Below are 57,671 nucleotides of genomic sequence, written 5' to 3' on the forward strand. Positions count from 1 at the left end.
CCGTGACTTTCCACAGGAGGACCTTCGCCGCCTCATGACACTGGTGCCGCAGGACACCTTTCTGTTCAACACCAGCATGCGCGAGAACATCCGCCTAGGCCGCGCCGACGCCTCCGACGACGAGGTCGAGGCCGCCGCACGCGCGGCCCAGGCCCACGAGTTCATCACGACGTTGCCGAACGGTTACGACACCGGCGCGGGTGAACTCGGCGCGCTCATGTCCGGCGGGCAGCGGCAGCGGATCGCGATCGCACGTGCCCTGCTGAAAGACGCCCCCATCCTCGTCATGGACGAGGCGGTGTCCAACCTCGACGCGGCGAGCGAGCAAGCGGTCAACCGGGCGATGGACGAAGCCCGACACGGTCGTACCACCTTGATCATCGCCCATCGGCTCTCCACCATCAGGACCGCCGACCGGATCGTCGTGCTGTCCGGCGGACGAGTGGTCGAGACCGGAACCCACGAGGAGCTCGTCGCGGCTGCCGGTGCGTACGTCGACCTGCTCGCCTCGCAACTCGAAGGATGAGCCTCGGCTCGTCAGGCCGCGACCAAGGAGTCGCCAAGCGATCAACCGTTACCGTCGGCCGACAGGGTTCGAACCTCTAGGGGAGTGGGTCGGTGTCGGCGTGTCGGCGACAGAACCGCAAGGCCAGGAGCCTGATCTGAGCGACGCCGACGATCTCGGCGGGCGGCGGTCGGATCCCGACGATCGCGGCGGGCAGCGGTCGCGCGGCTGGTTCCACCGGTCGGTGACCGCCGTTTTCCTGGTCGTGACCCTCGGTGCCATCGCAATCATGCTGCGGGGCCAGGACTGGTCGGTGCTGGGCACGACGCTGCGGAGTCAGCGGCCGGGCCTGCTCGCCCTGATGGTGGGGCTCGCGCTGCTCGCCAACGCCGCCGCGCTGCTCGCGGCGATGCTGGCCTGGCGGTCGATGCTGTCGGGTGTCAGTGACGGCGTCACGGCCGTCGGCGCCGCGCGGATCTTCTTCGTCGGCCAGTTCGCCAAGTACGTGCCGGGCAAGGTCTTCGGCTTCATCGTCAGTATCCGCATCGGCAAGACGATGGGCGTACCGGCCACCCGGATGGCCTCCGCGTGGCTGCTGACGCTGGTGATCGGCTTGCTGACCGGCGCCACCGTCGGGCTGGCCGTCGGGCCCGAGGTGCTCGGCGGCTCGGTGATCTGGTTCGCGTTGGCAGCCGTGCCGATCGTTGTGACCCTGGTCCGCCCGCAGCTGATCAGTCAGGCGGCGGTCGTGGTGGCCCGGCTGCGGCGGCGTCCGCCGCCGGAGGCCACCGTGCCCGGCCGGGTCATTCGCCGGGTCGTGGTGACCCAACTGGTGTCGTGGCTGGCGGGTGGGGTCCAGCTGTGGTTCCTCGCGATTGCGATGGGCGCCCCACCGGCCGGTTCGTTCCTGCTGTGTGTCGGGGTGTTCAGCCTCGGTGCCGTAGCCGGTGTCTTCGCGGTCTTCACCCCCGACGGCCTTGGCGTCCGAGAGGTCATCCTGCTAGGCGCGCTCAGCCTGGTCATGCCGATACCCGCGGCCGGCGTGGTGGCTTTGCTGAGTCGGCTGGTGGTGGTGGTGAGCGAACTCGTCACCGCTGGCATCGGCCTGTTGGTGGTCGAGTTCCTACGGCGCCGGCACGCCCGGCCCGGCGATTCGTCCGCCACCCACGTCGGTAGGCAATCGCCGGTGCCCGTGGTCAGCGCGCCACGGTGATGGACGCACATCCACCGGGCCGGGGCTCGTGCCAAGACCTGGACAAGGCTCCGGCCTCATCGGACAGCTAGGTTCGTCACCAGCGCGGCGTCGACCAAGTGTTGCCGATGACCTGCGCCCTGTGACCTGACGTCAGCGATGGTAGAGCCGATCGGAGCAGCGATGGGTGGGCAACCGCACGTTTCGGTGATCATCCCGAACTACAACTACGCGAGGACGTTGTCCGCGTGCATCGAGGCGGTGCAACGGCAGACCTATCCCGGGATCGAGATCATCGTCGCGGACGACTGCAGCACCGACGACTCGGTCGCCGTCGCCCGGAGCATGGGCGTGACGGTGCTGGAAAGTCCAGTCAACAGCGGAGTGTCCACCGCGCGCAATCTCGGTGCCGAGCATGCTCGTGGCGACATCCTGTTCTTCGTCGACTCCGACGTCGCGCTGGAACCCGACGCGGTCACGAGGGCGGTCGAGATCCTGCAGACCGAGGCCGGCCTCGGCGCGGTCTGCGGCATGTACCAGCCCGAACCCATGTTCCCCGACAGCCTGGTCAAGCGCTACCGGGCAATCCAGCAGTACGTCTGGTTCAACGAGATCGACGGCCCCATCCCGGGACTGCACTCCGCGCTGTTCGCGATCCGTACGGAGGTGTTCCGCGAGATTGGTCCGTTCAACACCCGGCTGCGGTGGACCGAGGAACAGGATTACGGCTTCCGGCTCAACGCCCGATACATCGTCCGGGCGGCCGCGTCGATCCGGGGCCGGCACGACCACGACGGAACGCTCGGCGTCATGATCACGAAAGTATTCCATCGCACCCGTCTCGGCGCGCCGAACTGGGTGCGGTTGAAGGCCCTGCCGGGTGGGGCCGGAACGAGTTACCGGGCCCTGGGCAGCGGATTCATTCTCGCCGCCGTGCTCGGCGTGGTATCGGCGGTCCTGCTTGGACCATGGGCCTTGTTGGCCGCCGCCGTCTGCCTCGGCATCGGTATGGCACTCGACTGGCGGACTTACGCGTACGCGTACCGCCACCATGGCATCCTGTTCGGACTACAATTCACCGCGCTGCATCTCCTGGTGACGCTGACCTCCGCGGTCGCCGCCGGCATCGGGATCCTGCAGGGCCTGCTGTTCCCGGGCCGGATGCGGCGGCTCTACGTGTAGACCCGCGTGCCCGGCCCCGTCCACCCGATACGACGCGCCACGACGGTCGATCCGGCCCGCACGACCCCGGACATCGGCCGACGTCGCCCGAACCGGAAAGCTGAAGATGACGACATCACAGAACGACACAGACACCGCTTTCACCATCGACAGCACCGCCGCCGACGTGCTCGCCGACGTCGATCTGCACGGCAAGCTGGCCGTCGTCACCGGTGGGTACTCGGGCCTGGGTCTGGCGACGACCCGGGCGCTGGCCGGAGCGGGCGCGTCCGTTGTCGTCCCGGCCCGGCGTCCGTCCGTCGCACAGGACGCGCTCGCCGGTCTCGACGGTGTCGAGGTCGGCGAGCTCGACCTTGGTGACCTTGACAGCGTGGGTACGTTCGCGGACCGGTTCCTGGCGTCGGGCCGCGCGATCGACATCATGATCAACAACGCTGGCGTCATGGCCTGCCCGGAGACGCGGGTCGGACCGGGTTGGGAGGCGCAGTTCGCGACCAACCACCTGGGACACTACGCACTGGTCAACCAGCTCTGGCCGGCGATCGTCGCCGGCGGTGCCGCGCGGGTCGTCGCGGTGTCGTCGGGTGTCAGCCCGACGGGAGTCATCCGCTGGGAAGACGTGCACTTCGAGCAGGGCTACGACAAGTGGGCGGCGTACGCCCAGTCGAAGCTGGCCAACGCTCTGTTCGCGGCGCAACTCGACGCGCTGGGACGATCGGCCGGAGTACGCGCGTTCTCGGTGCATCCCGGATACATCCTCACCCCGCTGCAGCGTCACCTCGCCAAGGCGGAGATGATCGCCGCCGGCTGGATCGACGAGGCGGGCACGCCACTGCTCGCCGAGTTCCGGGCTCCCGAGCAAGGTGCCGCGACCCAGGTGTGGGCCGCGACCGCACCGCAGCTCACCGAGGTGGGCGGTGCCTATCTCATGACCTGCGCCGTGGCCCGGCGCTTCGACACCACCGAGGACCTGGAGCAGGCGGCCCGGTTGTGGGCGTACTCTGCCGAACTGACCGGGGTCGACGCGTTCGCCGCGTCAGCGTAGGGCCTGACCGCGAGGCAGGGTGGTACGCCGGGAACGCCCGCCGCCGCGCACGATGACGTCCACTTGCGACGCGGCGTGGCGCTCTCGGGCGTACAACCGCAACAGCTCGCTCATGCGGTATGTACCCGGTGCCGAGGTTTCCAACAGCTGGGCGTCGACGAGCCGCTCCAGGGCGCGTTCGGCGTACACCTCGGACCGAGCCAGGAGACGGGCGGCGGTGTACCGGCTGAGCTCGGGTTCCCCGCAGGCCCCGAGCACCGTGAACGCCTCGGCGGCGGCCCGCGCCGTCGGGTCGTTGCTGTCGGACAATCGCTGGTACGAGCCGTCCATGCTGGCGCGTAGCCCGATGCCGTCGACTTCCAGGGTGTCCAGTCGCCGATGCTCGTCGGCCAGCCTGTCGCGCAGTTCGGCGAGTGGCCACCCGGGGCGGGCGACCAGCCGTGCCGCAGCGATGCGTAGAGCGAGTGGAAGGCATTCGCACCATCTGGCGACGGCGGCAGCCGCCTCCGGTTCGGCGGCCACCCGGTCGGCGACGTCCAACTGTCCGAGGAGCGTGACCGCCTCGGCCACCGCCAACGGGCCGACCGGCACCTGGCAGACGTCGCTCAAGCCGGCCAGCGGTTGCCGGCTCGTCACCAGCAGCCCGCAGCCGGTCCCGCTGGGCAGCAGTGGTCGTACCTGGCTCGCGTCAGCGGCGTTGTCGAGCACCAGCAGCATCCGTCGTCCCGCCATCAGGGACCGGAACAGCGCGGCGGCCTCATCGACCTGCATGGCGGCGGGCGGCATCTCGACGCCCAGCGTGCGCAGCAGACGAGCCAGCGCCTCCGTCGGACTCAGCGGCCGGCTCCCGACGCTGCAGCCGCGAAGTTCCAGATACATCTGCCCGTCGGGGTACCGGTCGGCCACCTGGTGGGCGGCGTGGATGGCCAGGGCGGACTTGCCGACACCAGCGGGGCCGTAGATGCCGGCAACCGGTGTCGATCCCGCCCGCGTGGACGGCAGCAACCCGTCGTGGATGCGGGCCAACTGGCTCGCCCGTCCGACGAAGCGCACGACATCGGTGGGGAGTTGTCGCGGTACGGCGGTGAACGGGCCGGCCGTGGTGACGATCCCGGGGGTGCAGGTGCCGTCGAGCTCGCCGCGCAGCACCGCCACATGCAGGTCGCGCAGCCTTGGACCGGGCTCGATGCCAAGCTGTTCGGAGATCTGGGTACGCACCACGGCGTAGCACTGCAGGGCCTCCGACATCCGCCCCAGCGCGCACAGTGCCCGCATCTGCAGCGCGACCAGCGGTTCGGCCAGTGGGTTCGACGCGATGATCGGTGCCAGTCGGCCCGCCACGGTCTCGGCGTTTCCCAGTCGCAGTTCCTCGTCGGCCCACGCGGTCGCCACGCTGACCAGCTGCGATTCCGCGCTCCGTCGGACCTTGACCGCCCAGTATCCGGCCAGGTTGGACAGCGGCTGGCCGCGCCAGAGATCCATCGCCTCGCGTAGCGCGACGATGCGTCGGTCTCCATGGGAGGCGGTCGCGGATCGGGTCGCCTCCGCGAGCAGGCCGACCCGGTGCAGATCCACCTGCTGGCGGTCGATGTCGAGCACGTAGCCATCCGCGTGCCGGTTCAGCTGTACGGGTGTGGTGTCGCCGTCGGCGGTGGCGAGGAACCGCCTGAGTCGGGCGACATGCGCGTACAGGGCGCTCCGTGGCGCTTCCGGCGCTTGCGAGCCCCAGACTCGCTCGGTGAGGGCATCTATCGAGACCGGGTTGCCGGCGTCGACCGCCAGGGCTGCCAGGACCGCGCGGCGTTGCAACGGTCCGACATCGAGCGAACGGCCAGCTTTTTCCACGTCCACCGGACCAAGGAGTCGAACTCTCATGCCTTTTGCCCCCGCATGTTCGTTCTCTACCGATCAGGGTGGGAGCGCTCCCACTCCGAGTTCGGAATGATCTGTCATAGGAATTGGATGGAAGGTCTGTCGCGCCGTTGATGCTAGCGCTTGGGTGCCAGCGTGGACGCACGGGCACGGCACACGGTGGAGGGTGCTTGGCCGGATGCTGCAGCTTGTTGTCCGGTATGGATATGGTAAGCCGGTACGGCTTTGGCGGTTTTGAGATCCTCGATACACTTGAATCTCCTTTGGAGTGCCGTGTCCGTGCGTGCGGACAGTGCTGCTAAGTTCGGTGGAGAGTCGGTCGGGCAGCGCGGAAAGGCCCGGTGCTACTAGGCGGTAATGGGTAAGAAGGCCTGCTCGGGAACTTGTCGCGGATATTCGGCGGGCGAGCAAGCAGGTGGCTGTCGGCACTCTGGTGCAGCCTCGGCCGGCCGCGCTTACTCCGGCAAGGCGGTGCTCGCGCGGGTCGGATCGCTTCGCGGGGCGCCGGGATTGCCGGGATCGCTCCGATCCTGGATCGTCGACGCCAGAGGGGCCTATCTTGGGCGATATGAAACTTGATGCGACCCGGGCGTAGAAGTAACCGGCCTGCTGTTTGTCCGACTTGTGGACTATAGCGGGGCAATCGCGGCTAAAGATCCCCCGCGCCGTGTCGGACGCCGTCAATCGGCTTGGACGTCGACCTGGCCGGCCTGGCCGGCACCGTGCGTGGCGGACACCTGCGGCACGTGGGCCGTACCGGGATGTTGGCGGTGCGGATCCGATCCCGGCTCGTCGGTCTGGTAGCGCCGGCGGAATCGTGGATCCACGAGGTAGCGCAGCGCGCCGGTCGCGCCACCTGCACCGACCGCCAGGCCGTAGGCGTAATTGAGCAGCACGGTCGTCAGTACCACGCGCCACCCCGCGTTGCGTCGCACGAAGCCCAGCATCGGCAGGTTCGCGTAGACGAACCAGAGTGCGAAGACAGCCGGAACGGCAATGAGATAGGGCGACAGCAGAGGTAGCGGAGCGGTCACCGCAGACAGGAACACTGCGGCGATCTCCGGCGGCCGGTGGAGCGCCTCCCGCTCCGGCTTCAGATCGCGCTGCTTGAGGATCAACGGCATCAGCGACACCGCCCGACCGAATCTCTTGTGCAGCACCGACCACATATTGTCGTCGTCGTCGTGATATCCGACCACGTCGAGCGCGCGAGTCACCGGAAAGTGTGCGGCGATGCGCAAGCCGAACTCGTGGTCCTCGTTCGTCCACTGCCCGAAGAGTCGCTCGTCGAACATGCCGATCTCGTCGACGACCCTTCGGCGAACCGCGCCGACGGCGAAGTGTCCAGTGAACACCGGACTCGGTTGGATCTGCCGATAGTGGCCGTAGAGGACTTGGACCCGCTCCACGATACCGTCGTCGACTAGAGGTCGGTCGCCGTAGACGCCCCACGCCGCGCCGAGTGCCGGATCGGCATCGAGAATGTGGACGGCGTTTTCGACGGCATCCGGTGCCAGCGCGACATCGGAGTCGAGAAAGAACAGGATTTCGCCATGACTAGCGCTGATTCCGCGATTTCTGGCGATGCCCGCGCCGACATTTTGGGACAGCGGGACCAGCGTGCAGTCGTACCGCTCGACGATCGTCGTCGTCTGGTCGTTGCTCGCGTCGTCGACGACGATAAGTTCGATGGCAGAATAGCTCTGTGCCAGCACCGATTCGATACACAGTGCAATGGTCTTCGTGCTGTTGTGGCAGGGCACGATCACGGACACGAGTGGCGATCCCGCTTCGGACATTGATACTCCATGATCTGGTAATGCGAGGTGTGATGTCTGTCGGTCCACCGGCGCGCGGGTCGGCCGGGTGTCGGTTGGCCGGGTGTCGGTTGGCCGGGTGTCGGTTGGCCGGGTGTCGGTTGGCCGGGTGTCGGTCGGCTCAGCGCGCCGAGAGCACGACCCGCTGGACCTTGTGGTCGGAGAGTCCTCCCGCATCCCGCAGTTCGTATCGAGACACCCTGACGTCCGCTGTCGTGAACAGCCAGTCGAGCCGCCATGCCGGACGTGCGATCGGCCAGGTCGCCGGGTAGATCTCCGGCAGAGCGCGTGTCTGGTCGACCAGCCGGTCGGGGATCATCCGGAAGATGCCCATCGCGGGTGAGGTGTTCAGGTCGCCGGCCAGGACGATGAGATTCTCGTTCTGCGCCACGTCTGCCGCGATCGCCTCGTAGCTCGCCTTGCGAATCTCGAAATTGAAGCGGTCGATCTCGAACATGCTGCGGTCCGGGTCGTTGCGCAACCTGAAGATGCGTTGCGGCGGCTGATAGATGTGGGAGTTGTAGAACGAAACGACTTCGTCGTTCACCGTGATGTCGGTCCGTAGCGTCTGTGACTGGTAGAACAGCGGGCGGTCGCGTAGCCCTGGCGGCACGTCCTTCAGATCCTCCGGCAGCCAGGGCGTCGAGTCGAGCCAGTGGTGTCCCACGACCGGTAGCCGGGAGAGGGTGATGTTACGCCCGGCGATCACGATCTCGTACTCGGGAAAGGTCTCGCGCAACCGCGCCTCGTGATCGATGGCCAAGGCCTGCGCGAAGGTGTCCGCCAGCGTCACGTCCACATGCGCGTATTCCTGCAGCATGTACACGTCGGCATCCTGCCGGCGCAGGAACTCGTAGAGGTCGGCGGTGCTGCGGGGCTCGCCACCGGCGAGGTCCTGATCCCAGTACTCGGTGTTCCAGGTAACCATCGTGACGGCGTCGGCAGGTGCCGGCGGCGGCGTGTACCAGACGGTAGCCACGTTGATACCGCTGGATCCCGCGCCCAGCAGGAGCGCGATCAGCGGCACCGGGGCGAGCCGCCGGCGCATCGACCGAGTCAGCAGCGCGGCCACCAGCAACACCGACGGCACCACCGCGAACATGATCGGTGGCAGTAGATCGAACGGGCCCCACCAGTACACTCGGCCGCTCAGGATCAGGTGTAGCACCACGAAGATCAGCCACGCCGTGCAGACCGACACCGACAGGCCCACGAGCCAGCGTCGCCACCACCGGGGTCTGGGCGTCGGCGTCGAGGTGCTCGGCGGTTCCGGCTCGGCCACGACCGACTGGACGTCTGTGGTTTCCCCCACGACCGCACACCTCGTTTCCGTGTCGTGTCGGCGGCTGGTGACACGTGACGAGTTGGAAGTGTCCCAGCGCGGTCTTGTTCGATTCTTGGCGCGATCACCAAGAGGCGGGCAATCGTCAGTGGGTAAGGTCCGATGTGTCGAGTGCCGGATCGATCGTGGGGGAGGCATTCGATGCGACGTGTCCTTTAAAGACGTATCGGATGATGTGTTCATTGGACGGGAACTCGTGGCCGAAGACAACGGCGGGATCCGTTGGCGACAGGTCGATGCTCGTCGAGTGCCGGTCCGGCCGGCAGCGGCCACCGGGCCGGGCGAACCATCCGGCGGTCGCCGGATGGTGGCCCGCGTAGTGCCCCACGGTCGATCGGCCAGCGAAGAGCCCCACGGTCATCGACGTGCACCGGACCCGGCGGAGCCGGCGGCCGTACCACCTTGGACCGTCGATTGATTTGCGGAGTGGAGGGAACGTGCGCATCGTCGTCACCGGGGCAGCCGGGATGCTCGGCACCGCCTTGCTGGCACGACCATGGCCAGGCGTGACATGGGCCGGCGTCGACATCCGGCCACCCGCCCCCACGGTCAGCGACCGGGCCGAGTTCGTCGACGCCGACGTCCGCGACACCTCTGCGATGATCGCAGCGTTCCAGGACGCCGACGTGGTCATCCACTCGGCCGCCGCGCTACCCAGCCACCGGCCGGCGCAGATCCGATCGGTCGACGTCGATGGGACGGCGTCGGTCGTCGCGGCCGCCCGGCGGGCCGGCGTCGGCCGGCTGGTGCACATCTCATCCACTGCGGTGTACGGGCTTCCGCGCCGGTGTCCCACTCCGGAGGACTATCCACGCGAACCGGTGGACGCCTACTCGGCGGCGAAACTCGCCGCCGAGTCCATCGTCCTGCGCAGCCGCGAGCAGGGTCAGTGCGCGCCGATACTGCGACCCAAGACCTTTCTCGGCCGCGAGCGTCTCGGTCTGTTCGCCATGCTGTTCGAATGGGCCGACGAGGGCCGGCACTTTCCACTGCTCGGCGGCGGACACGTCGCCACTCAGATGCTCGACGTCGATGATCTGTGCGACGCGATCCAGCAGACATGTGAGCGTCGGGACGACGTCGTGAACGACACCTTCAACATCGGTGCGCGGGAGTTCGGCACGCTGCATGACGACTTCCAGGCCGTACTCGATGCCGCCGGGCACGGCAAACGGGTGGTCACGGTGCCGATGGCGCCAGCCGTGGCCACTCTCCGCGCGCTCGCCGCGCTCCGACTGTCTCCGGTCTACTCCCGACTGGTACACAAGCTGACCAGCGATTCGTACGTCTCGGTCGACAAGGCCGTCGACCAGCTGGGATTCGATCCTCGATACAGCAACAAGCAAGCCCTGCTGAAGACGTACGACTGGTGGCGCGACAACGCCAGAACGGTGCGCCGCCGCACCGGCCGCACACACCGCGACCCGTGGCGGCAAGGCGTTCTCGCACTAGCGAAGGCGCTGTTCTGATCGCCCGGTGCCGTTAGGAGAAGGCTCCCATGGACCACGTCTTGGACAGACAGGCCGACGTCATCCACACAGCTCCGGACGGCGTCGCCGTCGAGGCCCCGACCACGGCTCGCGCCATCGGGCGGCCCGCCAGACCGTTCGCCCAGATCGGCGCTTACCTGGCACTGCTGCGACCGCGGCATTGGATCAAGGGGATCGCGGTGCTGGTCGCGCCGTTGATCATCGCACCGGTGGCATCGCTGTCACACGTCGTCACCATCGGTCTGACGCTGCTGAGCTTCCTCCTGGCGTCCTCGACGGTGTACGTGTTCAACGATCTCCGTGACCGGGAGTCCGACCGGCTGCATCCGGTCAAACGGCTTCGCGCGCTGGCCAGCGGCCGGGTCACCGTGCCCGGCGTGGTCACCCTGCTGATCATCCTGCTGGTCGTCACGCTCGGGCTGCTCGTGGTGGTCCCGCCGCTGGTGGCGGCGATCATCGCCGGCTATCTGGTGATGAACCTCTGGTACAGCATGGCGCTCAAGCATCAGCCGCTCGTCGACGTGTCCGTCGTCGCCAGCGGCTTCGTGCTCCGGGTGTTGGCCGGAACGATCGCCGCCGGTCTCGACGTGCAGCCGATTCTGTTGATCTGCGTCTACTGCGCGTGTGTGGCGCTGTCGCTCGGCAAGCGCCGGCACGAGCTCGCCGGTCTGCCGTCCGAGGGCGAGACGGGTGCCCGCCACCGGCCCGTGCTGTCGTCGTACTCCGTACCGTTTCTCGACCTCGTCGTGGCCGTGAGCCTGGTCGCCGCGCTGGCCTGCTACGTCGTGTCGATGTTGCAGCTGACGTACCCGTTCGGGGCCGTCGCCGCCGTGCTGACGTTTCCGTTCGCCGCCTTCATGGTCTACCGCTACCTGCAGATGCTCATGGTCGAGCGGTCCGGCGGCGACCCGGTCGAGGATCTGGTTCGCGACCGCGCGACGCGGGTCAATTTCGCACTGTGGGCGGCGATCCTGTTGCCGATCCTGATCGCCGACTCGTGGTAGGTGTCCGTGCCCGGCTCGGGCCGCGTCCTGTCCTCGTCACACTCCGTCCGACCTCTCCTGAGGGGCACTCGTGAGCAAGCCTGACGCTCCCGGTTACGACGTCTGTATCGCGGTCAACTACTACACCCCGTACGTCAGCGGACTCACCGAGGTCGCCAGGATCGTCGCCGAAGGGCTCGCAGGTCGGGGCTGGCGGGTGGCGGTGGTGGCCGCTCGGCACGATCCCGCGCTACCCCTGCGCGAGACGATCGGTGGGGTGGACGTCTTCCGGTGCCCCGTCGTGGCCTCCATCAGCCGTGGCCTGGTCAGCCCGTCCTTCGCCGGGACCGTCCGTCGACTGGCGCGACGTTCGCGGGTGCTCAACCTGCACCTGCCGATGCTCGAGGCGGGGCTGATCACCGCGCTGCCGTCGCGGACTCCGGTCGTCTCGACGTACCACATCGATCTGTGGCTGCCACCGAGCCTGGTGACCCGGGCTGCGATGGCGGCGGTCGCGGTCTCGTCGAAGGTCACTCTTCGCCGGTCGGCCGCCGCGGTGGTCAACAGCGACGACCAGGCCGAGCACTCGATGATGTGGCCGCTGCTGCGGGACATGCCACGGCACTCGATCGCGGCGCCCTGCATGGATCGCCGCGGCGGCCAGCCCGCGTACCGGCAGACCAGCGGACCGCACATCGGATTTCTCGGGCGCATCGTGCCGGACAAGGGCCTGGAGTACCTCGTCACGGCCTTCAGCGAGATCGCCGATCCGGACGCTCGTCTGCTGGTGGGCGGTGACTACCTCACCGTGGCGGGCGGCAGCGTGATCGCGCAGATCCGGCAGGCCGCCGCGCGTGATCCCCGCATCCAGATCCTCGGTCTGCTGCGCGATCGCCAGATCAACGACTTCTACGCCTCGATCGACGTGTTCGCCCTGCCGTCGATCGCCGAGTCGTTCGGCATAGCGCAGGTCGAGGCGATGATGTGCGGTGTCCCGTCGGTCACGACGGACCTGCCGGGCGGCCGGTATCCGGTGCTGGCCACCGGCATGGGCGCGATCGTCACGCCCCGTGATCCGGTGGAGTTGCACAAAGCCCTGCTCGACCTGCTCGACTGGGACGACGAAGCGCGTAAGCGCGGGGCGAACAGTGCCAGGGAACAGTTCGGGGTCGAGGGCTGCCTCGACCGGTATGCGGCCGTGTTCCGGCAGCACCTGAGTTGACCGGCCCCGCTCGGCCCGGGTCGGTATCGAGCCGGGGTCGCCCGGCCTCAGCACAGCGCGTTTAGGAATGCGAGCTCCGCCTCAGCCTGCGGGGGGACCAGGTGTCCGATGTCGGGCAGCATCGTGACGGACGCGTGGGGCACGGTGGCATCGAGGCGTCTGTGGGTCTCCACCGAGTCGATCATGACGTCCAACCGTCCGAGGTGTACCTGCATCGGGATGGTCAGCCGCCGCAGCGTCTCGTCGTCGAACACGGGTAGCCCACCCATCCGATACCGGAAGTTGGTGGAAACCAGCAACATCCGGTCGATGACCTGCTTTGCCTCGGAGGGCGCCATGGCAGCCAGCGCGGGGCCGAGGATCATCGACAGCGATCGCCGCCGACCCGCGTCGCCGAACACGGTCAACAGCAGAGCACCGAGTACGGACCACCGTCGCTGTCGGCCGATGCCGCCCGGGCAGTAGAGCACCAGTCCGTCCACCCGGTCCGGTCGACGGGTGGCGTAGTCCAGTGCCAACCAGCCGCCCAGCGACATGCCGACGATCGCCACCCGACGCTGCCCGAGGACGTCCAGAACGGCGTCGAGCCACGCCGCGTACCGGTCCGATCCGAGCGGCGGTCGGGACGGCGCGCTGAACCCGGGTTCGCCGATGATGTCGATCGCGATCACCCGGAAGCGCTGGGTGAGATCGCCGGCTCGGCCGGTCCACAGCGCCGAGTTGCTTCCCGCGCCGTGGAGCAGCACCACTGCGGGCGCGTCGGGCGGGCCGCAGGTGATGACGAAGGTGTCGCCCTCCGGGGTCGGTACATGGCGTCGCTCGTGTTCCACCGGCCACGACGCCAGGACGCCACGGTAGTCCTCGGCCAGTAGGCGCGCACCGGCCTCGGACCGGTAGATGCTGCTCATGGTTCACCCTTCCACCGCGATGGAAGGCCTACTCTATACGGATTAAAACATCGCTGTCATGCCAAAGAATAGGGAAGTTTAGGGAGTGTTGAGGATGCTGATGTCCGAATGTCGGTGGCGGCGACGGACCACGGCCGTCGGATCCCCGCTGGTGACGCGCCGCGCGGCCCGGCTGGACCGCGCGGCGTCTTCGCTCACCAGATCAGATGTACGCCGTGTTCGGCTCCAAGCCGCACAGCACCCGGCCGTAAAGCTCCAGGTTGGTGTTCGGATGCATCAACGCGTGCATGTTCAGCGTCTGCAGGTCGCGGTCGATCCGTTGAATCGGCACGTCCCGGTAGATCGACGTGCCGCCGCTGGCGGTCCGCAGGCGGCCGACGGCCGCCGCCGTCAACTGGAAGACCCGGCCCAGGCTCACCCGGGCGGAGGCCCGCTCCTGGACCGACCACGGTGCGCCGGTGTCGCTCTTGTCGTCGACGGTGCTGGCCAGCCGGCGGGCGTGGAACTCCGCTTCGTCGACCTCCAGTGCCGACTCGGCGACCTGGAAGTGGGTCAACGGCGCTTCCCGCTGGCTGTCGTAGCTGGTGTAGCTGATCTTGCGTTCGGGCAGCCGGGTGAGGAATTCCTCCAGCCCGGCTCGGGCCAGGCCGATCGCCGCGCCGGTGAAGGTGGTGCAGCCGGTCGCCATCATCGGCTGGCGGTAGAGGCCGTGTGCGGCGTTGATACGCGAGGCGTACTGTTCGCTGAGGACGGCGACCATCGGGATCAGCCGCTGCTGGGGGATGAAGACCTGCCGGGCCACCACGGTCACGCTGCCGGTGCCGCGCAGGCCGACGGTGTGCCAGTCGTCGACGATCTCCAGATCGGCCATCGGCACCATAGCCATCACCGGCCACTGAGTGCCGTCCGGTGCCGGACCCATCGCGATGATCGCCTGCCACTGGCTGTGCAGCGCGCCGCTGACGAAGCGCCACTGCCCGTTGAGCGTGAAACCACCGGCGGTCGGCTCGACGGCGGCCGAGGGGGTGAGCACCCCACACACCCGGATGTCCGGCGAGCTGAACACCTCGTCCTGGACCTCGTCGGGAAACAGGCAGGCCAGCCAGTTGCTGATCGACCAGACCGATGCCGTCCACGCCGCGGACCCGTCGCCCCGGCCGAGTTCGGTGATCACGTCGAGGACGGTGCGGGCGTCGCTCTCGTAACCGCCGTACCGGTGCGGGATGCGCATCCGGAGCACCCCGGAGGCGGTCATCGCTTCCAGGACCTCGTCGTGCAGCCGGCGGTTCTCCTCGTGCCAGAGGGCGTGCTTACGCAGCAGCGGCACCAGTTCGGCGGCTCGGCCGACGAGATCCGGACGATGTGGCGCTTGAGTGTCCAACATGATGTCCTCCTGGAAGTCGCGATACGAACCCGTGGTGCGGCGCCCTCCGCACGGGTAGCCATCCTGAACCTGCCAGCTGATCGGCGGTGCGGCACCTTCCGGGTTGCGCACCCGAACGGAGTGGCCGGGTCCGCGACGGTGGTGCGCGCTCACCCGGTACCCGTGTTCCACGGAGGCGGAGTGAACCTCGACCACGCGCCGAGGTCACGGTGACCAGCTGGGAATTCTCAGCGCGCGCACAGCTGCCGCATACGATTCCGCGAGCCGGCTGCCTGACGCTCGGGACCATGACCACGACACTGCCTGCGCCTGACGCGTCCGCTCCGGGACATCCGCCAGCCGACCCGGCGGGATCAGCGGCCGCCGCTGGCCGCGTACCGCTGACAACCCGCCTGATGCGCGGCCACGCCGAGGATCCCGCCTGGGCCCGCCCCGCGCTGTACGGCCTGCTCCTCGCCGCCGCCGGGCTGTACCTGTGGGGGCTCGGCCAGTCCGGTTGGGCCAACGCCTACTACTCGGCGGCGGCCCAGGCCGGCTCGCAGAACTGGACGGCGTTCTTCTTCGGCTCCTCCGACGCCGGCAACTCGATCACCGTCGACAAGCCGCCGGCCGCGCTGTGGCTGATGGCGCTGTCGGTACGGATGTTCGGGCTGAGTTCGTGGAGCATCCTGATACCACAGGCACTCGCCGGCACCGCCGCCGTCGGCGTGCTGTACGCCACCGTCCGGCGCTGGTACGGCCCCGGAGCCGGCCTGCTCGCCGCGACGATTCTCGCACTCACCCCGGTCACGGTGTTGATGTTCCGCTTCAACAACCCGGACGCGCTGCTCGTGCTGCTGCTGGTCGCCGGGGCGTACGCCATGGTACGGGCGGTGGAGACCACCAGCACCCGGTGGATCCTGCTGGTCGGCGTGGCCGTCGGGTTCGGCTTTCTCACCAAGATGCTGCAGGCGCTGCTGGTGGTGCCGGGGTTCGCGCTCGTCTACCTCGTGGCCGCACCGACCTCGGTGCGTCGCCGGATCGGCCAGCTGCTCCTCGGTGGACTGGCGATGGTGCTTTCCGCTGGCTGGTGGATCGCGATCGTGGAACTCGTCCCGGCCGAGCACCGGCCGTACATCGGTGGTTCGCAGACCAACAGTGTCCTGGAGCTGACCCTCGGCTACAACGGACTCGGTCGGATCACCGGCGAACAGGTGGGTTCGGTAGGCGGGGGCATGGGCGGCGGGTGGGGCCAGACCGGTGTGACCCGGCTGTTCGACCTGGACAACGGTGGCCAGATCGCCTGGCTGCTACCGGCCGCGCTGATCCTGCTCGTCGTCGGGCTGGTGACGACCGTCCGAGCCGGCCGCACCGACCGCACCCGGGCCGGCTTCGTGCTGTGGGGTGGCTGGCTGGTCGTCACCGGCACCGTGTTCAGCTTCATGGCGGGCATCTTCCACGCGTACTACACGGTGGCCCTGGCGCCCGCCGTCGCCGCGTCGGTCGCCATGGGCGCGGCACTGATGTGGCGTCGTCGGCACCGCTACTGGGCATCGGCGGTGCTCGCCGGCACGGTGGCGATCACCGCCGGCTGGTCGTGGGTGCTGCTCGGCCGTAGTCCCGACTGGCAGCCGTGGCTGCGCGTCGCGGTCCTGGTCGTCGGGTTGACCTCGGCGGGGGTGTTGCTGCTCGCCGGACGGGCGACGACGCGGCTCGGTCTGCTGGTCGCCGGGCTCGCTTTGGCCGCCGTCCTGGCCGGGCCGGCCGGGTACGCGGCGGCGACGGCCACTACCGTCCACACGGGAGCGATACCGACGGCTGGTCCGGCCGGGTTTGGGCGGTCGGGCGGACCGGGCGGCGGATTCGGTGGTAACGGTCCCGGTGGTGGTCCCGGGGGTGGTGGTCCCGGCGGTGCCGTTCCTGGCGGTGCCGTTCCTGGCGGAGCCTTCGGCCCAGGGGGCGACTCCGGCACCGACGGCCAGCGCGACGCTGGCGGTGGCGGCCCGGGCGGCGGCCCGACTGGTAGGGGCGACGGCGGCCGCCCGGATGCGGGCGGCGGTGCTCTGCCGGGTGCCGGTGGCCCGGCGGGAACCACTGGCGACCGCCTCGGCGGGGGCGGCATGGGCGGTCTGCTCGGGGCTCCGAGCGCCAGCGACGAGTTGGTCGAGGCGCTGCGCGCCGGGGCGGACGGCTACACCTGGGTCGCCGCAGCGGTCGGCGCCAACAACGCCGCCGGATATCAGTTGGCCAGTGAGCGACCGGTGATGGCCCTCGGGGGCTTCAACGGCAGCGATCCGTCGCCGACTCTGGAGCAGTTCCAGCGGTACGTCGCCGATGGCGAAGTCCATTACTTCATCGCTGGCTCACCGGGGCGCAGCGACTCCGGCAGCGACGAGGCGCACCAGATCGCCGAGTGGGTGGCGGAGACGTTCACCGCCGACGAGATCGGTGGGACGACCGTCTACGACCTCACGAACGGCTGACCTGCCGGACGACTCTGCCCGTTCCACCGGCCCCGGGCCGGCGACACCCGTAACCGACGGGTGTCGCCGGCTGCGGCTGTCGGCTGATCCGGAGCCGACGCGACAACCCACGTTCATAGCCGGGGCACAGCTGGCCCGTAACCGTGGCCTAGGTTCGAACCGCACCGTTTCAGCCATGTCCGCGACGACGTCTCCCACCAACCGGCCACCGACACCACAAGCGACCGCGACACCACGCCGCACCGACGCATCGTACCGGCTCCAACGGCACGGCACGGTCGGCGGACCGCCACCGGTGGTGGACGTGGTCGTCCCGGTCCACAACGAGGAACGCGACCTGGCGGGCAGCGTACGGCGGCTGCACCGGCACCTCGACGCGACGTTTCCCTATCCGTTCCAGATCACCATCGCCGACAACGCCAGCACCGACACCACCGGCCGCATCGCGGTCGCCCTGGCCGACGAACTGCCCCGGGTGAGCGCCGTACGGCTGGATCGCAAGGGCCGGGGCCGCGCGCTCGCGGCGGTCTGGTCGACCTCCACCGCGCCGGTGCTGGCATACACGGATGTCGACCTCTCCACCGATCTGGCCGCGCTGCTGCCACTGGTCGCGCCGCTCATCTCGGGCCACTCCGATTTGGCCATCGGCAGTCGACTCGCCCGGAACTCGCGGGTGACCCGGGGCGCCAAACGCGAGATCATCTCGCGTGGCTACAACCTGTTGCTCCGGGGTGCGCTCGCGACCAGGTTCTCCGACGCCCAGTGCGGTTTCAAAGCGATCCGCAAGGATGTCGCCGACAGCCTGCTGCCCCTGGTCCGGGACACCGGATGGTTCTTCGACACCGAGCTGCTGGTCCTCGCCGAGCGGGCCGGGTTGCGGATTCACGAAGTCCCGGTCGACTGGGTGGACGATCCGGACAGCCGGGTCGACATCATGGCCACCGCCGTGGCCGACCTCAAAGGCATGGTACGGGTCGGCCGGGCACTGGCCACCGGCACACTGCCGCTGGCCGACCTGCGTCGCGAGTTCGGCCGCGTCCCGGCTCACCCGACCGCCGGTGCGCCTACCGGTACGCCTGCGGCCGACGTTCGGCATCCGGCCGGCGTACCGGCCGGACTCACCGGGCAGCTGGTCCGCTTCGTCGGTGTCGGTGTCGCCAGCACCCTCGCCTACATCGTGATCTTCGCCCTGACGCGGACCGTCGTCGACGCGCAGACCGCGAATCTGTCGGCCTTGCTGCTCACCGCGATCGGCAACACTGCGGCCAACCGGCGCTACACGTTCGGGATAGCCGGCCGAGGTCGCCTGATCCGGCACCACCTGCAAGGACTCGCCGTCTTCGCGCTGGGCCTGGCGCTGACCAGCGGATCGTTGGCGCTGCTCGGCGTCGTCACCCCGGATGCCGGGCGGATCGTCGAGCTGACGGTGCTGGTCGCGGCCAACCTGACCGCGACGCTACTGCGCTTCCTGCTGTTGCGGGGCTGGGTGTTCGGTCACCGTACTTCCAGTTCCAACAGTGAACAGCCGTACTGGTTGACTCGTCGGGTGCCGTACATCCGCAGATAGCGGGCGTCCACTCCGGGCATTCGCAGCGTGACGGTGCCACCCGTGCCGTTCTCGGTGGCGTACCGGGTGGTCCAGGTCCGCCCGTCACGCGACGTCTCCGCCCGGTACGCGGTGGCATGGGCGTGCTCCCAGTACAGGGTGACGCTGTCGACCCGCCAGAGTTGGCCGAGATCGACCTGGATCCACTGCGGATCGCTGAAGCCACTTCTCCATCTGGTGCCGTCGTCGTCGACGGTGGCTGACGCGGGCCAGGCCGGGCCTTCCATACCGGACGAGGTAACCGGCCGCCCCAGGGCAAGGTTGCGGCCCTGCGGATGCGGCCCTGCGGAAGCCCTTGCGGCGGCGGGTGGATCGGGCTGGTAAGCGGACGCCGGCACCAGGTCAGCGCACCAGCGCGTCGGGCCCGATGTGCTCCGCCGAGCCGGCCCGCGCGAACGCGGTCAGGCTGGCGACCGTGGCCGACGCGATGTTGCGCAGCGCCTCCTCGGTGAAGAACGCCTGATGACCGGTGATCAGAACGTTGGGAAAGGTGACCAGCCGGGAGAACAGATCGTCGCCGAGCATCTGGTCGGACAGATCCTCGAAGAACAGGTCGGCCTCTTCCTCGTACACGTCGAGCCCGAGGTAGCCGATCTTTCCGCTCTTCAGACCCCGGATCACCGCGGCGGTGTCGACCAGCGCGCCTCGACTGGTGTTGATCAACATCACTCCGTCGCGCATTTGCGCGATCCGTTCCTCGTCGATCAGGTGATGGGTCTCCGGCGTGAGCGGGCAGTGCAACGTGACGATGTCCGATTCGGCGAGCAGCGTCGGCAGCGGAACGTAGCTCGCCCCGGCGGCGACCGCCTCGTCGGTCGGGTACGGATCTGCGGCGAGGACCCGACAGCCGAACCCGGCCATGATCCGGATGAACCGTACGCCGATCTTGCCGGTCCCGATCACGCCGACGGTCCGGCCGTGCAGGTCGAAACCGAGCAGACCGTTGAGGGCGAAGTTGTGCTCCCGGACCCGGTTGTACGCCCGGTGGATCTTGCGGTTCAGCGCCAGGATCAGCCCGGCGCAGTGCTCCGCCACCGCGTACGGCGAATAGCCCGGCACCCGGGTGACGGTCAGCCCGAGCCGACGCGCGGTGGCCAGATCGACGTGGTTGAACCCGGCCGAGCGCAGCGCGACCAGCCGTACGCCGCCTTGGGCGAGGGCCTCCAGCACGGTCGCGCCGAGGTCGTCGTTGACGAATGCGCAGACCGCGTCGCAGCCGGTGGCCAGTTGCGCGGTCTCCGGAGACAGCCGGGGCTCCAGGTAGATCAGCTCGTGGCCCGCGCCGTCGTTGGCGGCGGTCAGGAACCGACTGTCGTACGGCTTGGTGCTGAAAACGGCGACGCGCATCGCTCCACCTCCGCGACCGACGCTATCGGTGCCCGGCACGGCGGGCGCGACGGGGTCGACCGGCGATCCGGTGACCGCCGGCCCTGGCACCGGGCATCCCGGCCGGGACGCTGGCACGCGGGTTCACCTGTTGTCTGTCCGGCGCGCGCCCGGTGGTCGTCACCTCGTCGGCGGGCGCCCCTAAGACATCTGTGTGACCTGGACTTCGAACCCCGCTACCCGCAACCTGGCCGCTGCTCTGGTCGGTACGACGGGCGCCGTGCTGATCGCCACGGCGGCCCTCGGCGCCGCGCCCGCCGACGACGGTTCCGGCCGACTCGGCACGGTCGAGCTGGGCGCGGCCCAGGGCACCGGTACCGACGACCCCATCTTCGCGTCCGCGACGACCTCCGCACCCTGCCCCGATGGCTACGGCTCCGACGCGTTGCTGCGGGTCGGCCCGCCGGGCGGACCGTACACCAACCTGGCCCGTCCGTTGATCGACGGCGGCTACGACCGGCGGCCGGTGAGCGCCCAACCCAACCGGTCGTTCGCGGTCGCGATCGGCGGCACCGCGCCGTCCGACGGCGAGTGGTGGGTCGTGGTCGAGTGTTTCAGCGAGCTGCACGGGCAACATCCGCAGCGGTTCGCGACCTCGATCACCGTCACCGGCGACCAGTGGCGGCTGACCCCCGGTGGTGGTAGCGCGGCCGGTGCGACCGCCACGCCGGCGGCGGCCGCCCCGCCGACCCCGGCGCCGGCATCCGAGCCCGCCGCCGACCCGGGCGACACCACACCGGACGGCGTCGAGTCGACCGCCCCCGGCGACGTGGCCGACGATCCAGCGCTGTCCCGTACCGCGCGGTCCGGTCCGGCCTCGGCGGGCGTCAGCTGGTGGTGGCTGGCCGTGCTGATCGCCGCCGGGGCGGTGATCGCCGTCGTCGTCCGGGTGACCCGGACCTCGCGCTGATCCGCCGTACGTCGGCGGCACCTGCACGAAAGGTGGACCTGTGCACACGCATTGTTCACCTCGGTCATGTCCGGCGTGCAGGAATCCAGGCTCGTGGCGACATCCACGATTCCGAGGCTGCTTCACGACCGGCGTGGGGAGGCGGGCCATGCGTGTGCCGGCACGCACTGGTGAAGGAGACTTCGTGCAGCTACCACGCTTCGTGTTTCTCGCGACGACGCCGACCGCCAACGAGGCGGGACGCCCGGCGGACCAAGGGATTCTCTGGACCCTGGTGTCGCCGAACAACCGACCGTTGGCCCGGGCACCGCAGGCGTTCGCGTCGTACGCCGAGTGCCAGGAGGCGGTACGACTGCTGCAGTCGGCCGCCGACCAGCTGCGGCTGGTCGAGACCACCGCCGAGCGGACCGGGCAGTGGACCTGGCGTGCCGAATTGGACGGCCGGGTGTTGGCCGTCTCCAGCCGTTCCTACCTGCGGACCCGGGAGTGCGCGTACAACATCGGGCGGTTCCGGGAGGCGTTGCCGGTGGCGTTGATCGTCGCCGGCACCCGCGCCGCCCGTCGCGAGCCTCGTCCGCCGGCCGCGGAGTCGCCGTCGCCGCGAGCGCTCGCGGCGGCACCGGTACCCGCACCGGCCCGTACCGGGGAGAGCCGGACCGCTCCGCGCAGGCCAGTCTGGAGTGTCGGCTAGATGGTCACCCTGGCGGGTCCGGTGTCGCCTCCGGACGTGGAACCTGTGGTCGACGACCGACCCCGGCGCATCGTGGTCCGCCGGGGCGGTTCCGACCTGGTGTTTCGAGGCCTTGCCCGGGCCGCTGGCACCGCCGTCCTGTTGATCATGCTGCTGGTCGGCCTCTTCCTGGCGGTCCAAGCCTGGCCGGCCGTCGAACTGGCCGGCTGGCGGTTCCTCACCGTGCAGGACTGGGACCCGGCCGGCAACGCGTTCGGGGTCGCCGGAGTGCTGACCGGGACGATCCTGATCGCCGTCGTGGCGATCACGATCAGCGTGCCGCTGGCCACCGGCACCGCGCTCTACATCGCCGAGTACGCGCCACGTGGGCTGCGCCCACTGTTGGTGAACCTGGTCGACCTGATGGCGGCGGTGCCCAGCGTGGTGTACGGCATCTGGGGCTTCTTCCTGCTCCAGCCGCACCTGCTGGTCGTCGGCGATCAGGGGGAAGGGCTGCCCCGATGGCTCACGACCTACTTCGGCTGGCTGCCGTTCTTCCGCGTCGAAGGCTACGACCCCCGTGACCCGCTCGCCAGTCCGACCGCGCTGACCTCGTCGACGTTCATCGCCGGAATCGTGGTGGCCATGATGGTCGCGCCGATCATCGCCTCGGTGATGCGCGAGGTCTTCGCTCAGGCCCCGGTGGGCGAACGGGAAGGCGCCTACGCCCTCGGCGCGACCCGTTGGGGGATGATCCGCGCGGTCGTCCTACCGTTCGGACGCGGCGGCATGATCGGCGGCACCATGCTGGGCCTGGGCCGGGCGCTCGGCGAGACCATCGCGGTGTTCCTGATCGTCTCCATGGTCTTCACCGTCCAGCCGCGCGTCCTGCAGAACGGTGCCGGGTCCATCTCCGCGTTGATCGCCCTGCGGTACGGCGACTCGACCGCACTGGGCATCGCCGCGCTGATGGCGGCCGGGCTGGTGCTGTTCCTGCTGACGCTGGTGGTCAACTTCGCCGCGTCCGTCATCATCAGCCGGAGCCGGTCCGGCGCGTCGAGTGAGGCCTGAGCGATGACACCGCCGCTGACGCTGGCCACCCCCGAGGTACGCCGCCGCACCGCCGCCGTACGGCGTACCGACGTGTTCGCGGCGCTCGGTGCCGCCGTCGCCGCGCTCGCGCTGACCACGGTGCTCTTCGCCCACCTGGCGCCCTTCGACGGAGTGCTCGGCTTCGTGGTGGTCAGCTACCTGACGTTCCTCGGTCTCTACACACTGCTGGTCTCGCTCGACGAACGAGGCCCGGCGGTCCGTGACCGGCTGGCCGCCGCCGTGGTGCACAGCCTTGCCCTGGTCATGCTGCTGGCATTGGTGGTCGTCGTGGCGTTCACCCTGTGGCGGGGGCGGGAGGCGCTGGCCCAGGCGAACTTCTTCTACGAGGACATGGGCCGGGCCGGGCCGCTGCAGCCGCTGGACGTCGGCGGTATCCGGCACGCCGCGATCGGCACCCTGCAGCAGATCGGCATCGCGTTGGCGATCACCGTACCGCTGGGCTTGGCCTGTGCCGTCTTCCTCAGCGAACTTCCCGGCCCGTTCAGCCGGTTCGTCCGCACGATCGCCGAGGCGATGACCGCGCTGCCGTCCGTGGTGGCCGGCCTGTTCATCTACGCCACCGTGATCCTCGGCCTCGGCCTGGACAAGTCGGGGTTCGCCGCCGCGCTGGCGTTGAGCGTCATGATGCTGCCGATCATCATCCGCGCCGCCGACGTGGTGATCCGGCTGGTTCCCGGCACCCTGCGGGAGGCCGCGTTGGCGACGGGCGCTTCGCAGTGGCGCACCATCTGGCACGTCGTACTGCCGACCGCCCGGTCCGGGCTGACCACGGCGATCATCCTGGGCACCGCGCGGGGCATCGGCGAAACGTCTCCGGTGCTGCTGACCGCCGGCTTCGCCGCGTACACCAACGCCAACCCGACCAGCGGCCCGCAGGTGTCGCTACCGCTGTTCGTCTTCGATGCGGTGCGCCGGCCCGACGAGGCGATGATCTCGCGCGGCTTCGGCGCGGCGGCGGTGCTGATGCTGCTGGTGCTGACGCTGTTCGTGCTGGCCCGGCTGTTCGGCGGGCGGGCCGCCGGCCAACTCGGCAAGGGCCAGGCCCGGCGGCGGGCCCGCGCGTCACGCCGCGACGCGGTGCGGCTTGCGCGGCGCGCCCGGCAACGACTGGCGGACCGTGACGAAGCAACGAGCGACAGGGGGGAATCCTGATGCGATGCGGTCACCGGATCCTGGTACTGCTGACCGCGCTGCTGGTCGGGGTCGCCATGGTGCCGCCCGCCGCGCACGCGCAGCGGCTGGTCCAGATCAGCGGCGCCGGCTCCTCGTGGAGCGCCAACGCCCTGGACAACTGGCGCCGCAACGTTCAGCAGCGCGGCATCTACGTCAACTACGCGTCCACCGGCTCCACCGACGGGCGTAACCAGTTCCGCAACGGCACCGCCGACTTCGGCGTCTCGGAGATCCCGTACAGGCTCAACGACGTGTTCGCCGGGTCCGACCGGCGTCCCGAGCGGGAGTTCGGCTACATGCCGATCGTGGCCGGCGGAACCGCCTTCATGTACAACCTCACCATCGGCGGCCGGCGGGTGACCAACCTGCGGCTGTCCGGCGAGGTACTGGCCAAGATCTTCACCGGCTCGATCAAACGGTGGAACGACCCTCAGATCGCCGCCCACAACCCCGGCCTGACCCTGCCGGCCCGCAACATCGTGCCGGTGGTCCGGCAGGACGGCTCCGGCACCAGCGCCCAGCTGACCCTCTGGATGAGCAAGCGGTATCCGGCGATCTGGAACGCCTACTGCGCCCGGTTCGGCAAACCCACCCCGTGTGGCATCACCTCGACGTATCCGTTCCGCACCGCCGACGGCTTCGTCGGAGCCAGCGGATCCACCGGCGTCGCCGGCTACGTCGCCCAGGCCAACGCCGAAGGCGCCATCACCTACGTGGAGTATTCGTACGCGGTGAACGCCCGCTTTCCGGTGGTCAAAATGCTCAACGCCGCGAACTACTACGTCGAGCCGACGGCCTCCAACGTGGCCGTGGCGTTGACCCGGGCCCGGATCAACGACAATCCGTCGTCGCCGGACTACCTGACCCAGATCCTCGACGACGTCTACGCCTTCGACGACCCCCGGTCCTACCCGTTGTCGTCCTACTCGTACATGATCATCCCGCAGAAGGTGGAGTTGAACGTCACCCGGGACAAGGGCTTCACCCTGGCGTCGTTCGCCAACTACTTCCTGTGTGAAGGCCAGCAGCAGGCCGATGTGCTGGGCTACTCGCCGCTACCGATCAACCTGGTCCAAGCGGCGATGGAGCAGGTCCGCAAGATCCCCGGTGCCCCGCAGCAGAACATCCGGATCGAGAACTGCAACAACCCGACCTTCTCCCGCGACGGCACGAACACCCTGGCCCGAAACGCCCCGCAGCCCTCCACCTGCGACAGACAGGGCACCACGCAGAGTACCGCCGGCACCGCCGGCGCCCGCCAGGAGACGCCGGTCAACGCGGCGGCCCGCTGCGCCAGCGGCGGCGGCCCGTCGCCCGGCCGTACCGCCACCCCGGGGGCCACCGCCACCCCCGGCGGGGGCGCGACCACCGCGCCCCCGACCACCAGCGCCGGTACGCCGACCGCAGCCGTGCCCGACCCGGGCGCGGTGATCGACCCGGACACCGGCGAGGTCGTCGGCGACGGCTCCGGCGACCCGGGCGGCGACCCCGGGTCGGCGGTCGCCGCGATCCCGGTGTCACTGGAGGGCCGCCGAGGCTGGCAGTTGTCGCACACCATGATGCTGCTCGCCAGCGTACTGCTGGTGGGCCTGCTGGTCGGCCCACCGCTGGTCGCGCACCGGTACGCGGGACGCCGGGACCGGGGGCAGTCGTGACGATCCGCGACCCACGGCGGGCCGCCCGGCAGGCCGTCCGCCGCCGTGCCGTCCTGCTCTGCGCCGCCGCCCTGCTCGGACTGCTGACCGTGGCTCCCCCCGTACCGGCCCCGGCCGGCGCTGTTCCGATCGAGACCGTCGGGGCCGGCGCCACCACCCCGGCCGGCGCGCCGTCGGCCGACGCGGCCACGTCCGAGACCGGGTCCGCCGAGACGGTCCGCGGCCGGGCCGAAGGGCCGGAAGACTTCACCGGACTGGAGATCACCGTCTCGCGGACCCGGGACCTGACCAACCAGGCCATCGTGGTCACCTGGACCGGTGGCGCGCCGACCCCGCGTAACCGGCAACTCGGCGTCGACTACCTGCAAGTGATGCAGTGCTGGGGCGACCCCGACGACCCGGCCGACCCGGACGGACTCGCGTTCCGCGAGACCTGCCAGTTCGGCCTTGGCCTGCCGCAGCCCAAGATGGCCCAGGGCGCGGACGCACCGACCAGCAAGAACGCCAGCCGACGCCGGGTCGACCCGTTCGACGTCGCCGGCTACCCGGACCGGGACCCGGCCGAACCGCTCGCAGCCGACGCGCAGATGGTGCCGTTCCGTACCGTCGACGGCGAACGCACCCCCGACGGTAGCCCCGACCAGCCGTTCGGCAGCAAACCCAACCCGGCGGTGCCCGGCGGGGTGATGGACCGCACCGATGACGACGTGCTGCGGACCTACTTCGACGAAGCCTCCACCAACGAGTACCCGTACGCGTTGACCGCCGCCGACGGCACCGGCCGGATCGCGTTCGAGGTGCAGAACGCTGGTCGAGCCCCGCATCTGGGCTGCGGCGCCAGCGTCGGCACCGGCGGCGGAGTCCGCGACTGCCACCTGGTGATCGTGCCGCGCGGCCGGCACAACCCGTACACCGGTGACGACGTGTCCGCCAGCGGGGCGGTGCACGGCAGCCCGTTCACCCCGGCGGTGTGGCGGCACCGGATCGTGGTACCGCTGCGGTTCCGTCCGGTCGGCGCGGTCTGCCCACTCACCCAGGCCGAACGGCGCACCGCCGGCACCGAAATGATCGCCGAGGCGGTCACGTCGTGGCAGCCGGCGGTCTGCGCCGACGACGGGCCGGTCATCGGCTACTCGGCGATCGGCGACTTCGAAGCCGAGGCGCAGATCCTGTCGGAGTCCGCCGCCGCGCCCGGCCTGGTGTTCACCTCCGCACCGATCGAGACACCGGCCGGAGCCGATCCGCTGGTGTCCGCCCCGGTCGCCGCCAGCGGTGTGGTCATCGCCTACAACGTGGACGGCAACCTCGACCCGTACGCGTCGGCGGGGGAGTCCGAGCGGCTGCGCGGCGCGGTCCTGGCCGATCTCAAGCTCACGCCGAGGCTGGTCGCCAAGCTGTTGACCCAGTCGTACCGGCGGGACGTGCCCGGCGTCGGTGGCCCGGAAGGCAACCCCAACAGCGTCAAGTACGACCGGGAGTTCATCGACCTCAACCCGGTCTTCGAACACTGGGACAAGACTCCGTCGGCCACACTCAACGGGCTGATGGTTCCGGTCGGCAACGCGATGGCGACCCGGGAGCTGTGGCGCTGGGTGCTCACCGACGCCGCCGCCCGCCGGTGGCTCGCCGGTGAACCCGACGAACAGGGCATGGTGGTCAACCCGGCGTACCAGCAGGTGCTGGCCGGGCAGAGCGCGCCCGACTACTTTCCCAAGGCCGACCCCGGCTGCGCCACCGAGACGTTCCTCGACGTCGAGTACGCCAACTGCACTCTCGACTATCGCCCGTACACGGGCACCTTGGGCGAGGGTGCGTTGCAGGCGCTGCGGGCCGACACCAAGGGCGCCACCGTCCCGCTGCAGACCATCAATCTGCCCGCCGGCGAACAACCGAAGTGGACCAGGATCCCCCGGCAGGAACCCGGTTTCCGGATGGCGATGGCGGTCACCGACTCGGCGTCGGCCGCCCGCTACGGATTGCACACCGCGCAGCTGTGCCACTCCTCGGTGACACCGGACGGCGGGCACACCGCCACCGACTGCCGGTCGGCCACCGAGGCGCAGCTGGGGACCGCCCTCGACGCGATGGTTCCCAGCACGGTCGAGGGGGTACGGGCGATCGACCCGGCCGCGGTCTGGGCCCGGCCGCAGGCGTACCCGTTGACGATGGTCAGCTACGCGGTCGCGGACACGTCGGCGCCGGCCGATGCCCGCCGCGACTACGCCGGCCTGCTGCGGCACGCCGCCGGGCCCGGACAGACCCCGGGCGTCGAGCCGGGCACCCTGCCGGAAGGCTACGTGCCGTTGCCGGCGGCGTGGCGCGAGCAGACCCGGGCCGCCGCGGACCTGCTGGAGCGCTACGTCGCGCCCACCACGCCGGCACCCACACCCGGTCCCACCCCGTTACCTTTTTGATCGTCCCCAGCCGGGGACTGCTCGGTCGCCCGGCTCGGTATGACTGAATGCCCCTGTCGTACGCATGATCCGGGGGGTGTTGTCGCCGAGCCGGGTGGCGTCGGCGGACCGCTGATAGGGACCCGGCCACCCCGTCGTGGGGTAGGTCTCTCCGTAACGTGGATGCCGGCAGTCCGACGCTATGACCAGCGGCCGAGCCAGGCCATCGCCGTGAGGAGGCAAGCTGTGCACGACGGGTTCGGCGTCTTCATCGGACTCGACGTCGGCAAGGAAGGACACCACGCGGTCGCGTTGAACCGCGACGGCAAGCGGCTGCACGACGCGACGCTGCCCAACACCGAAACCGGGCTGCGGAAACTGTTCGACAAACTCGCCCGGCACGGCCAGATCCTGGCCGTGGTCGACCAGCCCGCCTCGATCGGCGCGCTGCCCGTCGCGGTCGCCCGCGCCTGCGGCCACCAGGTCGCCTACCTGCCCGGTCTGGTCATGCGCCGCCTGGCCGACCTGCACCCCGGCACCGCGAAGACCGACGCCCGCGACGCCTACGTCATCGCCGACGCCGCCCGCACCCTGCCCCACACCCTGCGCCGGGTCGACACCGGCGACGACGCCCTGGCCGAGCTGGAGGTGATGGTCGGCTACGACGACGACCTCGCCGGCGAGGTCACCCGCGTCGCCAACCGCATCCGGGGCCTGCTCACCCAGATCCACCCACCCCTGGAACGCGTCCTCGGCCCGAAACTGCAGCACCCCGCCGTCCTGGAAGCCATCTCGCGGTGCGGCGGACCCACCGGCATCCGCAAGGCAGGCCGGGCGAAACTCACCGAGATCGTCAAGGCCCGCGCGCCACGCATGGGCGCCCGCCTGGTCGACCAGATCTTCACCGCGCTCGACGCGCAGACCGTCGTGGTTCCCGGCACCACCGCCGCCGAGACCGTCCTTCCCCGACTCGCCGACAACCTGCGTGACCTGCTGCGCCAACGCGACAAGGTCGCCGAACAGGTCGAAGGGATGCTTGATGCGCACCCTCTTGCCCCGGTCCTGACCTCGATGCCCGGCATCGGCGTCAGGACCGCGGCCCGCATCCTGCTCGAAGTCGGCGACGGCACCTCGTTCCCCACCCCCGGCCACCTGGCCGCCTACGCCGGCCTGGCCCCGGTCACCCGCCGCTCCGGCACCAGCATCCGTGGCGAACACCCACCCAAGGGCGGCAACAAGCAGCTGAAACGCGCGTTCTTCCTGTCCGCGTTCGCCGCTCTCGCCGACCCGCTCAGCCGCGCCTACTACGACCGCAAACGCGCTGAGGGCAAGAAACACAACGCCGCCCTCATCTGCCTCGCCCGCCGCCGCGTCGACGTCCTCCACGCCATGCTCCGCACCCAACGGCCATACCAGCCCAAACCGGCGGACGAACCCCGCCTCGCTGCTTGACAGAACCCATAGGGACACCCCCCTGCCGCCGCCCCGCCCACCGATCCGGTGCCGCCGCCCACCGCCGCGCCGTCGCTGCCGACCGCGCCGCCGGACCCCGGCGACAACCCGTCGCCGGGACTGGTCGCTAGCCCGCCGCAGCCCGAGGTGGCACCGGCCGCCCGGGCCACCCCCGCCAGTCCACTGGGCATGGTGCGGTATCTGCTGATCGCTGCCTTGCTGGTCGGGCTGGTCGGCGGCATCGCCGGACCGATCCTGCGGCGACTCGCCACCAGGCCACCAGCCGGAACGGCCGGTCCGTGACACCGGGGCACCGCCAGGCCGGTCACCGTTCATCCGGCCTACGTGTTGGCGGAACACACCAGCCCGAAACGTTCGCCTGCCGGCGGTATCTCCCCACGCCGGTCACGAAAGACGATACCCACGGCCCATCTGCCAGCAGAAAGGGAGCAGGATGAAAATCAGATCGATGGGGCGGTTGGTGACCGTCGGCCTCGGCGCCGTCGTCGCCCTGACCGTCGCGGCCACCCCCGCGGTCGCGGATCCGTCGCCCGTCACCGAATACCGGACGCTCGCCGCCACCGGATCGGACACCACTCAGGACGTCCTCAACGGACTGGGCAACGTGATCACCTCCGGCGGCAACCGGGTCATCGCCTCCTGGGACGCCCGGGGCACCGCGACCATCAAGACCAAAGCCAGCGGGTGCACGTTCAACCGGCCCAACGGCTCCGGCAACGGACGTCGGGCGCTGCGCGCGTCCAACGGCGAGGACCTCGGCGGCACCCACGGCGGCGCCGGCTTCTGGGAAGGCACCAACGTCCAGGGCTGCGTCGACGTCGCCCGGTCGTCGTCGTACGGCGGCGGCGAGACTCCGTCGACCACCGGCAACTACACCTACATCCCGTTCGGGGTGGACGCGCTGTCGCTGGCGGTCAACCAGAACGGCGACCTGCCGTTCAACATGTCGTTCGCGCAGATCCAGCGGGTCTACAAGTGCTTCGACAGCCGCATCGCGGGCAACCCGGTGCAGCCACGGGCCATCCAGGCCGGCTCCGGCACCTGGGAGTTCTGGATGACCAAGATGCAGATCAACGAAACCGAGATCAGCCTCGGTGACTACCCCTGCCTGACCACCCTTCCCCGGGTGCAGGAGCACGACGGCACCGCGCTGACCGGCAACCCGACCCACGTCCTGCCGTTCAGCTCCGGGCAGTTCCTGGCGCAGTCCAACACCGCCGCCATCCAGAACCTGACCGGTGTGACCGTCGCCGACCGGCGCGGTCCGGCCCGGCCGGTCGGGGTCAGCATGCCCGGCCAGCCGGTCGTGCAGCCGATCGTCGGCGGCGTCACCAACCCCAACTTCGGTCTGCGCCGGGACGTCTACAACGTCGTCCCGACCGCGAAGCTCACCGACCCGCTGATCGCGTCGACCTTCGTCGGCGGATCGTCGTCGGTCTGCACCGCGACGGTCGACGACGGCGGCAGCCCGCGCAACGTGGTGCAGCTGTTCGGCTTCGGCCTGCGGACCACCACCGTGGATCCGCTCAACGCCGCCTGCGGCTACAGCAACCTGCGGTTCAACAGCTGACCTGTCAGCACCGTGCGGGTCCGGGCCACCGTCAGGTGACCCGGACCCACCGCACGTCGGAGCACCACCGGAGGAGACCATGACCAGGACCGGGCGATACCGGACCCTCGCCGCGTCGACCGTCGCCCTCGTCGGCCTCGGCGCCGTCGTCGTCGCGACGCTGCTGGCGCTGACCGCGCCGGCGCAGGCGGCGTCGTTGGGCGAGGTGCAGTTGTCGCAGACCAGCGGCGGTGTGTCGGATGAGCCGATGTTCGTCAGCGCGTCGAGTGCGGCGTGTCCGGCGGGGTTCGGGGAGAACGCTGGTTTGCGGATCGGTCGTCCGGGTGGGCCGTACTCGAATCTGGGTCGTCCGCTTGGTGGTGGTGGGTTCGATTCGGCGCCGGTGACGATCGAGGCGAACCGGTCGTTCACCACGGCGATCGGTGGGTCGGCTCCGGCGGCGGGTGAGTGGTGGGTGATCATCGAGTGCTACAGCCTGACCGAGGGGCGGCACCCGGACGAGTTCGTCACCCCGATCACCGTCTGTGACACCCTGTGGCGGGTCGGCAGCGGTTGCGGCGCCGCCACCACGACCCAGCTGACGCTGGTGACCGAGCCGGCCGGCCAGGTGCCGTCCGGTGCCGAGGTGACGCTGACCGCCACCGTCGAGCCGGCGACCGCGACCGGCGTCGTCCGCTTCCGCAGCAGCACCGACGACGGCAACGGCGCGCCCGGCGACCTCGGCGAGGCGACCGTCACCGACGGCGTCGCGCGCCTGGCCACCACCGGCCTCACCGTGGTTTTCGGCACGCAGGTCGCGTACACGATCACGGCCAGTTTCGTCCCGGCCGATACCGACGTATACGCACCGTCGTCGGCGACCGCCCCACTCCTGGCATACGTCGGGTTGCCGCCCGCCGGGCTGGCTCTGGAGGTCAGCCCGGACAGCCCCGCGCCAGCCGGTGCTCCGGTCGTGCTGACCGCCCGTACCAGTCCGGGTGACGTCGCCGGCACCGTCAGCTTCAGCCGTAGGCTGGCCGACGCGCCGGTCTTCGAGCCTTTCGCCGAGCAGGCCGTCACCGCCGGGACGGCGACGGCCACAGTCTCGGGGCTGGCCGCCGGCCGCTACGACTTCCAGGCCCGGTTCGTGCCGGCGGCCGACAGCGGGTACGCCGAGTCGGAGTTCGTCACCCTGGCCGGCTACCAGATCGGCACCGCCGCCGAGCCGCAGTCGACCAGTACGTCGTTGACCGTGTCGCCGGCCGGGCAGCGGACCGTGGACACCGAGCTGACCCTCACCGCGACGGTCACGCCGAACGCGGCCGCCGGCAGCATCCGGTTTCTCGACGGTGACGTCACCCTGGCCACGGTCATCCTCAGCGGTGGGACGGCCAGCCACCGTACGGCGTCGCTCGCCCTCGGCAGCCATCAGCTCAAGGCCGTCTTCGTGCCGGCGGACGCCGAAGCCTACACCGCCTCCGAGTCGCCGGTGACCACTGTGGAGATCACCGCCAGCGGTGGTGGCGGTGGTGGTGGAGGAGGCAGCGGTGGTGGTGGAGGCAGTGGTGGTGGGAACGACGACAGGCTGCCGAACACCGGTCTGCCGCTGATCACCATCGGGCTTGTCGGTCTGTCGCTGATCGGCGTCGGCTCGGGCACGCTCCTGGCCACCCGCCGTCAGCCGCAGCGACCGCCGGTGGACTGGCCGGACGCCGACGTGCCGGACGGCCCCCGGCCATGACCACCACGCTGCCACCGGCGGCGCTGTCGACGCCACCCGTACCGGACCCGGTCCGGCGACCGGAACCGTCCGACCCGGTCGGGTCGTCGCTGCCGCCGCAGCGGCTCACCTACTACCTGCCCGGCACCGCGCTGACCATCCTCGCCGTGGTGCTGCTCGGCTTCGTGGTGCACCTGACGGTCATCTCCCACCTGCAGTACGCCCGCAACCAGCAGACCGCGTTCGCCGACTTCCGTGCGGACCTGGCCCGGGGCACCGCGCCAGTCGGCCAGACCCAGGTCGAGTACGTCGACGGAGTTGCCGGCCAGGAGCATGTCGTCGACCCGGGTACCCCGGTCGCGGTGCTGCGGATTCCAGCGATCGACCTGCAGACGGTGGTGGTCTCCGGCACCAGTGGCGAGACGCTGCGGCAGGGGCCGGGCCACCGCCGTGACACGGTGCTGCCCGGTCAGCCCGGCACCAGCGTCCTGCTCGGCCGCAAAGGCGCCTACGGTGCCCCGTTCCGAGACCTGGACCTGCTGCTGCCCGGCGACGAGATCGTGGTGGTCACCGGACAGGGTGAGCACACCTATCGGGTCCTCGGTGTACGCCGGGCCGGCGACCCGGTTCCGGCGCCGCTGACCGACGGCGACGGCCGGCTCACCCTGGTCACCGCCGACGGACCGCGCTACCTGCCCCAGGATCTGCTGCGGGTCGACGCCGACCTGGTGTCCGAACCGCAACCCGCGCCACCCCGACGGTTCGGCGCGGCGGCGCTACCCGCCAGTGAACAGGCACAAGCCGGCGACGACGCCGCGTGGACGCCGCTGATGCTGTGGTGTCAGGCGCTGTTCCTGGCCGGGTTGGCCGTCGCCTACCTGCGGGCGCGGTGGGGCGGCTGGCAGGCGTGGATATGCGGGCTGCCGGTGTTCGCCGCCCTCGGGTTCGCCGCCACCGACCAGATAGCCCGACTGCTGCCGAATCTCCTGTGACGTACCTCGACAAGGGAACTGCCATGGCCGCTGCCGCCGAAGCCGACCTGACCCGCACCCGGCTGGACCTGGCCGCCGTGGGTGACCAGCCGCCCGATCCCGATCGTGACGACGCGCATGGCTCTGCCCCTGGCCGGGCCGGCGACGCCGCTGGCGCGGTCGGCGACGCCCCGGGACGGGCCGGCGACGCGGCCGCGCTGGGAACCCTCGACGCCCGAGCGGTCTCCGCCTGGTTCGGCGAACGCAAAGTGCTCGACCGGGTGTCGCTGACCATGCCGGCCGGGCAGGTGACCGCGCTGATCGGCCCGTCCGGATGCGGCAAGTCGACGTTCCTGCGGATCCTCAACCGGATGCACGAGCTGGTACCCAGCGCTGCCCTCGCCGGAGAGGTCCTGCTCGACGGGCACGACCTCTACTCGCCGCAGCGTCGGCTGACCGACGCCCGCCGACAAGTGGGCATGGTGTTCCAGAAACCCAACCCGTTCCCCGCGATGTCGATCTACGACAACGTGCTCGCCGGCCTCAAACTCACCGGCACGCGGGCTTCCCGGTCCGTCCGCGACGACCTGGTCGAGGAGACACTCAGCAAAGCCGGCCTCTGGAAGGAGGTCCGGGACCGTCTACGTTCCCCCGGCGGGGCGCTTTCCGGCGGGCAACAGCAACGGCTCTGTATCGCCAGGTCGCTGGCGATCCGCCCCCGAGTGCTGCTGATGGACGAACCGTGCTCCGCGCTGGACCCGACCTCCACCCGCCGCATCGAGCAGACCATCGCCGAGCTGGCCAGCGAAGTCACCATCGTGATCGTCACCCACAACATGCAGCAGGCCGCCCGGGTGTCCCATCGATGTGCCTTCTTCCTCGCCGAACACGGCACACCAGGGGCGATAGTCGAACATGGATCGACCGCTGCGATGTTCGACGCGCCGCGCGACGAGCGGACCGCCGACTACGTGCACGGCCGGTTCGGATGAGCGTCGCTGGGGCCGGCACCGGAAGTTAGCCTCCCGCACGTTCGGCGGAGACGTTGGCCTGCCCACCGGGTCACGACCCGTGTGAAGCCTGAGTGCCGGCCGGACCAGCAAGGCCCGGCCTAGCGCCACCTCAAGAGAGGAAGTGATTCATGAGCAAGCGTGTGTTCGCTCGTGCGGCCGCGCTGCTGGGCGCCGCCGCGCTCACCGGCGGCGTGCTGGTGGCCGTCGCCGCGCCGGCGCAGGCGGCGTCGTTGGGCGAGGTGCAGTTGTCGCAGACCAGCGGCGGTGTGTCGGATGAGCCGATGTTCGTCAGCGCGTCGAGTGCGGCGTGTCCGGCGGGGTTCGGGGAGAACGCTGGTTTGCGGATCGGTCGTCCGGGTGGGCCGTACTCGAATCTGGGTCGTCCGCTTGGTGGTGGTGGGTTCGATTCGGCGCCGGTGACGATCGAGGCGAACCGGTCGTTCACCACGTCGATCGGTGGGTCGGCTCCGGCGGCGGGTGAGTGGTGGGTGATCATCGAGTGCTACAGCCTGACCGAGGGGCGGCACCCGGACGAGTTCGTCACCCCGATCACCGTCTCCGGCACCACCTGGCGGGTGCCGATCGCCGAGGCCACCAGCACCACGCTCGCCGTCGCCCCGGCCAGCCCGGTCGAGCAGGGCGACGAGGTCACCCTGACCGCGACGGTCACCCCCGGTGCGGCCGAGGGAACCGTACAGTTCCGTCGGGGTGCCTCGGTCATCGGCACCGCGCCGGTCACCGGCGGGACCGCCACCCTGACCACCACCGCGCTGCCGGTCGGCACCCACTCGCTGACCGCGACCTTCACCCCGGCTGACGCCACCGCCTTCAGCGGCTCGGTGTCGTCCGCAGCGACCTACACGATCACCGCGAGCAGCGGCTCGATCAACGACCAGCAGGAAATCATCGCCGACGTCGAAGCCGGCGCGTTCACCCTGGACGTCGCGGGCGACACCGCACTGCTCACCGGCGGATCGGTCGGCGGCTCGGCGACCGGCGAACTGCACAGCGCCACCGTCACCGACCTGCGCGGCAGCAACGCCGGCTGGGACCTGACCGGTCAACTCGCCGACTTCGTCGGTCCGACCGCGACGATCTCCAGCGGCAACCTCTCGTGGACCCCGTCGGCCACCCGTACCAGCGGGTCCGGTGTGGTCACCGCCGGTGCCACCGCCGACCTGGGGGAAACCCGCACCCTCTGCTCGACCGCCGTCGGTGCCAGCGCCGGCCAGTTCACCTGCGACGCAGACCTGGAGCTTGCCGTCCCGGACGACGTCGCGCCCGGCGAGTACAGCGCGACCCTGACGCTGACTCTGGCCTGACCCGTCAGCCGGCGCCGCCGACCCATGTCGCCGGCGCCGGTCCAACCCGACCAGGGTGGGGACGACGCGACATCGCGTCGTCCCCACCCGCCGTAATTCGACGTCACCCGTGGAGCCGCCGAGATGAGCACGAACCCACGCAGCACCCGCGTCCTCGCCCCGGCCACCCCGGTACGGGTGGGCCGAGCGGTGGCCCTGCTGCTCGCCCCGCTGCTCGCCCTGACGCCGGCGCCGGTCGCCGCCGCCCCTGGGCCACTCAGTGCGCAGGCATCTACCGTCCCCGCCGACGAGTTCCGGTGGAGTGTGCAACCGTCCAGCCCGAGCGGCCCCAACGGCCGCAGCGAGTTCGAATACGAGCTCGCCCCCGGCGAGCGGATCAGCGACTGGCTGGCGATCAGCAACCTGACCGACGGTCCGCTCACCGTCGACGTCTACGCCACCGACGCCTTCACCGCGCCGGACGGCGGCTTCGCGTTGCTCCCGGCCGCCGACGCACCGACCGGCGCGGGAGCCTGGCTGACCGTGCCGAAATCGGCGTACACCCTGCCGGCCGGTAAACGCGCGGACATCCCGTTCCAGCTGACCGTGCCGGAAAACGCCACTCCCGGAGACCACATCGGTGGTCTGATCGCGTCGGTGACCACCGACGAGACGCAACCCGGCGGGCAGACCATCGCGGTCGAGCGGCGGATCGCCGCCCGGGTCTACCTGCGGGTGGCCGGACCAGCCGACCCGCGGGCGCTGATCACCGCGGTCGACGTGGACTACGCCGCGCCGCCGCTTGCGGTGCCGGGCGAGGACCTGACCGTAACGTACCGGATCGCCAACGACGGCAACGTCCGCTTCTCCGGCACCGCCCGGGTCGTGGTCACCGGCCCGCTCGGGATACGCCTGGGCACCAGCGACACGATCGAGATCCCGGAGCTGCTCCCCGACTCGGAACTACGACTCACCGAGACCCTTCCCAGCGTGCTCCCCGCCGGCTGGATCAGCGCCACACTGACCGTGAATCCGCAGGCTGGCGAGGACCCGCTGCCGCAACTGACCGGATCCGCGTCGATGTGGGCGGTGCCGTGGCTGCTGATCGTGATCGTCGGGGCCGGTGGACTGATCGCGGCAGGGCTGTGGTGGCGTCGCCGCCGTGATCGGGCCCTGGCCGCCGCTCCCGGTTTCGACGACGATGTGGTCGCCACGACCCATCCGGCGCCGGCGTCATGAGCCGTCTGGTGCCGCGCCTGCTCGCCGTCGCCGGAGCCGCCCTGGTTCTCGGCTTGCCGGCGGCCGGAGCGGCCGGGGCGGCCGGCGAATCGGACACCGACGACGGCGTACGGATCGTCGTATCCATCGCACCGGCGCCGGGTACGACACCGACCGGCTCGCCCACCCCGAGCGCCTCCCCGACTCCGACGGGCACACCGCCTCCGTCCGTCACGCCGACACCCAGTGGTACGGCTCCGCCGTCGACCCTCGCGCCAACCGGGTCTCCGACCACCGCACCACCCGGTGGTGGTCCACTACCTCGCACCGGTGTGGCACTGGGCGGGCTGCTCGCCACGGGAACCCTGCTCGTCGCCGCCGGTGCCGGCATCCGCCGGCTGGCCCGCCGCCCTGACCCACCCGGAACGCCCGGAGCCGCCCGGTAGGCTCGCCCTGACCACGCTGCGCGGGCGACGGCGGTCGAGCGCGTAACGGCAGTCGAACCGGCACCGGGCGGGTCGGGTCGGTCGGGTCGGTCGGGTCGGGTCGGTCGGGTCGGCAGAACAGTCGGGTGGAACAGCGGCGGAGAGGGGTGTGGCGATGACCGAAGCGGCTAGGGAACGGTCGGTCACGAACTGGGCCGGCAACGTCGTCTTCGACGCGCGTCAGGTGCACCGCCCGACCAGCATCGACGAGCTACGTCGGATCGTGCGGGTCGCGACCCGGATCCGTGCGCTCGGCACCGGACACTCGTTCAACCGACTGGCCGACACCGACGGCGATCTCGTGTCGGTCGCCGGGCTGCCCGCCACGGTGACCATCGACCGGGAGCGCTCCACGGTCACCGTGGGCGCCGGCGTCCGCTATGGCGAACTCGCCGCTCACCTGCACCAGCACGGATACGGCCTGCACAACCTGGCGTCCCTGCCGCACATCTCGATCGCCGGCGCGTGCGCGACCGCCACCCACGGATCCGGCTGGCGCAACGGCAACCTGGCCACCGCCGTACGGGCGATCGACCTGGTCGCCGCCGATGGTGAGCTGGTCACCCTGGACGAATCCGACGCCGACTTCGCGGCGGCCGTCGTCGGCCTCGGCGCTCTGGGCATCGTCACCGCGTTGACCCTGGCGATCGAGCCGAGCTTCGACGTCGCGCAGTACGTCTACGAGGGTTTGTCCCGGGACGCGCTGGGGCGGCACTGGACGCCGATCATCCGCAGCGGCTACAGCGTCAGCCTGTTCACCGACTGGACCGGTACGGACATCAATCAGGTGTGGGTGAAGCGTCGCACCGATCGGGACCATCCGCCGATCGACGCCGACGCCTGGGCGATGACGCCGGCCGACGGTCCACGCCACCCGGTGCCCGGCATGCCGGCGGACAACTGCACCGGTCAGCTCGGCGTGGCTGGGCCCTGGCACACCCGGCTGCCGCACTTCCGGTTGGACTTCACTCCGAGCAGCGGTGCGGAACTGCAGTCGGAGTACCTGCTCTCCGCCAACGACGCGATCGGTGCGCTCGACGCGGTCGGCCGAATCCGTGACCAAGTGGCGCCGGTGCTGCAGATCAGTGAGATCCGTACGGTGGCGGCCGACGAGTTGTGGCTGAGCCCGAACTACCGGCGGGACAGCGTCGCCATCCATTTCACCTGGATCGCCGACACCTCGGCGGTAACTCCGGTGATCGCGGCGGTGGAGCGGGCGCTGGCGCCGTTCGCCCCGCGACCGCACTGGGGCAAGCTGTCCGACGTCGGTCCTAACGAGTTGCGCACCCGCTATCCGCGCTGGTCCGACTTCGCCGATCTGCTCGTCCGCTACGACCCGACGGGTACGTTCCACAACGCCTTCCTCGACCGCTACTTCCCTCGCTGACCGGTCACCCCGGCCGGACGCGACCGTGACCTTCGGCGTGCTGACAGCGACGGGACACCGCTGATCCGGGCCCGGGTCCGACTGTCGTCAACCACCGGCCCGGACCGGATTCCAGCCAGACCCGGCCGGTGCGGCGATCGGCAGGGTGACGACCGCCATCGTCGCGTCGCCGCCGACCGCAGCGGCGTCCCTGGTCGCTTTCGCCGCCGCCCGGGGCAGCCAGCGGCGCATCCGGTGGGCCTCGGCCGTGGCGGCGGCGGCTTCGGTCCGCAGGCTCCACGCGGCGGCACGAGCGACCTCCGCCGCCTGCCAGGCGTCGCGTTCCCAGGCGCTGGCGGCACGATACTCGGCGTACCGCCGGTCGCGGATCACCGCACGCAACACGAGTTCCTGCTCGACGGGATGCCTCCGTGGGTCCCACCCGTTGCGGCTGGCCAACGCGTCGGTGAGCTGCCCCACGGACAACTCCCGCCGCCAGTAGGCCGCCATCGCCGCCCGGTGCAGGTACCGCTCGCGGTCGGCGTACTCGATGGGGGTGCGGGCGGTGGTGGGGACGGGCAGCGCGGCGGCCGCGGCGATCCGGCGGACGGCCAGATCAGCCGCGTCGAAGGTCCGCCAGGCGGCATCGACCTGGTTCTGGACGGCCAGCCAGTCGTCGTGCCGGCGGCGGGCCGTGCGGGCCGCCCGGTCGGCGGCGACGGCGACCTCGTCGGCGTAGCGGACGGCGTCGCGGGCCCACTCGGCGCGGTGGGACCGGCGCAGCAGCCGTTGTCGTACGCGTCCGACAGTCTCCGTCAGCCAGCGGCTGGTCGTGCCGGCCAGCCAGCGTCCGGCCGTGGCGGCCAGTCGGTCGGCGGCGGCGCGGTCGGCTCCGGCGCGGTCGGCGGGTTCGGACCGCCGGGTACGGGCGATCAGCACGGCCATGGCCACTGTGGCGAGCAGCAGCAGCCCGGTCCAGATCGCCACGGCGCGGGAGATGTCGAGCAGGAACTGGGAGAGGACCATCTCGGTCAACGGGGGCACCTCGTCGGGTCAGTGGGTGGGTTCGGGCCGCACCGGAGTGGGCCACCGGAGTGGGTGATCGGGGTGGTCGGGGTGACCGGTAGCCGCGACCGCAGGCCTGGTCGGGCGGCACGAATCGGCTTCGAACGTCGCGGTCGTGGCGCGGGGCGACGGCTGGCTGGTCGATCGGCTGGCTGGTCGATCGGCTCAAGCCGGAGACCAGAGCGCCGGTCGCTGGGCCAGGTAGGCCGTCGGTCCAACCGGGCAGACCCGGTCTGGTCAGGCCGCCGGTGGCGCGCGCGGTCCGGCCGGGGTCGAGCCAACGCGTCGAGGGCCGGAACCGGCCGACTCGCGCGGGCGGCCGACATCACCAACGGCCGGGCGTACGATCGTCGTCGCGACTTCGGCGCCGTCGGCTTCGGACGCGATGTCGGTTTCGACCTGGACCTGGAACTTGATCTGGGTTGACGGCGCGTACCCGGCGGCCGGATCGGCCGCGTCGGCCAGTCCTGGCGCGGTGGTCGACGGCGTCGTCGGGTCTGCTCCGGGCGCCGGTACGGACCCGGTGCCGAGGCCGACGGAGAGTGCGACGACCGTGATCGCGAAGCAGGTCAGCAGCCGGATCGAGCGCCGCGCCTCCCACCACAGTGGTGAGTGGAGCGCCGTCAACCGCACGCCGACAAATGTAGCGTGTGCCGAGCGGCGCACCGAAAGGACATGGCAGGCATGAACGAGATTCACGACTCGACCGGGGTGGCCCTGGTCACCGGTGCGTCACGCGGGCTCGGCGCGGTGATCGCCCGCGCACTCGCCGCAGCCGGCTGGCCGGTCGCGGTCAACTATCGGTCCGACGCGCACGGGGCTGACGAAGTCGTCCGGGCGATCGGATCGGCCGGCGGCACGGCGGCCGCGTTCGGTGCCGACGTCACCGACGAAGCGGCGGTGGCGGCGCTGGTCGACGAGGTGGCCCGGCGACTCGGCCCGGTACGGGTCGTGGTCGCCAACGCCACCGGACCCCAACCGGAGGTGCCGGTCGAGCAGCTCACCTGGCAAGACCACCTCGACCAGCTGGCCTTCTTCGTCAAGAGTCCGACCCTGCTGGTACGGGCCACGCTGCCCGGCATGCGGGCCGCCGGCGGTGGTCGGGTGATCCAGATCGGCTCGGACATGGTCGAGCGCGCCACCCCGGGCTGGTCGGCGTACGTCGCGGCGAAGGGCGCGCAGCTCGGACTGACCCGTACCTGGGCCCGGGAGCTGGGGCCGTCGAACGTGACGGTCAACCTGGTCGCGCCGGGATGGATACCGGTGGAGCGGCACGCCGACACGACCGAGGAGGCATTGCGCGGGTACGCGGCCCAGGTCCCGTTGGGCCGGGTCGGCCGACCGGAGGACGTGGCCGCCGCCGTCTGCTATCTGGCGTCACCGGCGGCCGCGTTCGTCACCGGGCAGCGGATCACCGTCAACGGCGGCCACACCATCTGAGCCGATGCCGGGACGCCAGACGGGCCGACGGCCGAGGCCGACTCGGCACGCCAGGTGGGCGGACGGCGGGACGCCAGCCGACTGGCCGTACCGCCGATGGGCTCAACCCTGGGCGTGGATGCGGGCCTTGACCCCGGTGTTCTCGGCCAGCATGTGCAGCAGTCCGGACCCGTCGATCAGCTCCAGCGGCTTGCCGGAGGCGAACTCGAACGCCGCCGGCAGATAGCCGGCGGTGGTCACCAGGATGCCGTTCGAGGCGCTTTCCGCCTGGACCGTGCCGAACAGGTCCCGGACAGCGGACGCGTCGACCGTGCCGCCGCCCCGACGCGCCAGGACGATCACCTTGCCGCCGAACAGCGGACGTGGATCGTGCGCCACGCATTCGACCGTGCCGTCCGGTCCGGTCCGTACCTGCCGCATCTCCAGACCCAGCTTGGTGAACAGGTCGGCGATCAACTGCTGGAACTGATCGGCCGGCAGGGTCAGCAGGTTGGGCCGCTGGTCGAGGTCGGCGAGGACGTCGATCTCGTCGGCGAACCGCTTGTCCACCTGGTCGAATTCGACGATGGCCGGGATCGGGTCCAGATCGACCGGGTGCGGCGAGATCCGGCCGCCCAGCCGACGTAGGCAGGCGGCCGGGTCGACGTTGGCGAGATTGATCGACACGAACTGTTCGCGTCCGGTCCGCAGGCTGACCAGACACGGTCGGGCCCGGCGGCCGACGCCCGGGTCCACCGTGTCGACGATGCCGTTGAGCACCACCGTCTCCAGCAGGCGGGTGCGGTCGGCCTCGTAGAGCTCGTGCACGGTCCGCAAGGTGATCTGGGTGATCATGTCGGCGTACCGGTCGGTGATTTCCGCCTCCGGGCGGGCGACGGCCACCACCTCGTCGTCGTCCGCCACGTACCGGTATTCGCGGACGCGCGGGATCACGTCGGCCGTGGGTAGTTGGTATTCGACCACCAGTTGGCGGGACTCCGGCAGATAGGCCAGCCGGTAGCGCTGGGGAAAATCATCCGGATAGATTGAGTTGCCGAGCACCAGCCCGAAGTACTCGACGACCGCCTTCGGATCGGCGGCGGCGAAAACCGCGGCGAACCGGTCGATGGCCGCGTTGTGCGCGGCGACCTTGGCCGCCAACTTCTCGCAGGCCTGGCGGTATTTCTCCGTGGCGGCGGCCAGCCGGCGCTGGCGTTCCGCCTCCGCCGCCTCGTGTTTCGCCGTGGCCTGTTCGAACGCCTGCTGCGCCTCGGCGACCTGCTGCTGGTGGCGGACCTCGCCACCGAACATCTTGCCCAGCCCCGCCGGAGCCGGCGGCTCGAAGTCACGCCAGCGCGGCGGGTTCAACGGTACGGCGAGGTTGCCCGGCTCGAACGGGGGTGGGGTCGTGCTGCGCTTGAGACGATCGAGGTCGATGTGGTCGTCGACGGCGAGCGTATCGGCGAGCAGCTGCTCCAGATCGGCCAGCCGGGACCGCAGATTGGCGTTGGCGGCGGCCACCTTCGCCGTTCGCGCCTTGGCGTACAGCCGTTTGCGGTTGCGTTCGTCCTCGGCGGCGGCCTGCTCCGCGGCCCGGCGGGCGTTCTCCGCTTCCCACACCATCTGCTGGTGTTGCCGGAACGTGGCAGCCTGGGCGCGTTGCTGGGCGTGCAGCTGCTGCGCGTGCGCCCGCTGCATCTCCTGCATGCTGCTCATCTGTCGTCCCCGATCGTCGTGCCGGTCAGCTCCTACCCAGCTGGCCTGTGCCACCGTGCTGGCCTGTGCCACCGTGCCGAATACCCACTCTGCCGATCCGGTCACCGTCACCAGACGTACGCCAATCTTGTCTGGCCGTCACAGTAGCGTCCAGTGTCCACCGACGCGTCGTCGGCCGCCGCTGCCTATCCTGGTCCCTACCCGCCACGGGAGCGGGCGGCGCGCGCGTGTTCGGCGTCGGCGCAGGTACGGAAGGGACTCGCAGGTGGCGGTCGAAGGCGTGACGGCGGTCGGTGACGACGAGCATCTCTGGTTGGAGGAGGTGGCGGCTGAGCGGGCACTGGACTGGGTCGGGCGGCACAACACCGAGACCGTCGAGGCGTTCGCCGCCGACCCCCGGTTCACCCGGCTGCGTCAGAGCCTGCGCGAGGTGCTGGACTCCGCCGACCGGATTCCCCAGCCGGCCTGGCGCGGGACGTACCTGTACAACCTGTGGCAGGACAAGCAGCACCCGCGCGGTCTGTGGCGACGCGCCAGCGTCGACTCCTACCGGCAGGCGTCGCCGCTCTGGGAGGTGCTCCTCGACATCGACGAACTGGCCCGGGCCGAGGGCGTCAGCTGGGTATGGCAGGCACCGCACCTGCTGCGTCCCAGCTACGACCGCTGCCTGGTCCGGCTCTCCCGAGGTGGATCCGACGCCGCGGTGGTGCGCGAGTTCGACCTGACCACCCGGGAGTTCGTCGACGACGGGTTCGTCCTGCCCGAGGCCAAGAGCACCGTCGGCTGGATCGACGTCGATCACATCTATGTCGGCACCGACTTCGGCCCCGGCTCGCTGACCACGTCCGGCTATCCACGGACGATCCGCAGCTGGCGGCGTGGCACCGCACTGGCCGACGCCCCGGTGGTGTTCAGCGGCGACGTCGACGACGTGCTGGTGTCGGCGGCCCACGATCCCACCCCCGGCTACACCCGCGACGTCGTCACCCGGCGTACCGAGTTCTTCCGCAGCGAGACCTACCTGCTGCGGCCCGACGGCGCGGCGCGGCGGATCGAAGTCCCCACCGACGCCGAGATCGACCTGCACCGGCAGTGGCTGGTGATCCGGTTGCGTAGCGCGTGGCGGGTCGGAGCGGCCGAGTATCCGGCCGGGGCGGTGCTGGTCACCGCGCTGGACCCGTTCCTGGCTGGCGAACGGGACCTCGCCGTGGTGTTCGAACCCACCGAACGGACCTCGTTCAGCTACCACGTGTGGACCCGCGACCATCTGCTGCTGGCCACACTCACCGACGTCCGCAGCGAGATCACCGTGCTGACCCCACGGACCGACGGCTGGGAGCGGCGGATCCTGGGCGACGCCGGGGGATTCGACCACACGGAGGTCGTCGACACCGAACCCGACCAGGGCGACGGGTTCCTCCTCGACACCAGCGGGTTCACCCGTCCGCCGACCCTGCTACTGGGGAGCGTCGACGGTCCGGTGGAAACCCTGAAACGTGGACCGGCGTTTTTCGACGCCGACCAGATCAGTGTGCGGCAGTTCTTCGCCGTCTCCGCGGACGGCACCGAGGTGCCGTACTTCCTGGTGGCTCCGGACGCCGTCGCGACCGCCGCCCCGCCTGCCGCAGCAGCGACCGCCGCCCCGCCTGCCGCAGCAGCGGCCGGGGCCGCGAACGGTGCCGACGCCGACGGTACCGACGCCGACGCCGGCTCGGCCGCCGGACTCACCCTGATGACCGGGTACGGCGGGTTCGAGGTCGCCTGGACCCCGGCCTACAGCGGGATCATCGGCCGGGGCTGGCTCGCGCGGGGCGGCAGCTACGTGGTGGCCAACATCCGGGGCGGCGGCGAGTACGGTCCCCGCTGGCACGACGCCGCCCTACGGGAGAACCGGCCCCGGGCGTACGAGGACTTCGCCGCCGTGGCGACCGACCTGGTCGCCCGGGGCCTGACCACCCCGGATCGCCTCGGCATCTTCGGTGGCAGCAACGGCGGCCTGCTGATGGGCGTCATGCTGACCCGCTATCCGGAACTGTTCGGCGCGATCGTCGGGCAGGTCCCGCTGCTGGACATGCGTCGCTACCACAAGCTGCTCGCCGGGGCGTCCTGGATGGCCGAGTACGGCGACCCGGACGATCCGGCCGACTGGGCGTTCCTGCGCGGATACTCGCCCTACCACAACATCGCGCCGGGCCGGCCGTACCCGCCGACGTTGTTCGTCACCTCGACCCGCGACGACCGGGTGCATCCCGGTCACGCTCGCAAGATGGTCGCCCGGCTGCGCGAGCACGGCTACGACGTGAGCTACTACGAGAATGTCGAAGGTGGACACGGCGCGGCGGCCGACAACGCACAGCAGGCGTTCAAGTGGGCGCTGCTGCTGGAGTTCGTCCGTCGGGCGCTGACCGCCGATCGACGCTGACCGGCTGCGGCCTGTTCGGTGGTGGGTTGAACGCCTGGGTCCGGGCACTGCTCGACGAGGTGCCAGCGGGGTGATCCGGACGGCGCGGTGACGGCCGGTGCGCGGGGATCCGGTGCCTCGGCCGGCTGGCGAACGCTCAATCTGAGCGGTTGATCCTGGTAGATGTGTTGACAGGCGATCATCTATTAGTGAACTCTCTTTACAGAGAGCGCTCTCTGGACCTGTCACCCCCTCCCACCTTCCGGAGGTTCACCCATGAGACACACCTGGGGAGCGCTGCTGGGCCTGGCCCTTGCCGCGAGCCTGATCGCCGTACCGCCGACCGCCGCCAGTGCCGCGCCGCACACCACCTCGGTCGGTGCCGGCGTAGCCGACAGCCCCGTAGCCGACAGCCCCGTAGCCGACAGCCCCGCAGCCGACAGCCCCGCAGCCGGCGCCTTGCCAGCCGAACAGCTCGCCGCTCTGCGCCGGGACCTCGACCTGACCACCGAGGAGCTGACCACCCGGTTGGCCGTCGAGCGACTCGCCCCGTCGATCGAGCGACGGTTGCGAGCCGAGCTGGCCGACACGTACGCCGGGACCTGGGTCGCCGCCGACGGCCGTACCGTCGTCGTCGGGGTGACCGACCCGGCGCGGGCCGACCGGGTCCGCGCGGCCGGTGCCCAGCCCCGGATCGTCGCCCGGAAGCTGGCCGAGCTGGACCGGCTCGCCGCCGGACTCGACCGGCGGGCCGCGACCGCCAGCCCGGCCGTGCACGCCTGGTACGTCGACCCGGTCAGCAACACGGTGGCGATCCAGGCGGCGAACGCCACGGCGGCCACCACCTTCGCCCGAGCCGCCGGGCTGCCCGTCGACGCCGTCTCCGCCGTCGTCAGCGCCGACGCCTACCGGCCGGTGTACGACATCCGGGGCGGTGACCAGTACGTCATCAACAACTCCGTGCTCTGCTCGGTCGGCTTCGCCGTCGCCGGCGGCTTCGTCACCGCCGGCCACTGCGGCGGCGTCGGCGCGTCCACCGCCGGCAGCGGGGTCGCCCAAGGTACGTTCCGGGGCTCGTCATTCCCCGGCGACGACTACGCCTGGGTGCAGACCAACGCCAACTGGGTGCCCCGGCCCTGGGTCAACAACTACGGCGGCGGCACCGTCACCGTCACCGGATCCCAGGAAGCGGCGGTCGGTGCCGCCGTCTGCCGCTCCGGCCGGACCACCGGGTGGCGGTGCGGCACCATCACCGCCAAGAATGTCACCGTCAACTACTCCGGGCAGCTCGTCTACGGACTGGTGTCCAGCACCGCGTGTGCCCAGCCCGGTGACTCCGGCGGCTCGTTCCTCGCCGGCACCCAGGCCCAGGGCGTCACCTCCGGAGCCGGCGGCACCTGCGGTTCCGGTGGCACCACCGTCTACCAGCCGGTCAACGAGATCCTGTCCCGTTACGGGCTGACGCTGACCACCACCGGTAGCGGCGGCGCGACGAGCCGGCTCATCGGGCTGGCCGACAAGTGCATCGACGTACCGAATTCCAACGGCGTCGACGGCCAGCACCTGCAGTTGTACCGCTGCAACGGCACCAACGCCCAGAACTGGACGTTCCCCGGTGACGGCACCATCCGGGCGCTGGGGCTCTGCATGGACGTCGCCTGGGGCTCCACCGCCAACGGCGCGGTCGTCCAGCTGGCGAACTGCAGCGGCAACCCGGCCCAGCAGTGGGTGCTCTCCGGTGCCGGTGACCTGGTCAACCCGCAGGCGAACAAGTGCGTCGACGTGGTCGACTGGAACACCGCCGACGGCGCCCGACTGATCATCTACGAGTGCCACGGCGGTGCCAACCAGAAGTGGCGTCGCGGCTGACCGGTTTCCGTGAGCGGCATGCCCTGCTCAGCTTCCGTGACCGGTGTCATCCGCCCCCGACGAGCCCGGTCGGCTGCTGCGGCCCTATGTTGAGATCCGGGTGCGGGACGCGCTCGCGGTGACCGGCGACGGATCGGTCGCCTTACCTGCACGACGGCCGGCCGGTGGGACCGCACCGGACGGGAGAGAGGACCGAGACGTGGGCATCTACGACATTCCGCTGACCACTCTGGCTGGTGCGCCAGCGTCGCTGGGGGACTTCGCCGGCAAGGCCATGCTCGTGGTCAACGTGGCGTCCAGATGCGGGCTCACTCCGCAGTACGCCGACCTCGAACAGCTGCACGAGCAGTACGCCGAGCGGGGCTTCACTGTCGTCGGCTTCCCCTGCAACCAGTTCGGTGGCCAGGAGCCGGGCAGCGCCGAGGAGATCCAGGAGTTCTGCTCGGCGACGTACGGCGTGACGTTTCCGATGTTCGACAAGGTCGAAGTCAACGGCCCCGGCCGGCACCCGGTCTACACGGAGCTGGTGACCGCGACCGACACGGACGGCAATGCCGGCGACGTGCAGTGGAACTTCGAGAAGTTCCTGGTGGCACCGGACGGCGCGGTGGTCGGCCGGTTCCGGCCGCGGGTCGTGCCGACCGACGCCACGCTGGTCGCCGCGATCGAAAAGCAGCTGCCCCGGTAGGAGCACCGGCGGGACGGCGGTCTTCTCCTGGTCGATGGTCCGATGCGATCGAGGGGCGGTTCTCGTGGGCGGCTGGCCTCGGCCAGCCGCCCACTCACGAATCGACCATGTCGTCGCGGACCGGTAGGAACACCGTGGCGACGGCCATCGCCGAGGCCGGTCGGTCAGCGGCCGTACCGCGCCGAAGGCCGCCTCGCGTAGGCCCGCCACGATGGTCAGCGGTGCCAGCACCAGCAGGACCAGCGCGATGAACAGCCCGGTCGCCGGCGTCCTTCCAGCGGGGACCCCAGCAGGCGGCCTCACATCGGAGCCGGTTCCAGGACCGCCAGGTGTGGCCGAGAGTGCCCAGCACGACGAGGGTTGCGGCCAGCGCGACGCCAGCCGTGGTGTTCGACGCCCAGTCAGAGCCGCCCCCCGCCGGGTGCCGCCACGTCGACGGTCAGCAGCACGAGCAGGACGACCGCCGCCGCCCGGGCCGGGCCGGCGACCAGTGGCAGCAGAGTGAGGACCGGACGCAGGATCAGCAGTAGGACTCGGACCAGGTAGGCGGGCCAGGCGCGACTTACCGGCCAGGTGGCGCGGTACATGAGATGGACAAGTCGGTTGGCCAGCCCGTACCGGTAACTGACCGGCAGATCGCGTACGGTCTCGCTGCCCAGCGACACTCGACGGGTCAGTTGACCCCAGAGGCTGACAGCCAGTCTCGGCGCGTTGATTCTGCGCCGGCCGCACAGGTGATTTACCTCGGCGTAGCTCGGTCGTGCCGTCCGGGCGCGGGCGGGTACGGCGCAGCACGTCGATCTCGGCGACCGCGCCGCCGATCCAGGTCGCCAGGCTGACCCCGCCGCGAAGTGCCAACGCGATCCGCAGCTCGCGGCAACTCGTCTGATCGGCGTCGGGTTTCCCGTCGCGCTCCTTGCCAGACGTTTCGGCTTGGCGTTGGGACATGATCGATCACCACCAGCTCAACGGCCCGCCTTCGGCGACGTTCCCTGCCGTGATGGTGACACAACGTGAACAAGACTCGGGATAGTTTACCCGTACCGGCGGGATGAACGATCGACCGCCAGTCGAACCATCACCCCGTGATAGGGCGGGACCGGTATCCCCAAAAACATTGAAGAACGTACGTTTATCGATAGTGTTCGCACCGGGTACCCGCCGCGCCTGTCGCTCAGGCCATCCCACATCTGGTCCACGCATCGCCCACAAGGCCGTGCGGAACCCCCCGAAGATGAGGACACCGCGACGATGAAGCTGTTTCCCCTCCTGTCCCGAGCGCTGCTGGTCACCGGGTTCGTGATCGCCGGCCTGGCCGTGCCGGCCGCCGCCAGCGCCGCGCCCCCGTCGAGCACCGCGGACGAGGTCGGCACCCTGGTGGTCAACGGCCGGCCGGCCACCGAGAACTACTCGTTCATGGTCTACACGTCCGGCTGCACCGGCTCGTTGATCAAAGCCAACTGGGTGGTCACCGCCAAGCACTGCCCGACCCCCAGCTCGGTCCGCGTCGGCAGCGTCAACCGCACCAGCGGCGGCGTCGTCGTCCGGGTGACCCGGGCGGTCAACCACCCGACGATCGATGTCAAGCTGATGCAGCTGGCCAGCTCGGTCAGCTACGCCCCGGCGCCGATCCCCACCACCTCCGGCGCGGTCGGCACCGCCACCCGGATCATCGGCTGGGGGCAGACCTGCGCACCCCGGGGCTGCGGCTCCGCGCCGACCATCGCCCACGAGTTGGATACCTCGATCGTCGCGGACAGCCGCTGCCTGGGGATCAACGGGCGGTACGAAATCTGCACGAACAACACGAACGGCAACGCCGGTGCCTGCTACGGCGACTCCGGCGGCCCGCAGGTACGGCTGGCCTCCGGCCGCTGGTACCTGATCGGTGCCACCAGCCGCGCCGGGAACAACAACTCCACCTGCGCCACCGGCCCGTCGATCTACGGTGACCTGACGTCGATCCGCAGCTGGATCAACACCCAGGTCGGCGGTCTCCCCGCCTGATCCACCCGCTCGGTCCGCCCCCGAGCCATGGGGCAGCCGTTCGACACCGCTCCGGTTCGCCGCGCGAATCACCGCGCGGCGAACCGGAGCCGCCACTGCCGGTATGGTGCCTGCTGTGCAGCCCCCGACCCGCCCGCGCCCGCCCCTGTTGCGGCGGGCGCTCCAGGTCGTCGTCGTCGGAGTCTTCGTCGGCTTCATCGTCTGGGCCGTCGCCGGCCAGTGGTCCCAGGTACGGGCCACCGCCGCCGACCTCTCACCGGCCGGCCTGCTGCTCGCCACCGCTGCCGCGCTCGCCGCGTTGTGGTGCACCTTCCTGAGCTGGCGGGCGATCCTCAGCGACTTCGGCAGCACCATCCCGGTCGCCGCCAGCGCGCGGATCTTCTTTCTCGGCCAGCTCGGCAAGTACCTGCCGGGCAAGCTCTGGCCGATCCTCACCCAGGCCCGGCTCGGTCGCGCCTATCAGGTTCCCGGCCGGGCCTCCGCCGCCGCCGCGCTGTTGGTGATGGCCGTCTCGCTCGGCACCGGCCTGCTGCTGACCGCTGCCCTGCTGCCACTGGTCAGCCCGGCGGCGTTCGACGACTACTGGTGGACGTTGCTGGCGTTGCCGCTCGCCGCGATCGCGCTGTGGCCGCCCGTACTCAACTGGGGTCTGGCGCGAGCCATGCGGCTGGCCCGCCGCGAACCGATGCCCCGGCCGCTGACGCCGCGCGGCATCAGCCAATCCGTCGGCTGGTCGGTCCTGGCTTGGCTCGGCTACGGCGGGCACCTCTGGGCGTTGTTGTGGGGGCTCGACGCCGAGGCCGCACACCTGGTCGTTCTCTCCGTCGCCGCGTTCGCCGGTTCGTGGGCGATCGGCTTTCTGCTGCTGGTGGCTCCGGCCGGCGCGGGGCCCCGGGAGGCCGCCCTGGTGGTCATTCTCGGTGCCAGCGTGGGTCAGCCGGTCGCGCTGGTCGCCGCCGTGCTGTCCCGCCTGCTGATCACCCTCCTCGACGTCGCCGCCGCCGTGTTCGTCATCGCCGTTCACCGGCGTCGTACGGCAGCGGCCGGCGATCCCGCGCCGACTGGCCCGACACCGGTCGGCGATGCCGCACCCGTCGGCGATCGGGCACCCACCGGTGCCGGGCACCAGGACGCCGTGACACCGACGGGACCGTAGCCAGGATCGGGCGGATCGCGGACGCGGCGCTACACTGCCTCCGTGCGTTGGCTGGTGTTCGGAACATACGAAGCGCAGCGGCACCCCCGGATCGCGGTCCTCATCGAGGGACTTCGCAGCGCTGGCGACGACGTCGTCGAGATCAACGCACCACTCGGCCTGGACACCGCCGCCCGGGTCGCGATGCTGCGTCAACCGTGGCGACTGCCGCTGCTCGCGGCGAAGCTGGTGCGCTGCTGGACCTCCCTCGCCCGGCGGGCACGCCGACACCGCAAACCCGGCGCGGTCGACGCCGTCCTGGTCGGATACCTCGGCCACTTCGACGTCCGGCTCGCCCGGCTGCTGTTCCGGCGTACCCCGATCGTGCTGGACCATCTGGTCTCCGCCGCCGGCACTGCCCGAGACCGGGGTCTGACCAGCGGTGGTCCCGCCGGTAGCGGTGGGTTGAAGGCCCGGCTGATGCGGACGATCGACTCCGGTGCGCTCCGTAGTGCCGACCTCGTCGTCGTCGACACGGCCGAACACGCGTCCGCGCTGCCGCCCGGGGCCGCCGATCGAGGAGTGGTCGCGCTCGTCGGGGCCGGCCGTGACTGGTTCGCCGCCCGCCCGACCGCGCCGGCCTTCCCCGAGGCGGACCCTGCCATGGCCGGGCAGAGCACCCCGACCGCCCCGCCCGGTCGCCGCCTGCGCGCCATCTTCGTCGGTCTCTACACCCCGCTGCACGGCACCATCACCCTCGGTGCGGCGCTCGCCCAACTCGCCGACGACGACCGGATCGAGATCACCATGGTCGGCACCGGCCAGGAGTACGCCGAGTGCCGGGCCGCCGCCGCCAGCAATCCCCGGATCACCTGGATCGACTGGGCGACGTCAGCCGAGTTGCCGGATCTGGTCGCCGGCCACGACGTCGCACTGGGCATCTTCGGCACCACCGACAAAGCGCTCGATGTCGTACCGACCAAGGTCTTTCAAGGCGCGGCGGCCGGCTGCGCCGTGCTGACCTCGGACACCCCGCCGCAGCGGCGGGTCCTCGGCGACGCGGCGATCCTCGTACCGCCGGGCGACCCGGCCGCGATCGCCGCCGCGTTGCGTCGGCTCGCCGACGATCCGGACCTGCTGCGGCTGCGGAGGGCGGCAGCAGGTCGCCGGGCCGACGAGTGTTTCCAGGCCGTGGCCGTCGTCGAGCCGGTACGGCGCCGGGCGGCCGACATGGCCGCCCCGGCGCACCGGTCCCGGCCCGGTCAGTCGGCGGGAAGCGCGGCTCGGATGTCGCCGACCCGGGTCAGCCCGTAGCCACCTTCGGTGTCGATGGTCGGCACCGAAGGCGCGATCCAGTCCGGACGGCGATCAGGGCGGAACAGGACGAGGTCGTCGGATCCGGCCTCGTCCAGCAGGTCCGGATGCAGCGCCTGCGGCGGCAGCCCCCAGTAGTACGACACCCAGCGTGGCGTGGTGATGCCCACCACCCAGCCGCGTCGCTGATCCGGTCCCGGCTGATGGGCGGCGACCAACCGGCCGGCGTCCGCCGGCCGGTAGACGTAGTCGCGGGCCATCGGACCGAAGACGATCGCGCCGAAGGCGACCGCCAGGCCGGTCCCGGCGGCCACCGTGCCCGTCCCGACCGCCAGTCGGGGAAGCCGGCCGGCCAGTACGTCGAACAACGCCCCCATCGCGACGACACCGGGGATCAGCACCGGATAGGCCCAGTAGTCGTGAATGAACGAGCCGTTGTTGAGCCCGATCACCCAGGCACCGACGAACGTCAGGGTGACCAGCAGGTAGAACCGGGTCCGGCGGACGATCAGTCCCGCCAGCGCGGCGAACGGGAACAGCACCAGATACCAGGTCGGCAACATTTCGGTGGCGTAGTCGCGCTGGCGGACCAGGAACTGCCGGGCGGTGAATCCGCCGCCGGCGGTGCGGAACTCGGTCTGGCTGGTCAGGTCGGCCATCCCGCTGACGCCGACGATGAACGCCAGACTCACCACCACACCGACGACCATGCTGGCCCCGACGGCGACGGTCACCCGGTCGACGCGGCGGGCGGCCAGCAACCACAGCCCGAGCACCGCAGCCAGGGCGATGCCCGGCCAGGACGCCAGAGTGGTGAGCAGGGCGGCGACGCAGCCCCCCACCACCAGCCAGCGGGGCGGTTCGGGTCGGGACCGCAGCGCGACGACGGCCGCCGACAACGCCAGGATCAGTCCCATGTCGAACATCAACGGGCTGTAGAGCCAGAAGAAACCGGTGGCGGCCATCGTCGCGACCGCCAACAGGGTCGGCAGCCATCCGATGGCGAACGCCCGCAGCAGTGCGGCCGCCGCCGGAACGACCAGCAGGCCGAGCAGGAACGGTCCGATCAGGATCTCGTACGCCCCGCTGCCGGGTAGGGCACCGAAGCTCGCGTCGAGCAGGTTGAGCAAGGGCGGGTGGTGGGCGTACGGCTGATCGCTGTAGGGCGACCAGTCGGCGCTGAACGACGAGCCGACGATCCCTTTTTCCTGCAGGTTCTGCAGGTGCAGGCCGTGCCGGGCGAAGATCCGGCCGACGTGGTTGTCGCCGAACGGCAGTGCCAGTTGCGGTGCCCAACTCGCGGCGACGGCCGCGGTGATGGCCGCGACCGCTGTCCATCCCCATCGGTCGGCGGTCGGTCGGGCCGGCTGTGCGGTGACGGTCACCTCCGCTGGGGTGAGGGTCGTCGTGGCCATCAGTCGGACCGGGACCGGACGATGAGGTCGGCGAGGAGCGCGACCGCGGCGATGATCAGACCGGTCAACATGATCATGATGGTGTTGGTGGCGACCCGTACCGGGTTGGCGACCACGTCGTAGATCAGCTTGCCGGAGCCGAGCGCCAGCAGCCACAGGGCCGGTGGCATCAGCACCTTGAGCGGGTTGAAGTACATGACCATCCGCAGCACCTGCAGGATGTAGCGGTAGGCGTCCTTGACGAAGTGGAACTTCGACGATCCGGAGCGCTTGGCGTAGTCGATTGGCAGGTACCGCACCTCGTGCTGGTTGTGCAGGAACGCCATGGTGATCGTCGTGACGCAGGAGAAGCCGGGGGGCAGCAGCCGCAGGTACGGCAGGGCCACCTCCCGCCGGAACGCGCGTAGCCCGGAGTTGAGGTCCGGGATCGTGGTGCCGCTGAGTCGTTCGGCGACCTTGCGGATCAGCCACTTCGCCGGCACCCGCAACACCTTGTGGGTGCCCTGTTCGCTGGTCCTGGCCCCGACGACCTGGTCGATGACCGGTTCCTTCTCCAACAACTGGACGAGCTCGGGGATCCGCTCGTTGGGATAGGTCATGTCGGCGTCGGTCCAGACCACGATCTCGCCCCGGGCCTGCTGGGTGCCGATCCGGCGGGCGGTACCGGAACCGCCGTTGCGGTGGAACGGCATCAGACGCAGGTGCGGGAAGCGGGGTTGCGCCTCCTGCAGCACCTGCAACGTCCGGTCGGTCGAGGCGTCGTCGATCGCCAGTAGTTCATAGGTGTAGCCGCTGGTGTCCATCGCGGCGGTGATCCGTTCGATCTCCCGCAGCACGTGGTCCTGCTCGTTGTAGCAGGGGAGCACGATGGTCACGTCGAGTGGTTGGCCGATGTTGCCGCGGCGTACTTCGCCGGTCGGTTCGGTCACTGGCCAGACGCCGGTGCCGAGCCGGTCGAACCGGCTTGTCGTCGTCATGCGGATCTCCCGGGGGCGTCAGGCGACGACCGAGCACCGCAGTGGCTCCCGCGCCGCAGTGCGTCATGGTACACGTCCGTCCCGCCGGGGCCAGCCGCCCGACCGTCCGTCCTGCGTGGTTCGCTCGACGGGTCGGGCGTGGTCCGCTCGACCCGTCGGGACGGTAGCGCAGGAGCGGAGCGCCGGACGGGAACGCCGGACGAATTCCGAGTGGGCTGAAGATCGGCGACCCCTGCGGTACGACCGCTCGGCGCGACGGAGTGCGACGCCGATGTCGGTCGACGGTGACCGGCCGCCGAATCCGTGCTCCTCGCCGGTACATGGTCGCCGTCGGGTGGATTTTGTCACCCCGAGGCACCGATGGCTGGTGCCGATTTCTCTGCGTCTCCGACTTGTTGCATCGGGTGGATGACTCGCGCGATCTGGTCGAGGCGGGTGAATGTGCCCGTCTGTGCCAGTGGGGATCTGAGCTGGGACAACAGGTTTTTTTGATCGAGGTTGAACCCCCGCCATTGGCCGAAAGTATGATGTCGGCGGGTTGAGGGGGTTCCGTCAATTTTCCGCTCACAGTAAGTCTGACTAGATTGCGGTTTCGGCAGCTTGACAGCGATGGAAAGCCGCTTTTAGCGTGTCTTCGCGTAAACGTGGTGCGATCTCGTTCCGGCAATGGAAGTGGGCGTATGAAGGCACCCGTTTGAGTAGGTCATCCAGAACCACGTCTGCCTCCACCGGACGACGCCGGTCAACCGCGCCGCCCTCGACGAGAAGGAGTAGGTAAACCCCATGTACAGGTCGGCACGACGGCGCAGTTCGACCACGCGTGGCCGAAACCAGCGCGGCATCAGTGGTCGCAACAAGCGGATCATCGCGGTCCTCGGCACGGTCACGGTGTTCGCCGGGATCGTCGCGGTCACCCAGGTCTCTTCGGCCAACGATCAACTCAGGACCTCGTCCGAGTGTGTGGCGCCGAGTCCCGGCGCCGCCGCCGAAGGCGGTGTCACCACCACGGTGACGAGGGAGAACGGTCGGGACGTACGCCATCACTGGGGCGACGGTCAGACCACACTGGAGGAGTGTGAGGGCGACTCGACGGTCGTCGCCGCTCCAACGATCGTCTGCCCCTCGGTCGAGGACCGGTTGCCGGAGATCCCGGCTGCCGCCCGTACCGAGGTGACCCGCAACCTCGAACTGCTGCAGACCCAGATCGACGAAGCCAACGCCCGACTGGCCAACAGCGTCGGCCAGGGTGGCCCGAACTTCATCAACAACGCCATCCTCGGCCCGCTGGCCAGCAAGCGGGTCGCCACGCTCGACCGGATCGCGATCGCGATCGGCCGGGTCGCCCCCCGTCCCCGGGGCCTCGACGAGCTGGCCACCTGTGAGCTGGTCAACCAGCCCAGCCAGGACAACGGCAACGACGGTGGCAACGGCAACGACGGTGGCAACGGCAACAACGACGGCGGCGGCAACGGTCTGGAGATCCTGGCCGACAGCTGTGAGAACAGCAATCTCGACGACCACGACGGTTTCCAGATCGGCAACCGTTGTGTCGACACCGAGATGGGTGAGGTGGGCTCCGCCGCGAACAACCCGTCGCTGCTGATCACCGAGTTCCCCGAGGAGGTCAACGCCAACGAGCCGTTCACCATTCGGGTGAGCACCCGCAACCTGGTTCGGGATCGTTTCCTGCCGGCTGGCCAGGGTGGCTACTACATCGAGAGCTCGCTGCTCAACGAGCAGGGCCTCACCCGCGGCCACTTCCACACCGCATGCCGCATCCTCGAATCCACCGAGTTCGCTCCGGACCCGGCTCCGGTCCCGGCCTTCTTCGTTGCCACCGAGGACGGTGGCGGTGGGGCACAGCCGGACCAGGTGACGATCCAGGTTTCCGGTCTGCCGCAGTCGGGCATCGCGCAGTGCTCGGTCTGGGCCGGCGACGGGTCGCACCGGGTGCCGATGTCGGAGCGGGCCAACCAGACGCCGGCCTTCGACGCGGTCCGGATCCGGGTGAACTGACCTCGACCACACCTTCGATTCCCCGCCTGTGCAGGGCACGGACCATGTGGTCCGTGCCCTGCACGGCGTGGGGGACAGGCCGAAGACCGCCGGCCTGCGTCGGGGCTGGAACCGCGACGGGGCGGGGTCGGGACCTCAGGACAGGATCGCCAGGTGGAAGTTGCGGTCGGCCAGGGCGCCCGCGCTGGTGAAGGTCTGGATGAACACGCCGTTGGCGATCCCGGCCCGCCCGACCACGGTGAT

The 57,671-nt window shown here is 70.3% G+C and carries 48 protein-coding genes (2 of these 48 only partly in view); 33 read left to right on the forward strand and 15 right to left on the reverse strand.

Annotation, left to right across the window (positions count from 1 at the left end):
* The 4 genes from O7632_RS12620 to O7632_RS12635 form a co-directional block, all read left to right on the forward strand.
* On the forward strand, positions 1-526 hold the 3' portion of the coding sequence (locus tag O7632_RS12620; protein ID WP_278114240.1) for an ABC transporter ATP-binding protein. The gene continues 1,295 nt to the left of window position 1, outside the view; 526 of the gene's 1,821 nt are visible here — the last part of the coding sequence; the start codon falls outside the window, past its left edge; it ends in the stop codon at positions 524-526.
* 100 nt (positions 527-626) lie between these two features.
* Positions 627-1,718, forward strand: coding sequence for a lysylphosphatidylglycerol synthase transmembrane domain-containing protein (locus tag O7632_RS12625; protein WP_278114241.1), 1,092 nt, complete (start codon positions 627-629; stop codon positions 1,716-1,718).
* Between the two features lie 162 nt (positions 1,719-1,880).
* Complete coding sequence (locus tag O7632_RS12630; protein WP_278114243.1) at positions 1,881-2,879, forward strand: glycosyltransferase family 2 protein; 999 nt, start codon at positions 1,881-1,883, stop codon at positions 2,877-2,879.
* 106 nt (positions 2,880-2,985) lie between these two features.
* Positions 2,986-3,924, forward strand: coding sequence for an oxidoreductase (locus O7632_RS12635; RefSeq protein WP_278114245.1), 939 nt, complete (start codon positions 2,986-2,988; stop codon positions 3,922-3,924).
* Here O7632_RS12635 and O7632_RS12640 read toward each other — a convergent pair.
* From O7632_RS12640 to O7632_RS12655, 4 genes are all read right to left on the reverse strand, one after another.
* On the reverse strand, positions 3,916-5,799 hold the full coding sequence (locus tag O7632_RS12640) for a BTAD domain-containing putative transcriptional regulator (protein WP_278114246.1): 1,884 nt from the start codon (positions 5,797-5,799) through the stop codon (positions 3,916-3,918). The genes O7632_RS12635 and O7632_RS12640 overlap by 9 nt on opposite strands.
* A 677-nt stretch (positions 5,800-6,476) precedes the next feature.
* Positions 6,477-7,571 (reverse strand): glycosyltransferase family 2 protein, encoded by a 1,095-nt coding sequence (locus O7632_RS12645; protein ID WP_278114248.1) that lies wholly within the window; start codon positions 7,569-7,571, stop codon positions 6,477-6,479.
* Positions 7,572-7,734: 163 nt separating this feature from the next.
* Positions 7,735-8,685: an endonuclease/exonuclease/phosphatase family protein gene (locus O7632_RS12650; protein WP_278114250.1), complete on the reverse strand. Its 951-nt coding sequence runs from the start codon at positions 8,683-8,685 to the stop codon at positions 7,735-7,737.
* Between the two features lie 355 nt (positions 8,686-9,040).
* Positions 9,041-9,316 (reverse strand): hypothetical protein, encoded by a 276-nt coding sequence (locus O7632_RS12655; protein ID WP_278114252.1) that lies wholly within the window; start codon positions 9,314-9,316, stop codon positions 9,041-9,043.
* Between the two features lie 76 nt (positions 9,317-9,392).
* On the opposite strand from O7632_RS12655, the gene O7632_RS12660 reads away from it, so the two are divergent.
* The 3 genes from O7632_RS12660 (at position 9,393) to O7632_RS12670 (ending at position 12,650) form a co-directional block, all read left to right on the forward strand.
* Positions 9,393-10,424, forward strand: coding sequence for an NAD-dependent epimerase/dehydratase family protein (locus O7632_RS12660; protein WP_278114254.1), 1,032 nt, complete (start codon positions 9,393-9,395; stop codon positions 10,422-10,424).
* Positions 10,425-10,453: 29 nt separating this feature from the next.
* Positions 10,454-11,449 carry a UbiA prenyltransferase family protein gene (locus tag O7632_RS12665; protein WP_278114256.1) on the forward strand — a complete coding sequence of 332 codons (996 nt, stop codon included), beginning with the start codon at positions 10,454-10,456 and terminating at the stop codon, positions 11,447-11,449.
* 70 nt (positions 11,450-11,519) lie between these two features.
* On the forward strand, positions 11,520-12,650 hold the full coding sequence (locus O7632_RS12670) for a glycosyltransferase family 4 protein (protein WP_278114258.1): 1,131 nt from the start codon (positions 11,520-11,522) through the stop codon (positions 12,648-12,650).
* A 47-nt stretch (positions 12,651-12,697) separates the two neighbouring features.
* Here the strand turns inward: O7632_RS12670 and O7632_RS12675 are convergent, their stop codons facing one another.
* Together O7632_RS12675 and O7632_RS12680 are read right to left on the reverse strand one after the other, a co-directional pair.
* The gene (locus O7632_RS12675) at positions 12,698-13,558 is read right to left on the reverse strand and encodes an alpha/beta hydrolase (protein WP_278114260.1); all 861 of its coding nucleotides are present in this window, start codon (positions 13,556-13,558) and stop codon (positions 12,698-12,700) included.
* A gap of 202 nt (positions 13,559-13,760) precedes the next feature.
* Complete coding sequence (locus tag O7632_RS12680) at positions 13,761-14,942, reverse strand: acyl-CoA dehydrogenase family protein (protein ID WP_278114262.1); 1,182 nt, start codon at positions 14,940-14,942, stop codon at positions 13,761-13,763.
* A 395-nt stretch (positions 14,943-15,337) separates the two neighbouring features.
* On the opposite strand from O7632_RS12680, the gene O7632_RS12685 reads away from it, so the two are divergent.
* Both O7632_RS12685 and O7632_RS12690 read left to right on the forward strand, forming a co-directional pair.
* Entirely contained in the window at positions 15,338-17,404 is a 2,067-nt protein-coding gene (locus O7632_RS12685; protein ID WP_278120006.1) for a glycosyltransferase family 39 protein, read from the forward strand.
* A gap of 304 nt (positions 17,405-17,708) precedes the next feature.
* Entirely contained in the window at positions 17,709-18,971 is a 1,263-nt protein-coding gene (locus O7632_RS12690) for a bifunctional glycosyltransferase family 2/GtrA family protein (protein WP_278120009.1), read from the forward strand.
* Here the strand turns inward: O7632_RS12690 and O7632_RS12695 are convergent.
* Positions 18,899-19,348 (reverse strand): discoidin domain-containing protein, encoded by a 450-nt coding sequence (locus O7632_RS12695; protein ID WP_278114263.1) that lies wholly within the window; start codon positions 19,346-19,348, stop codon positions 18,899-18,901. The two genes, O7632_RS12690 and O7632_RS12695, sit on opposite strands and share 73 nt — an antisense overlap.
* Positions 19,349-19,352: 4 nt before the next feature.
* Positions 19,353-20,357, reverse strand: a complete 1,005-nt coding sequence (locus tag O7632_RS12700; RefSeq protein WP_278114265.1) for a 2-hydroxyacid dehydrogenase — start codon at positions 20,355-20,357, stop codon at positions 19,353-19,355.
* A 193-nt stretch (positions 20,358-20,550) separates the two neighbouring features.
* Here O7632_RS12700 and O7632_RS12705 point away from each other — a divergent pair, with 193 nt between their 5' ends.
* The 16 genes from O7632_RS12705 to O7632_RS12780 all read left to right on the forward strand — a co-directional run bounded on the left by O7632_RS12705 (position 20,551) and on the right by O7632_RS12780 (position 39,427).
* Positions 20,551-21,306: a hypothetical protein gene (locus O7632_RS12705; protein ID WP_278114267.1), complete on the forward strand. Its 756-nt coding sequence runs from the start codon at positions 20,551-20,553 to the stop codon at positions 21,304-21,306.
* 184 nt (positions 21,307-21,490) lie between these two features.
* Entirely contained in the window at positions 21,491-21,997 is a 507-nt protein-coding gene (locus O7632_RS12710) for a hypothetical protein (protein WP_278114269.1), read from the forward strand.
* Positions 21,998-22,033: 36 nt separating this feature from the next.
* The gene (gene pstC, locus O7632_RS12715; RefSeq protein ID WP_278114270.1) at positions 22,034-23,047 is read left to right on the forward strand and encodes a phosphate ABC transporter permease subunit PstC; all 1,014 of its coding nucleotides are present in this window, start codon (positions 22,034-22,036) and stop codon (positions 23,045-23,047) included.
* A gap of 3 nt (positions 23,048-23,050) precedes the next feature.
* Positions 23,051-24,241 (forward strand): phosphate ABC transporter permease PstA, encoded by a 1,191-nt coding sequence (gene pstA / locus O7632_RS12720; RefSeq protein ID WP_278114271.1) that lies wholly within the window; start codon positions 23,051-23,053, stop codon positions 24,239-24,241.
* Positions 24,241-25,917, forward strand: coding sequence for a substrate-binding domain-containing protein (locus O7632_RS12725; RefSeq protein ID WP_278114272.1), 1,677 nt, complete (start codon positions 24,241-24,243; stop codon positions 25,915-25,917). The genes pstA and O7632_RS12725 overlap by 1 nt, the downstream gene beginning before the upstream one ends.
* Positions 25,914-28,331 (forward strand): hypothetical protein, encoded by a 2,418-nt coding sequence (locus tag O7632_RS12730; RefSeq protein ID WP_278114273.1) that lies wholly within the window; start codon positions 25,914-25,916, stop codon positions 28,329-28,331. Before O7632_RS12725 ends, O7632_RS12730 begins: the two co-directional genes overlap by 4 nt.
* Before the next feature lie 225 nt (positions 28,332-28,556).
* Positions 28,557-29,762: an IS110 family transposase gene (locus O7632_RS12735; RefSeq protein ID WP_278111927.1), complete on the forward strand. Its 1,206-nt coding sequence runs from the start codon at positions 28,557-28,559 to the stop codon at positions 29,760-29,762.
* Between the two features lie 48 nt (positions 29,763-29,810).
* Positions 29,811-30,065, forward strand: coding sequence for a hypothetical protein (locus O7632_RS12740; protein ID WP_278114275.1), 255 nt, complete (start codon positions 29,811-29,813; stop codon positions 30,063-30,065).
* A 151-nt stretch (positions 30,066-30,216) separates the two neighbouring features.
* Positions 30,217-31,353, forward strand: a complete 1,137-nt coding sequence (locus tag O7632_RS12745) for a hypothetical protein (RefSeq protein WP_278114277.1) — start codon at positions 30,217-30,219, stop codon at positions 31,351-31,353.
* Between the two features lie 79 nt (positions 31,354-31,432).
* Entirely contained in the window at positions 31,433-33,073 is a 1,641-nt protein-coding gene (locus tag O7632_RS12750) for an Ig-like domain-containing protein (protein ID WP_278114278.1), read from the forward strand.
* Positions 33,070-34,044 (forward strand): class E sortase, encoded by a 975-nt coding sequence (locus tag O7632_RS12755; RefSeq protein ID WP_278114279.1) that lies wholly within the window; start codon positions 33,070-33,072, stop codon positions 34,042-34,044. Before O7632_RS12750 ends, O7632_RS12755 begins: the two co-directional genes overlap by 4 nt.
* A gap of 23 nt (positions 34,045-34,067) precedes the next feature.
* Complete coding sequence (locus O7632_RS12760) at positions 34,068-35,015, forward strand: phosphate ABC transporter ATP-binding protein (protein WP_278114280.1); 948 nt, start codon at positions 34,068-34,070, stop codon at positions 35,013-35,015.
* A gap of 149 nt (positions 35,016-35,164) precedes the next feature.
* Complete coding sequence (locus O7632_RS12765) at positions 35,165-36,358, forward strand: Ig-like domain repeat protein (RefSeq protein ID WP_278114281.1); 1,194 nt, start codon at positions 35,165-35,167, stop codon at positions 36,356-36,358.
* A gap of 123 nt (positions 36,359-36,481) precedes the next feature.
* A complete protein-coding gene (locus tag O7632_RS12770) occupies positions 36,482-37,576 on the forward strand; it encodes a DUF916 domain-containing protein (protein ID WP_278114282.1) in 1,095 nt (364 codons plus the stop codon).
* Entirely contained in the window at positions 37,573-38,001 is a 429-nt protein-coding gene (locus O7632_RS12775) for a hypothetical protein (RefSeq protein ID WP_278114283.1), read from the forward strand. The genes O7632_RS12770 and O7632_RS12775 overlap by 4 nt, the downstream gene beginning before the upstream one ends.
* 154 nt (positions 38,002-38,155) lie before the next feature.
* A complete protein-coding gene (locus tag O7632_RS12780) occupies positions 38,156-39,427 on the forward strand; it encodes an FAD-binding protein (protein ID WP_278114284.1) in 1,272 nt (423 codons plus the stop codon).
* Between the two features lie 87 nt (positions 39,428-39,514).
* On the opposite strand, the gene O7632_RS12785 is transcribed toward O7632_RS12780, so the two are convergent.
* Together O7632_RS12785 and O7632_RS12790 are read right to left on the reverse strand one after the other, a co-directional pair.
* Positions 39,515-40,432, reverse strand: a complete 918-nt coding sequence (locus O7632_RS12785) for a hypothetical protein (RefSeq protein WP_278120011.1) — start codon at positions 40,430-40,432, stop codon at positions 39,515-39,517.
* 276 nt (positions 40,433-40,708) lie between these two features.
* Positions 40,709-41,104: a hypothetical protein gene (locus tag O7632_RS12790; RefSeq protein ID WP_278114286.1), complete on the reverse strand. Its 396-nt coding sequence runs from the start codon at positions 41,102-41,104 to the stop codon at positions 40,709-40,711.
* A 51-nt stretch (positions 41,105-41,155) separates the two neighbouring features.
* Here O7632_RS12790 and O7632_RS12795 point away from each other — a divergent pair, with 51 nt between their 5' ends.
* Positions 41,156-41,911, forward strand: coding sequence for an SDR family oxidoreductase (locus tag O7632_RS12795; RefSeq protein ID WP_278114288.1), 756 nt, complete (start codon positions 41,156-41,158; stop codon positions 41,909-41,911).
* 102 nt (positions 41,912-42,013) lie between these two features.
* Here the strand turns inward: O7632_RS12795 and O7632_RS12800 are convergent, their stop codons facing one another.
* A complete protein-coding gene (locus O7632_RS12800; protein WP_278114290.1) occupies positions 42,014-43,606 on the reverse strand; it encodes a restriction endonuclease in 1,593 nt (530 codons plus the stop codon).
* 265 nt (positions 43,607-43,871) lie between these two features.
* Between O7632_RS12800 and O7632_RS12805 the strand changes: the two genes are divergently transcribed.
* From O7632_RS12805 to O7632_RS12815, 3 genes are all read left to right on the forward strand, one after another.
* Positions 43,872-46,028, forward strand: a complete 2,157-nt coding sequence (locus O7632_RS12805) for a prolyl oligopeptidase family serine peptidase (protein ID WP_278114292.1) — start codon at positions 43,872-43,874, stop codon at positions 46,026-46,028.
* A gap of 255 nt (positions 46,029-46,283) precedes the next feature.
* Positions 46,284-47,876 carry a ricin-type beta-trefoil lectin domain protein gene (locus tag O7632_RS12810; RefSeq protein ID WP_278114294.1) on the forward strand — a complete coding sequence of 531 codons (1,593 nt, stop codon included), beginning with the start codon at positions 46,284-46,286 and terminating at the stop codon, positions 47,874-47,876.
* A 199-nt stretch (positions 47,877-48,075) separates the two neighbouring features.
* A complete protein-coding gene (locus O7632_RS12815; protein WP_278114296.1) occupies positions 48,076-48,564 on the forward strand; it encodes a glutathione peroxidase in 489 nt (162 codons plus the stop codon).
* Between the two features lie 401 nt (positions 48,565-48,965).
* On the opposite strand, the gene O7632_RS12820 is transcribed toward O7632_RS12815, so the two are convergent.
* Entirely contained in the window at positions 48,966-49,229 is a 264-nt protein-coding gene (locus O7632_RS12820; protein WP_278114297.1) for a hypothetical protein, read from the reverse strand.
* Positions 49,230-49,815: 586 nt separating this feature from the next.
* On the opposite strand from O7632_RS12820, the gene O7632_RS12825 reads away from it, so the two are divergent.
* From O7632_RS12825 to O7632_RS12835, 3 genes are all read left to right on the forward strand, one after another.
* Positions 49,816-50,571: a trypsin-like serine protease gene (locus O7632_RS12825; protein ID WP_278114298.1), complete on the forward strand. Its 756-nt coding sequence runs from the start codon at positions 49,816-49,818 to the stop codon at positions 50,569-50,571.
* Positions 50,572-50,686: 115 nt separating this feature from the next.
* Positions 50,687-51,727, forward strand: coding sequence for a lysylphosphatidylglycerol synthase domain-containing protein (locus O7632_RS12830; protein ID WP_278114300.1), 1,041 nt, complete (start codon positions 50,687-50,689; stop codon positions 51,725-51,727).
* 42 nt (positions 51,728-51,769) lie between these two features.
* Positions 51,770-53,020 (forward strand): glycosyltransferase, encoded by a 1,251-nt coding sequence (locus O7632_RS12835; RefSeq protein ID WP_278114302.1) that lies wholly within the window; start codon positions 51,770-51,772, stop codon positions 53,018-53,020.
* Here the strand turns inward: O7632_RS12835 and O7632_RS12840 are convergent.
* On the reverse strand, positions 52,969-54,435 hold the full coding sequence (locus O7632_RS12840) for a hypothetical protein (protein WP_278114303.1): 1,467 nt from the start codon (positions 54,433-54,435) through the stop codon (positions 52,969-52,971). The genes O7632_RS12835 and O7632_RS12840 overlap by 52 nt on opposite strands.
* Complete coding sequence (locus O7632_RS12845; RefSeq protein ID WP_278114305.1) at positions 54,435-55,412, reverse strand: glycosyltransferase family 2 protein; 978 nt, start codon at positions 55,410-55,412, stop codon at positions 54,435-54,437. The genes O7632_RS12840 and O7632_RS12845 overlap by 1 nt, the downstream gene beginning before the upstream one ends.
* Positions 55,413-56,195: 783 nt before the next feature.
* On the opposite strand from O7632_RS12845, the gene O7632_RS12850 reads away from it, so the two are divergent.
* A complete protein-coding gene (locus O7632_RS12850) occupies positions 56,196-57,428 on the forward strand; it encodes a hypothetical protein (protein WP_278114307.1) in 1,233 nt (410 codons plus the stop codon).
* Positions 57,429-57,563: 135 nt separating this feature from the next.
* Here O7632_RS12850 and O7632_RS12855 read toward each other — a convergent pair whose 3' ends face one another.
* Positions 57,564-57,671: the 3' portion of a hypothetical protein gene (locus tag O7632_RS12855; protein WP_278114308.1), read on the reverse strand. It continues 300 nt past the right edge of the window; only the last 108 of its 408 coding nucleotides appear in the window; its start codon lies off the right edge, out of view — the gene reads right to left on this strand; the stop codon is at positions 57,564-57,566.

The sequence above is a fragment of the Solwaraspora sp. WMMD406 genome, from assembly GCF_029626025.1.
Lineage (GTDB): Bacteria > Actinomycetota > Actinomycetes > Mycobacteriales > Micromonosporaceae > Micromonospora_E.

Coding starts and splice junctions, on each gene's coding strand:
- O7632_RS12785 (WP_278120011.1), bottom strand. CDS start 40,432: ATGGTCCTCTCCCAGTTCCTGCTCGACATCTCCCGCGCCGTGGCGATC.
- O7632_RS12825 (WP_278114298.1), top strand. CDS start 49,816: ATGAAGCTGTTTCCCCTCCTGTCCCGAGCGCTGCTGGTCACCGGGTTC.
- O7632_RS12845 (WP_278114305.1), bottom strand. CDS start 55,412: ATGACGACGACAAGCCGGTTCGACCGGCTCGGCACCGGCGTCTGGCCA.
- O7632_RS12840 (WP_278114303.1), bottom strand. CDS start 54,435: ATGGCCACGACGACCCTCACCCCAGCGGAGGTGACCGTCACCGCACAG.
- O7632_RS12665 (WP_278114256.1), top strand. CDS start 10,454: ATGGACCACGTCTTGGACAGACAGGCCGACGTCATCCACACAGCTCCG.
- O7632_RS12810 (WP_278114294.1), top strand. CDS start 46,284: ATGAGACACACCTGGGGAGCGCTGCTGGGCCTGGCCCTTGCCGCGAGC.
- O7632_RS12685 (WP_278120006.1), top strand. CDS start 15,338: ATGCGCGGCCACGCCGAGGATCCCGCCTGGGCCCGCCCCGCGCTGTAC.
- O7632_RS12700 (WP_278114265.1), bottom strand. CDS start 20,357: ATGCGCGTCGCCGTTTTCAGCACCAAGCCGTACGACAGTCGGTTCCTG.
- O7632_RS12635 (WP_278114245.1), top strand. CDS start 2,986: ATGACGACATCACAGAACGACACAGACACCGCTTTCACCATCGACAGC.
- O7632_RS12800 (WP_278114290.1), bottom strand. CDS start 43,606: ATGAGCAGCATGCAGGAGATGCAGCGGGCGCACGCGCAGCAGCTGCAC.
- O7632_RS12655 (WP_278114252.1), bottom strand. CDS start 9,316: ATGACCGTGGGGCTCTTCGCTGGCCGATCGACCGTGGGGCACTACGCG.
- O7632_RS12745 (WP_278114277.1), top strand. CDS start 30,217: ATGAAAATCAGATCGATGGGGCGGTTGGTGACCGTCGGCCTCGGCGCC.
- O7632_RS12775 (WP_278114283.1), top strand. CDS start 37,573: ATGAGCCGTCTGGTGCCGCGCCTGCTCGCCGTCGCCGGAGCCGCCCTG.
- O7632_RS12765 (WP_278114281.1), top strand. CDS start 35,165: ATGAGCAAGCGTGTGTTCGCTCGTGCGGCCGCGCTGCTGGGCGCCGCC.
- O7632_RS12680 (WP_278114262.1), bottom strand. CDS start 14,942: ATGTTGGACACTCAAGCGCCACATCGTCCGGATCTCGTCGGCCGAGCC.
- O7632_RS12755 (WP_278114279.1), top strand. CDS start 33,070: ATGACCACCACGCTGCCACCGGCGGCGCTGTCGACGCCACCCGTACCG.
- O7632_RS12850 (WP_278114307.1), top strand. CDS start 56,196: ATGTACAGGTCGGCACGACGGCGCAGTTCGACCACGCGTGGCCGAAAC.
- pstA (WP_278114271.1), top strand. CDS start 23,051: ATGACACCGCCGCTGACGCTGGCCACCCCCGAGGTACGCCGCCGCACC.
- O7632_RS12795 (WP_278114288.1), top strand. CDS start 41,156: ATGAACGAGATTCACGACTCGACCGGGGTGGCCCTGGTCACCGGTGCG.
- O7632_RS12770 (WP_278114282.1), top strand. CDS start 36,482: ATGAGCACGAACCCACGCAGCACCCGCGTCCTCGCCCCGGCCACCCCG.
- O7632_RS12640 (WP_278114246.1), bottom strand. CDS start 5,799: ATGAGAGTTCGACTCCTTGGTCCGGTGGACGTGGAAAAAGCTGGCCGT.
- O7632_RS12630 (WP_278114243.1), top strand. CDS start 1,881: ATGGGTGGGCAACCGCACGTTTCGGTGATCATCCCGAACTACAACTAC.
- O7632_RS12760 (WP_278114280.1), top strand. CDS start 34,068: ATGGCCGCTGCCGCCGAAGCCGACCTGACCCGCACCCGGCTGGACCTG.
- O7632_RS12750 (WP_278114278.1), top strand. CDS start 31,433: ATGACCAGGACCGGGCGATACCGGACCCTCGCCGCGTCGACCGTCGCC.
- O7632_RS12675 (WP_278114260.1), bottom strand. CDS start 13,558: ATGAGCAGCATCTACCGGTCCGAGGCCGGTGCGCGCCTACTGGCCGAG.
- O7632_RS12725 (WP_278114272.1), top strand. CDS start 24,241: ATGCGATGCGGTCACCGGATCCTGGTACTGCTGACCGCGCTGCTGGTC.
- O7632_RS12780 (WP_278114284.1), top strand. CDS start 38,156: ATGACCGAAGCGGCTAGGGAACGGTCGGTCACGAACTGGGCCGGCAAC.